The sequence below is a fragment of the Gammaproteobacteria bacterium genome (assembly GCA_016765075.1).
In the GTDB taxonomy this organism is placed as follows: Bacteria; Pseudomonadota; Gammaproteobacteria.
The window spans coordinates 1-43,113 of sequence record JAESQP010000037.1; the positions used below are offsets into that span (position 1 = coordinate 1).

37 protein-coding genes are annotated in these 43,113 nt (G+C 46.4%); 18 read left to right on the top strand and 19 right to left on the bottom strand.

What is annotated here, in order from left to right:
• A partial coding sequence (locus JKY90_02085; GenBank protein MBL4851059.1) for a bacterioferritin occupies positions 1 to 187 on the bottom strand: 187 nt, incomplete at its 3' end.
• 286 nt (positions 188 to 473) lie between these two features.
• Between JKY90_02085 and ispG the strand changes: the two genes are divergently transcribed.
• Together ispG and JKY90_02095 are read left to right on the top strand one after the other, a co-directional pair.
• Positions 474 to 1,817: a flavodoxin-dependent (E)-4-hydroxy-3-methylbut-2-enyl-diphosphate synthase gene (gene ispG / locus JKY90_02090; GenBank protein ID MBL4851060.1), complete on the top strand. Its 1,344-nt coding sequence runs from the start codon at positions 474 to 476 to the stop codon at positions 1,815 to 1,817.
• Positions 1,818 to 1,956: 139 nt separating this feature from the next.
• Positions 1,957 to 2,700, top strand: a complete 744-nt coding sequence (locus tag JKY90_02095; protein MBL4851061.1) for an NERD domain-containing protein — start codon at positions 1,957 to 1,959, stop codon at positions 2,698 to 2,700.
• 7 nt (positions 2,701 to 2,707) lie between these two features.
• Here JKY90_02095 and JKY90_02100 read toward each other — a convergent pair whose 3' ends face one another.
• Positions 2,708 to 2,908, bottom strand: coding sequence for a hypothetical protein (locus tag JKY90_02100; protein MBL4851062.1), 201 nt, complete (start codon positions 2,906 to 2,908; stop codon positions 2,708 to 2,710).
• A 225-nt stretch (positions 2,909 to 3,133) separates the two neighbouring features.
• Between JKY90_02100 and JKY90_02105 the strand changes: the two genes are divergently transcribed.
• From JKY90_02105 to JKY90_02125, 5 genes are all read left to right on the top strand, one after another.
• Positions 3,134 to 3,952 (top strand): VacJ family lipoprotein, encoded by an 819-nt coding sequence (locus JKY90_02105; protein ID MBL4851063.1) that lies wholly within the window; start codon positions 3,134 to 3,136, stop codon positions 3,950 to 3,952.
• A gap of 49 nt (positions 3,953 to 4,001) precedes the next feature.
• Positions 4,002 to 4,205 carry a CPXCG motif-containing cysteine-rich protein gene (locus tag JKY90_02110; GenBank protein MBL4851064.1) on the top strand — a complete coding sequence of 68 codons (204 nt, stop codon included), beginning with the start codon at positions 4,002 to 4,004 and terminating at the stop codon, positions 4,203 to 4,205.
• Between the two features lie 50 nt (positions 4,206 to 4,255).
• A complete protein-coding gene (gene rnd / locus JKY90_02115; protein MBL4851065.1) occupies positions 4,256 to 5,422 on the top strand; it encodes a ribonuclease D in 1,167 nt (388 codons plus the stop codon).
• Positions 5,423 to 5,445: 23 nt separating this feature from the next.
• Positions 5,446 to 7,323, top strand: a complete 1,878-nt coding sequence (locus JKY90_02120) for an ATP-binding cassette domain-containing protein (protein MBL4851066.1) — start codon at positions 5,446 to 5,448, stop codon at positions 7,321 to 7,323.
• Positions 7,324 to 7,590: 267 nt separating this feature from the next.
• Positions 7,591 to 7,797: a cold-shock protein gene (locus tag JKY90_02125; GenBank protein ID MBL4851067.1), complete on the top strand. Its 207-nt coding sequence runs from the start codon at positions 7,591 to 7,593 to the stop codon at positions 7,795 to 7,797.
• 85 nt (positions 7,798 to 7,882) lie between these two features.
• Here the strand turns inward: JKY90_02125 and JKY90_02130 are convergent, their stop codons facing one another.
• Genes JKY90_02130 through JKY90_02160 form a run of 7 tightly spaced genes read right to left on the bottom strand, consistent with a single transcriptional unit; the run spans position 7,883 to position 15,055 of the window.
• On the bottom strand, positions 7,883 to 8,275 hold the full coding sequence (locus JKY90_02130; protein MBL4851068.1) for a type IV pilin protein: 393 nt from the start codon (positions 8,273 to 8,275) through the stop codon (positions 7,883 to 7,885).
• 25 nt (positions 8,276 to 8,300) lie between these two features.
• A complete protein-coding gene (locus JKY90_02135; protein ID MBL4851069.1) occupies positions 8,301 to 8,717 on the bottom strand; it encodes a hypothetical protein in 417 nt (138 codons plus the stop codon).
• Between the two features lie 24 nt (positions 8,718 to 8,741).
• Positions 8,742 to 12,317 (bottom strand): hypothetical protein, encoded by a 3,576-nt coding sequence (locus JKY90_02140; GenBank protein ID MBL4851070.1) that lies wholly within the window; start codon positions 12,315 to 12,317, stop codon positions 8,742 to 8,744.
• A gap of 53 nt (positions 12,318 to 12,370) precedes the next feature.
• On the bottom strand, positions 12,371 to 12,925 hold the full coding sequence (locus JKY90_02145; GenBank protein ID MBL4851071.1) for a hypothetical protein: 555 nt from the start codon (positions 12,923 to 12,925) through the stop codon (positions 12,371 to 12,373).
• A gap of 13 nt (positions 12,926 to 12,938) precedes the next feature.
• Positions 12,939 to 13,925 (bottom strand): PilW family protein, encoded by a 987-nt coding sequence (locus JKY90_02150; GenBank protein MBL4851072.1) that lies wholly within the window; start codon positions 13,923 to 13,925, stop codon positions 12,939 to 12,941.
• A 5-nt stretch (positions 13,926 to 13,930) separates the two neighbouring features.
• A complete protein-coding gene (pilV, locus tag JKY90_02155; protein MBL4851073.1) occupies positions 13,931 to 14,443 on the bottom strand; it encodes a type IV pilus modification protein PilV in 513 nt (170 codons plus the stop codon).
• Positions 14,444 to 14,491: 48 nt separating this feature from the next.
• Positions 14,492 to 15,055, bottom strand: coding sequence for a GspH/FimT family pseudopilin (locus JKY90_02160; GenBank protein MBL4851074.1), 564 nt, complete (start codon positions 15,053 to 15,055; stop codon positions 14,492 to 14,494).
• A gap of 214 nt (positions 15,056 to 15,269) precedes the next feature.
• Here JKY90_02160 and JKY90_02165 point away from each other — a divergent pair, with 214 nt between their 5' ends.
• Both JKY90_02165 and JKY90_02170 read left to right on the top strand, forming a co-directional pair.
• The gene (locus JKY90_02165; GenBank protein MBL4851075.1) at positions 15,270 to 16,184 is read left to right on the top strand and encodes an NAD(P)-dependent oxidoreductase; all 915 of its coding nucleotides are present in this window, start codon (positions 15,270 to 15,272) and stop codon (positions 16,182 to 16,184) included.
• A gap of 124 nt (positions 16,185 to 16,308) precedes the next feature.
• On the top strand, positions 16,309 to 16,692 hold the full coding sequence (locus tag JKY90_02170; GenBank protein MBL4851076.1) for a VOC family protein: 384 nt from the start codon (positions 16,309 to 16,311) through the stop codon (positions 16,690 to 16,692).
• Positions 16,693 to 16,761: 69 nt separating this feature from the next.
• Here JKY90_02170 and JKY90_02175 read toward each other — a convergent pair whose 3' ends face one another.
• Entirely contained in the window at positions 16,762 to 17,031 is a 270-nt protein-coding gene (locus JKY90_02175) for an EF-hand domain-containing protein (GenBank protein ID MBL4851077.1), read from the bottom strand.
• A 396-nt stretch (positions 17,032 to 17,427) separates the two neighbouring features.
• Here JKY90_02175 and JKY90_02180 point away from each other — a divergent pair, with 396 nt between their 5' ends.
• Both JKY90_02180 and JKY90_02185 read left to right on the top strand, forming a co-directional pair.
• Complete coding sequence (locus JKY90_02180) at positions 17,428 to 20,385, top strand: insulinase family protein (GenBank protein MBL4851078.1); 2,958 nt, start codon at positions 17,428 to 17,430, stop codon at positions 20,383 to 20,385.
• 519 nt (positions 20,386 to 20,904) lie between these two features.
• A complete protein-coding gene (locus JKY90_02185) occupies positions 20,905 to 21,531 on the top strand; it encodes an NUDIX domain-containing protein (GenBank protein MBL4851079.1) in 627 nt (208 codons plus the stop codon).
• 6 nt (positions 21,532 to 21,537) lie between these two features.
• On the opposite strand, the gene JKY90_02190 is transcribed toward JKY90_02185, so the two are convergent.
• Positions 21,538 to 22,878, bottom strand: coding sequence for a thioredoxin domain-containing protein (locus tag JKY90_02190; protein ID MBL4851080.1), 1,341 nt, complete (start codon positions 22,876 to 22,878; stop codon positions 21,538 to 21,540).
• A gap of 346 nt (positions 22,879 to 23,224) precedes the next feature.
• On the opposite strand from JKY90_02190, the gene JKY90_02195 reads away from it, so the two are divergent.
• From JKY90_02195 to JKY90_02210, 4 genes are all read left to right on the top strand, one after another.
• Positions 23,225 to 23,584 carry a DUF1249 domain-containing protein gene (locus tag JKY90_02195; GenBank protein MBL4851081.1) on the top strand — a complete coding sequence of 120 codons (360 nt, stop codon included), beginning with the start codon at positions 23,225 to 23,227 and terminating at the stop codon, positions 23,582 to 23,584.
• A gap of 595 nt (positions 23,585 to 24,179) precedes the next feature.
• Positions 24,180 to 24,356 carry a hypothetical protein gene (locus JKY90_02200; GenBank protein ID MBL4851082.1) on the top strand — a complete coding sequence of 59 codons (177 nt, stop codon included), beginning with the start codon at positions 24,180 to 24,182 and terminating at the stop codon, positions 24,354 to 24,356.
• A gap of 184 nt (positions 24,357 to 24,540) precedes the next feature.
• Entirely contained in the window at positions 24,541 to 25,533 is a 993-nt protein-coding gene (locus tag JKY90_02205; protein MBL4851083.1) for a hypothetical protein, read from the top strand.
• A 468-nt stretch (positions 25,534 to 26,001) separates the two neighbouring features.
• Positions 26,002 to 27,717, top strand: coding sequence for a HAMP domain-containing protein (locus JKY90_02210; protein ID MBL4851084.1), 1,716 nt, complete (start codon positions 26,002 to 26,004; stop codon positions 27,715 to 27,717).
• A gap of 5 nt (positions 27,718 to 27,722) precedes the next feature.
• On the opposite strand, the gene JKY90_02215 is transcribed toward JKY90_02210, so the two are convergent.
• The 8 genes from JKY90_02215 to ccsA form a co-directional block, all read right to left on the bottom strand.
• Positions 27,723 to 29,225: a vanadium-dependent haloperoxidase gene (locus JKY90_02215; GenBank protein ID MBL4851085.1), complete on the bottom strand. Its 1,503-nt coding sequence runs from the start codon at positions 29,223 to 29,225 to the stop codon at positions 27,723 to 27,725.
• A gap of 265 nt (positions 29,226 to 29,490) precedes the next feature.
• Positions 29,491 to 31,599 (bottom strand): TonB-dependent receptor, encoded by a 2,109-nt coding sequence (locus JKY90_02220; protein MBL4851086.1) that lies wholly within the window; start codon positions 31,597 to 31,599, stop codon positions 29,491 to 29,493.
• 81 nt (positions 31,600 to 31,680) lie between these two features.
• Positions 31,681 to 32,484: a hypothetical protein gene (locus JKY90_02225; protein ID MBL4851087.1), complete on the bottom strand. Its 804-nt coding sequence runs from the start codon at positions 32,482 to 32,484 to the stop codon at positions 31,681 to 31,683.
• Between the two features lie 188 nt (positions 32,485 to 32,672).
• The gene (locus JKY90_02230; GenBank protein MBL4851088.1) at positions 32,673 to 33,485 is read right to left on the bottom strand and encodes a citryl-CoA lyase; all 813 of its coding nucleotides are present in this window, start codon (positions 33,483 to 33,485) and stop codon (positions 32,673 to 32,675) included.
• 13 nt (positions 33,486 to 33,498) lie between these two features.
• Positions 33,499 to 35,388: a thiamine pyrophosphate-binding protein gene (locus JKY90_02235; GenBank protein ID MBL4851089.1), complete on the bottom strand. Its 1,890-nt coding sequence runs from the start codon at positions 35,386 to 35,388 to the stop codon at positions 33,499 to 33,501.
• Positions 35,389 to 35,507: 119 nt separating this feature from the next.
• Positions 35,508 to 37,187, bottom strand: a complete 1,680-nt coding sequence (locus JKY90_02240) for an EAL domain-containing protein (protein MBL4851090.1) — start codon at positions 37,185 to 37,187, stop codon at positions 35,508 to 35,510.
• Between the two features lie 293 nt (positions 37,188 to 37,480).
• Positions 37,481 to 38,755, bottom strand: coding sequence for an HlyC/CorC family transporter (locus JKY90_02245; GenBank protein MBL4851091.1), 1,275 nt, complete (start codon positions 38,753 to 38,755; stop codon positions 37,481 to 37,483).
• Positions 38,756 to 39,069: 314 nt separating this feature from the next.
• Positions 39,070 to 39,900 (bottom strand): cytochrome c biogenesis protein CcsA, encoded by an 831-nt coding sequence (ccsA, locus tag JKY90_02250; GenBank protein ID MBL4851092.1) that lies wholly within the window; start codon positions 39,898 to 39,900, stop codon positions 39,070 to 39,072.
• Positions 39,901 to 40,208: 308 nt separating this feature from the next.
• On the opposite strand from ccsA, the gene JKY90_02255 reads away from it, so the two are divergent.
• From JKY90_02255 to JKY90_02265, 3 genes are all read left to right on the top strand, one after another.
• Positions 40,209 to 41,048 carry a 3',5'-cyclic-nucleotide phosphodiesterase gene (locus JKY90_02255; GenBank protein MBL4851093.1) on the top strand — a complete coding sequence of 280 codons (840 nt, stop codon included), beginning with the start codon at positions 40,209 to 40,211 and terminating at the stop codon, positions 41,046 to 41,048.
• A gap of 101 nt (positions 41,049 to 41,149) precedes the next feature.
• Positions 41,150 to 42,496 carry a signal recognition particle protein gene (gene ffh / locus JKY90_02260; GenBank protein MBL4851094.1) on the top strand — a complete coding sequence of 449 codons (1,347 nt, stop codon included), beginning with the start codon at positions 41,150 to 41,152 and terminating at the stop codon, positions 42,494 to 42,496.
• A 288-nt stretch (positions 42,497 to 42,784) separates the two neighbouring features.
• Positions 42,785 to 43,113, top strand: a 329-nt coding sequence (locus tag JKY90_02265) for a TetR/AcrR family transcriptional regulator (GenBank protein ID MBL4851095.1), incomplete at its 3' end; no start/stop codon positions are given.

Genomic DNA, 43,113 nt, shown 5'->3' on the forward strand with positions numbered 1-43,113 from the left:
AAATACGCTCGATGATCTGATCGGCATGTTTCATCTCATCAATGGATTCTTTAAATTCCATTTTGCCGAGTTTTTTAAAGCCCCAGTTGTCATACATCCTGGCGTGCAAAAAATATTGATTAATTACCGTCAGTTCATTTTTTAATGCACCATTTAAAAACTCCAGAACCTTTGCATCGCCTTTCATCGCATGAACTCCTTAATGATATCACCACCTGTTTTTACGTTCAGATCGGTGAGAATTTAGTCGTATTTACTATTACCGTAAGACTAACATTCGGCAGCTTTTTGGTCAACTTAAGTTATTGTTTTTTAAAGATAAATAAGAATAATTTTCATTTCGATAACGTTTGTGTTTATGACTCATGTTGTGTGCTTCTTTACTCGCCTTTGTGTCCTGTTACAGTGCTAATCGTTTACAATGCGAAGGCGAATGGTTCGTGTCTAATAATCTGGGAGATAGTAGTAATAGCATGAGCAAGGTAGAGAGTGTGATACACCCCAAGAGGCCTGACCCCCGTGTCAAGCACGGGGCAGGCTCCGGGAAAGCATGGGATGCTTCCTCGAAAATACCATCGCATTCCCTTAGGGTGCAGCCGCGAGCGACAGTGGCAGTAAAAGTAGGCAAATATACCGTTGGTGCTGGCGCACCGGTCGTTGTGCAATCGATGACTAACACAGACACTGCCGATCTTGAGTCAACTGTGCAGCAAGTTGCAGAGTTGGCAAAGGCTGGTTCAGAATTAGTGCGCATTACCGTCAATAACGAAGACTCTGCACGACAAGTTCCCTATATTCGAGATCGTCTCGATGCTATGGGCGTTGATGTGCCGTTAGTGGGTGATTTTCATTTCAACGGCCACACCTTGCTTGAAAAACACCCAGCTTGCGCTGAGGCATTGGCCAAATATCGAATAAATCCTGGTAACGTCGGTAAAGGCAGTCGCCGTGACCCACAGTTTGCCAAGATGATTGAACTTGCCTGTCAGTACGATAAACCGATTCGTATTGGTGTTAACTGGGGTAGTCTCGATCAAGACTTATTAGCACGACTGCTGGACGATAACGCCGCCAGCAAAACACCAAGACCGCTTAATGAAGTGACTCATGCTGCTTTGATTGAATCGGCCTTGTCCAGCGCTGCCAAGGCTGAAGAGTTGGGTCTTGGCCATGACAAAATTATTCTGTCGTGCAAGATGTCAGGTGTGCAAGATCTCATCAAAGTTTATCGTGATTTGGCTGCTTGCAGTGATTACCCGCTTCATCTAGGTTTGACCGAAGCGGGTATGGGTACAAAAGGTATTGTCGCCTCGACCGCCGCGCTCAGCGTGCTATTGCAAGAAGGTATAGGCGACACCATTCGTATTTCGTTAACACCCGAGCCCGGTGGTGATCGCACGCAAGAAGTGTTAGTTGCACAGGAAATTTTGCAATCGCTAGGTTTGCGTGCATTTACCCCCACTGTTATTGCCTGCCCAGGTTGTGGCCGCACTACTAGCGAATATTTTCAACAGTTAGCACAAGATATTCAATCGTATTTGCGTCATCAAATGCCCGTTTGGCGTAAGCAATATCCTGGTGTTGAAGATATGACAGTTGCCGTAATGGGCTGTGTAGTAAATGGCCCTGGTGAAAGCAAGCATGCCAATATTGGTATCAGTTTACCTGGCACGGGCGAACGGCCTGTGGCGCCTGTGTATGTGGACGGTGAGCGTCATATTACCTTAAAAGGCGATCACATTGCTAACGAGTTTCAGAGCCTTGTTAGTGATTATGTTGAAAAGAATTATTCCGCAGCGCAGGCTAAAACAAAATAGGGTATAAGATAAAAAATTCATTCTAAAGGGCGCGTAGCACCCCAAAAGCCTGCCCCCCGTGTCAAGCACGGAGCAGGCTCCGCGAAGGCGTGGCCACACTCTAATATATGTATAGTTTAATTTTGTTTTAGGTAAGTCATTGGATTATTTTTTTCTACCACTGCAGGTTTTTTTTCAGCGCTTTTGGCTTGAGCCATTTTGGTTTGCGTTGCTAATTTTGACGCTGCTATTGCTCGCCTTGCTCATTCTATTGCCGGGTTTGCTTGATGCCTTACGCACGCGCAAGCGTTTAAGAATATTTAAGCGTATTGCCGATGACACCATGCACGATATTTTTGTGCCAGACGGTCTTGGCGGCGACGTTTATATCTCTCATTTGTTATTAATGTCGGATCAAATCGCGATTCTCAACGAGAAACCCTTCGCTGGCAAGATATTTGGCGATGCCAATGTTGATCAATGGACCCAAACAGTTCGTCAACGCAGTTTTCGTTTTGCTAACCCTTTGGTTGAATTACAGTCACAGACTATTGCGATCAATAAACTGCTTGGCCAGTGCTGTGCCAAGGGTTACCTGGTGTTTTCTGATGACAGTGAGTTTCCATGGGGCAAGCCAGAAAATGTTTATTTGCGTAATGAGCTAACTAAAATATTTGCACCCCAAGAGCACGCAGCCGATAGTCGGCAGCCAATACACGAGGCCGTGAAGCAGGCTTGGTCTAAATTACAGCAGCTTGCTATTTCCAGTAAGCCAGAAATTTCTCGGTATAGAAGCTACTTGATCGTCTCAATATTGATAGTGGCCGCTTTTTCCTTGTCTGGTTGGGCATGGTATGAGCAAGCTCCTGCATGGATACAATCGCGTGCAATTTTGCTTGACTAAAGCTTGGTTAAACTAGGGAAATTAACAGCCATACAAATAAAACTACTATGCCTACTGGCACGAGAACGCCGAGCCAGTCTTTGTTTTCAGCCTCGCTGCTTTGTTGAAAGGTTGCTTTGAGACCGGGCTTGAATATAAAGATTATTAATAATGCGGCGGCGCCAAAGAGTAATACTTGCCAGATGTTTGTGCCAGAACCTTCGATCATAAACGTTACCCCAAGTGATTATTTGAATATTGTATGCCAATATAGTCAAAACGTAACTACTCACCCACCTTGACGCAGACCCAGTGTCCATTATTTCGGCTAAAAGACTGCCGGAATGACGAATAGCTACTTTTATTCGGGTCAGGACACTACACTAGTCAAACTATATAAAAGCGTGATGTTTGATTGCGTACAGGGGATTTATGATTTTGCAGCCAAAAAATAATGATGCGCCCAGAAAACAAGAGAACAGTTAAGATGACGCTAGCAAGCACCTCCTTTTTTCGGTTTATTTATACGGCATTAGTGCTGTTAAGCTTTGTGCTGCCATTTTCATTGTATGCCGATGAGTTGCCAGAATTTGATGATGCTGAATTCGCCGACGATGATTTCTCTGACGAAGCCGTGTTGGCAGAAGAGGCAGAGTTCGATATTGAAGAGTTAATAGTCTGGGATCCACTTGAACCTGTTAATCGCGGGATTTTTTGGTTTAACGATAAAGCTTATCGTTATGTGATTAAGCCAGTTGCCAGAGGTCTGCGTGTTGTACCAAAGCCGGTTAGAAAGTCAGGTTCAAACTTTTTTTCAAATTTATTGACACCGATGCGCGTTATTAATGCCTTATTACAGCTCAAACTTAAACAAGCAGGCACCGAGCTGGCGCGCTTTGGTGTTAATACGACTATTGGTATTGTGGGTTTGTTCGACCCGGCGGACAAGCATTTCAATATCAAGAAACACTCGGAAGACTTTGGCCAGACCCTGGGCACTTATGGTCTTGGTCATGGGCTATATATTGTTATTCCATTATTAGGTCCTAGCAGTGCCAGAGATGGCATCGGTCTATTAGGTGATGCAGCGGTTGATCCTGTCTATCGCATTTTTAACAACCAGGATGCGTTGGCAGTTAAAGTATTTGATAGCGTTAATAATTTGTCTCTGGATAATGATACCTATGAAACCTTAACTGACGACTCTATTGATCCCTACGCGACGATTCGTGATGCCTATCTGCAATCACGAAAAAACAGTGTTGCTGAATAATTGACCAGAGCCGATTGACGTTTCACCAATACATAATAACCGGTAAATCATGACGGGTTGGCTCGATTGGCAAGATCAATGTCCCTACTGCGGCGAAACCATTACCTTGTATATCGACCCTGATAATAACGATAGTCGTTATATTGAAGATTGCTCTGTGTGTTGTCATCCCATTAATGTCACCGTGACAGGTGTCTATAACGAAAGTGGTTATTGTATTGAAAGCATCCTGCTTGGCGCAGAAAACGAATAAAGTTGGATCAAGGTATGCTAACCCACTAAAACACGCTATGCTGCGCCGCCATGCCAGACTCTGATAATTCCCCTGATTTCCTGTTTGTTGACAATACCGCTGCGCTGAACGATTTGTGTCAGCAGTTGCGTAACGATAGCTGGCTTGCTGTTGATACCGAGTTTGTTCGTGATAGCACGTATTATCCCGAGTTTTGCCTGTTACAGATTGGCAACCAAACACTAAGCGCCTGTATCGATGTGCTGGCAATTGATGATCTTGCGCCAGTGCTTGAATTATTATTCAACCCTGATTGTGTCAAAGTGTTCCATGCAGCGACACAGGATTTAGAGATTTTTTATCATCTCTGCCAACGTATTCCCCAGCCTGTTTTCGATACACAACTTGCTGCGCCATTATTGGGCTTTGCCGAGCAAGTAGGTTACGCCACATTGGTTAACCAAACCCTTGGTGTGCAATTAGCTAAAGGGCAACAGCGTACTGATTGGTCCAAGCGCCCCTTGAGCTATGCACAGCTTGACTACGCCGCAGGTGATGTGCGCTACCTTGCGCAGCTTTATCCTAAAATGCGCGATGGTTTAACAGAGCGTGGCCGAATCGATTGGTTAAGCGCTGATTTTGAGCAATTGGTCAGCATGGAAAAATACGCTATACCTATTGAAGATTCATGGCGCCGCATTAAAGCGACTAAAAAACTCAAAGGCACTCGCTTGCGTGCAGCACAACGCTTGGCCGCATGGCGTGAGCAAACAGCACGCAGTGCAAACAAGCCACGTAACTGGATTGTGCGTGATGAAGCATTAATCGACATTGCAACAGTGTTACCGACTGACCGAGACAGTTTGTCGCGTGTGCGTAGTTTAAAGGGACGCAGTGGTGAACGTTATTACGATGCATTGTTAAAAGAAGTGCAGGTCGCCAAGTCTGATCCAATGCCAGCTTCGGTGAATGATAAGCAAATGAATGCAGCGCCTGTCGATGCTGCTCTGGTTGATTTATTAATGGCCTTGGTACAACTACGCGCAGAAGAGCATGAGATAAATGCCAACCTATTGGCTTCACGTAAATCTTTAGAGCAGGCCTTGCGTGGCGACCAAGACAGTTTGGTTTTAAATGGTTGGCGGGCACAATTGATTGGTGATGACATTCAGCGCATGATCAAAGGCGAGCTTGCCTTGTCCATTCAAAATAAGCGCCTGGCTATTAATAGTATTTAATTGTACTGCTTGTTTTATTTCTTATGCTATTGAATTTACATAACGCCGTATTAGACCTTGGTGGCCCAACTTTACTTGATAATATTGATTTTCAATTAAATAAAGGTCAACGCGTCGCCTTATTGGGTCGTAACGGTTGCGGAAAATCCACTTTATTGAAAGTGTTGGCTGGGCAGCTTGCGCTTGATTCTGGCACAAGAAAAATCAACCAAGGCGTCACGCTGGGTTACCTCAGTCAAGCGGTGCCGAATGAGACACCTAAAACAGTTTATGAACTGATAGCGCTGTCATTTGGTGAAGCAGGGCGCTTGTTAGTACAGAGCCACCATGCCGCCGATGACGATCATGCGCATCATGCGGCGATGAGTGAAGTCGATACCTGGACGGTAGCTGCGCGTATCGACAAAGTGATATCACAGTTTCAGCTCGAACCCGAGATGCAATTTTCGGCTTTGTCTGGTGGTCGTCAGCGCCGCGCATTATTGGCCAGTGTTGTCGCTACTGAGCCAGATATATTGCTGCTCGATGAGCCAACTAACCATCTTGATTTAGACTCTGTGCTGTGGCTTGAAAACTATCTTGCTTCACGTCAAGGCGCCTTATTGTTTGTCTCGCATGACCGTGAGTTTATATCACGTCTGGCCAACCGTATTGTCGAGCTAGACCGTGGTCAAATGCATCAGTACGACGTGACGTATAAGAATTACCTCACCTTGCGCGAGCAAAGAGAGGAAGAAGAGCAACGGCATAATGCCTTGTTTGATAAAAAACTCGCGCAAGAAGAGCGCTGGATTCGTCAGGGCGTGCAAGCACGTCGTACACGCAACGAAGGCCGTGTCAAAGCTTTAAAAGCATTACGTGAAGATCGCAGCGAGCGGCGCAACAAGCAGGCCAGTGCCACGCTTAAGCTAGATGCAGGCAAGAAATCCGGCAAACTGGTTGCTGAAGTAGAAAATATTAATTTTAGTTATGACAACAAACCAATTGTCAGTGATTTTTCTACCTCGATTATGCGTGGCGATAAAATTGGTTTGATTGGCCCGAACGGTATCGGTAAGACCACCTTGTTACGACTGTTACTGGGAGACCTTACGCCTGACTCTGGCCAGGTCAAGCTAGGCACAAAAATCGAAGTCGCCTATCTTGATCAGCAGCGCAGTGAAATCGATGATGACAAAAGTCTGGTTGATAATGTCTCACTGGGCCGAGAGTTTATCGAAATCGATGGCAAATCGCAGCACATCATTGGCTATTTGCAAGAGTTCTTATTCGACCCCAAGCAAGCGCGGGCACGAGCAGGCTTATTATCAGGTGGTGAGCGCGCACGTTTGTTATTGGCGCGCTTATTTAGTCAGCCTGCCAATGTATTAATTCTCGATGAACCGACCAATGATCTCGATATTGAAACATTGGAGTTGTTGGAAGAGTTGTTATTGCAATACCAGGGAACGCTTTTTTTGGTTAGTCATGACAGAGCACTGTTAAACAATGTTGTGACAAGTTCATTGGTACTGGAAGGCGATGGACACGTGCTCGAATATGTGGGCGGCTATGACGACTGGTTGCGTCAACGCCCAAAAAAATCAGCGTTTAAAGAGGGCCAAAAAAAAGTCGTTAAAAACACTATCACTGCTAAACAAGTATTCACAAAGCAAGGAGGGCAAGGGGTAAAAGTGAAGCTGAGCTATAAAGACCAGCGCGAACTTGACACCTTGCCAGAGACTATCGCCAGTCTTGAAGCAGATCAGGACGCTCTCTATACCGAGTTATCGAGCCCGGATAGTCACGCAAACCAATCAGATCAATCAGATAAGGCGCGCAATATCACAAAACAACTTAAAGACATCGAGTCCAAACTAAATAACGCCTATGTGCGCTGGGAACAGTTAGAAGCCCTGTAGCTGTTCTGGCGTATTGATATTTAAGGTAATTTTGTCTGTGATGATGGTGGTTAATGCGCCAGAAAAACGACACTCTCTTTTGTTGGCCATGCCAGCCTTCTGTTTCGTCTTGGCGAGCCAAGGTTTTCAGTAATATACTCAAAAAGGATGCAAGCGCCCTATAAGCTTGCACCAGCGAGGAGAGGCTCTGTTACTAAAGCCATACAAAATGGCCGTACAAAATAATCAGAGCAGCTGTAATAATAATTAGACAGTAGGACTATGGCGATGACAAACGGTATTGTAAAGTGGTTCAATAATTCAAAAGGTTATGGTTTTATCTCACCCAGCGACGGCAGTGAAGATGTCTTTGTACATCACACCGCGATCGAAGGCACCGGCTTCAAGACCTTAAACGAAGGTCAAACCGTCGACTTCGAAGTGCAAAAAGGCCCCAAAGGTTTGCAGGCGACGAATGTTGTTCCGGCGGCGTAACGAGGGCGAGTCGTCTCCATATAACATATAGTTAGGCTGGTAGCAGCGATATTACGCTGCCAGCCTGGTGCCTTATGTGCTGTGGTTACCAGCAGTTGGCGGCGTCATTGCCTGTGGCGCCTCGTAACCCTGTTTGGTCAAGCGTAAACGTGTCGCAATCATCATCACTTGCCTGTGCGGCAATGGCGGTCGCAGTGAGTGTATAATTCGTGGCGTTGAGTGTGGCTGTGATGGTGTACTCACCTTCTGGCGAAGCCAAAGAAACAGGTGCTGGGCCAAGACAGCCAACATACGTGTTGGTAGTGGTAAAGCATCGCTCGAGTTGTTGCGCGGTGCTGGTTAGCGAGATAGTCGCATCTGTCCTCTTCGAGCGTGTCACCTGGTCAAAATAAGCCGGGATGGCGACACTGGCGAGTATTGCCACAATGACTACAACAATCATCAATTCAATTAAAGTAAAACCACTTTGGCGACGCATTGTTTTTTTGCCCGGGTTAATCATCTTAATCATCATTTTGGCTTCTCCGGCGATTTTTTCCTATATAGCCTTTTGGCAGTAGCCAGATCTCGGTAATTAGCTGATGGCTGCCACTTTGGCTGATGAGCTGATGGCTGCCGCTTTCAATGATGATCTGATGATTACCATTTTCGGAAGCGAGCTTGTAGGCGGCTTCTGTGCCGAGTTTTAGCTTTCGGTTTGAAACGGATTGCTTGCGCAAAGAACGCACGATGACTGCTTCGTCTAGTAAGAAAAATCTGTCTCCAATAACAATTGTGCCTGCGTCAGAGTTAATGTTGTCGATAGTGCCAATACCGGAAAACTCATTTTCCGCATAGTGGCTTGGCAGTGTTCCTGCCATGGAAAGGTTTGCTATTACCATTAGTAGGCTTGCGACAAGTAGGTTAATTTTCTTTATCATAATATTATCCAATATTAGTTAGTACTAACGCGCCAGTTCTTCCCAGGAAAGCCGTCCGGCATTCAAGCCGCCCAAGTCTTCAAATTCAAAACTATCAATAATATCGTTGGGGCTTGTTCCGCTACCGCTAGTATCTGTCGTTGCAATGGCGACCAGATTGGCCTGTGACGCTGGCGAGGTGCCAATTCCGGATATAGCGGTACCGGCTGCGCCGTTACCATTGATTTCATCGCCGCTGTCAATGACACCATCGCCGTTGATATCAAATGCTGCTTCATCGGGGCTGCTGCCGTCATTGAAGTCGGCGACCATAAGAAAGCTGTTACCACCACTGCCACAGGGGTCGCCATCCGGGATAGTGGTGACAAATATCACTCTTTCGCCCCTGACAATGGCGTTAGTGACAGAACGTTCGCCAGCCACCGGCAAAGTCATAAACCAGCCGTTATCATGCTCACCGTTATCATCATCGGCATAGCTGACGGGATTGCTGGTCAAGGTTCTGGCAGGAGTACCATCGAGAGTGGTGTCGGTGTCAATGATTTGTTCAACCAGGTCATTTTGCATCAGTTGCTGATCACTACCGTTGTCCCATACGCCATAGAATGCTTGTAGTGGCGCAGTGGTGGTGATATCAGCGGTGGTGAGGTACTGGCCGGTGCCGAACAGTACGAGAGTATTGGGTTCGCGGCCCGAGGTAGGGATATCCGGGTTGCGAACGATGACAGGAGCCGTGGTAATGGGTGAGTTGTCAGGGGCGCTAAACAATTCCTTGGGTGTACCACCCTGTTCGTAAGCAACGCCCCACAGGTTTGTGTTTGAACCGGATATATCAAATGCCCACATATTACCTTCCAGATCACCAGCGTAAACACGATCGGCTGTGCCGTTACCATCGCTGTCGATGACGGCTGGGCTGGCAAGACCATTACGGTCAATGGTGGAGCCAACACCGGTAGAGATTTTGATGTAATCGCTGTTGATAGTCCAGGCACCGTCTATACCACCTTCGAGGAAGACAATAAACAACGCTGCCTGGCCGCTGCCACTATCGTTGTAGCCGTTACCGAATATCGCTGCCCACTGACCATTATCAAGTGGCACGATAGAAGGTTGGCTGAAGGTGAAGCCTAAATCGGGATCGTCAGCGCTACTGAATTCCCACAGCACTGTGTTGGCTGGTGCAGGGGTTGTCTCGCTAAACGTGGGCTCGGTAATGTCCAGGGCGAAGATTCCTCGGCCACCACTGCGTGCACCGCCGACCAGTATGGTTTTCCAGCCAGCATCGTCTCCCACATAACTTTCAATATAAACATCCGCAATGGACGGGGTTAAATCAACATAGTATTGATGCGCATATTGTTGATAGGTTAGATAGTGAAGCCCTTCATCCACTGCGGTGGAGGAGAGAAACCCTGGCACATAGGCCAGCAGTTCTTCACCGCTGTTTTCGGCAAAGCCATGCAACATACCGTCGTTGCTGCCAACGTAGACAATACCGCTGCGGTTGGCTTCTGCTACCCTGAAATTGCTATAGGGTGTGGTGCCAAAAGATTGATGCAGGGTGTCGGGCCAGTTAAAGTTGGGTGCACCGACAAAAACGGGGCCTGAATGGACAATGTCACCGAGTCGGCTGTTGCGATCACGCAGGTTTTTGTCATCATAGTCATCGCCTCCCTCAGTGACGCTGCATGCGTTACCTGTGCTGTTGGCTTCGCAACTGCGGTCACCGCGCAGATATTCCAGACGTGCGCGCGCCGTGGCGTCATTGGGTGGACTACCGTCGGCGTTCGTGCGCAGATCGTTTTTCTGAGCAATGTCTAAGTTCGCCCACTGAAACGGTATACCGTCGTTTGTCGTGGCGCTGTACGTGAGTATAGTGCGAGGGGCATTGGAAAGAATGCGATCAGTCAATACCGTGCTAGCAGACCAAGTGGGGGTGTTACTGATATCGCCACTCACTGGATCCAGAGCAAACGAGAGCAAGTCACCACTCCAACTGTCACTGTTGAACAGTGCCAGATAAATCTCTGAATTTGTACTCAACGAGCTGGTATTAAATGTCACAGCAGCCGCTGAGCCAGTAATGGCGGAAATCGAACCGATCACGGAATTTAGGCCGTTGATAAGCTGTTGCGGGTTTCCGGCATTTAAAAATTCGCCACGACCGTTCCAGGCGGCATGACGCATATCATCAACCGTTGTCAACTGATTTTCGATAGGCGTGGGCCAGCCGGTTCCGTTTGGCGGGTTACCACTTAAAGTTCCATTCAGACCAAAGGCAACGGTGAAGGTTTTCATATGCTGATGCATGGTGTTGTCAGGCAAGCCGGTAGGGTTAGGGTCGAGCGGTGCGCGTGGTACGTTGTTGGCAAGGCTGCTATTGAGGTCACGTTCATAGAAATGCATGGCGACATCGGCCAGTGTGTTAGCAATGTCGTCATTAGCATCGGCATAGGAGCCGCCGTCAAAACCGTTGCTACTGTCAGCATCGGTATTGCCAACCGAGGGACTGCCACCGCTCCAAAAACCATCTGACATGATAATGCCAAAATTATGCTGGCACTCACCGCCTTGTGCGGCGTTAAGTATAGGTGAGTTGCCCCAGTTACTATTATTGCCCTCAAAATAATCACCCACTCTCTCAAGCCCGGTTCTTAACGGTGTGGCACCAGCAGAGCCAATGGTAAACAGGTTGGTGAGCAGGTTGTTTTTATTGGTTTGCGCCGTCGGATTCACAGGCAGACTGATATTATTGATATCCAGTACTTGAGCACTGTCGGAATCCTGGACACCGCCGGGATCACTGCTACTACCATCATCATTTATGACGCCCAGCCCCATTCTCGCGCTGGATTCAACAATGATCTGTGACAAGGCGCGTTTGACGATGTATTCGCGTTTACGATAATACGACCACCAGTTGGCATAGTTTTGCTGCTCGGCTGGGCTGAGGACATTAGTATTATTGACGGCGACCCCCCCTGTATTAGACTCGGCAAATATATCACCACATTCAGCTGCCCCAGTATTTGGACCCCCGCCGGGGCCATCGTATGCGCGATCCTCATCGATATCATTCCACTCGAAATAGACGTGATTTGTGATGTTCCTGTTCTCGGGGTTATAGGGATTGAAGCGGGCAGTGGTCAGTGTCAAATTGCTGTAGGCTTCGCCGTTAGAGTCTGTTCCGGACCAAGGCGTATATTGCACAGTGTGGTCGTAGGCCTGAATATTAAACCCACGACAGACCATAAGCCGTTCAATTGGAGTGTCAGGTGTTATATCAAGATTCTCGCGAGGCAGACTAACACCTGCAACGTTAACGTCATCCCCTATGGTGGAGCCTGGAGAAAACGTACCCGCATTGAGCAGGTTTTCTGCACCCATACTGCCCGAGTCATCGATCATAAAGGCGATGTTAGGCTGCACGGAATTCGCAAGGAATAGCGGGGTATCGGCCAGGTTGCCCGGGCCGGCATAATTTATTGGGGCGTACAGCGTTAGCATGGCAAGGGTGGATGCTGAAAAGAACACCTTGATTTTATAGGCGATTTTATGAGCCATTGTATTCACTGGCGTACTCATTGCTGTATTCATTGTGGTTACCGTTATAGGGTTGCTTGATATCAGGGTTATATGGGATAAAATCATTAGAAGATTCTTCCGTAATGACTGCGCAGCAATACTTCTGCTCCGCCTGCTGCTCCCCCTGCGCCACGCGCTGTGATGCGAAACGTGGTGACATCCCCAGATGTGTTATTAGGCAAATTCAGCGCCCCTCCTCCGCTTGAGATGGAGCCGATTTCTTTAATAAAATATTGCGCGCTATTACTACCCTCGGGCGCCGTCGCAACGACGTGATTCGTTGTTGTGTCGTCCCAGGTGATTGCGGCGCTGTAGTCAGGCGCGGTGGCATTCAGACCATAAAGCCCGTTGTTTCCCGTTAGCGCTGCTGTTGCAACAATGCTTTCCAGCCAGTTTTCAGCCTCGCGTAACGCGGCCTCTGCCGATTGCAAGGCAACATTTCTGTCAAGGGTGGCATGTGCCATTTTTTCTTCAAGCGAAGAATGGTTCATCGAGCTGATGCCAAGCAGCGTTAGCACCAATAGCATTAATAAGCTGACAACTAATACGGCACCTTTTTGTCTTCGCGGTGACAAATGCCCGTGTTGACGAATGGGTTGATTGATGGCTTTATATTTCATGCTGTGTTCTCTTTTAGATTACGCGGTTTCTGAGAGTTATGGTGCTGGTAAACACCTGGTAAAGTCGATTATCGGTAGTGGTTGATGTGGCGCCATTAAAGGTGTAGGACTGAACCGATGTTGCGATGTTGTCGCTGTCGCTTTGTACTAACAGTGATATTTGTACACTGACGACATTTTCCATATCAACATTGTTTGCGATAACGTAATAGTTTGCTGTGCCGGATGCGTCCGTGTCTTCGCCATAGAGCACTTGCATGCTATTAATGCCACTCACCAGTTCGGCACCATTGCGAAATAATGCCGGTTGACCATCGGTACCATTTGCAATGGTGTAGACCAGCGTTTGAGTGCGATATATTTGAGCGTCATCTATATATATTTTCGATAAAGGCTGGGTAGCATTACCCGGTGTACCCGTGCCGGTATTGTGGACTAGCGTGCCGCTGGTGCTAGGGTTGGCATTGGTAATTTGAAACATATCAGCTTGTTGACAGTCGCTGACGATAACGATGTCGCCTTGTGACAAGCCGTTGCTGGTGGAAGTTTTGATGTTGGCGCTTGATGTCGGGCCGAATGGTGATGCAACACTCAGTCCTGCACCAAACACGCTGCGTATAACGATTCGGTCAGAGTTATTAATGCTGCCGACATCATCATCCGTTCCCTCAATACCACCATTATTGAAAAAGAGCGCTTCACTGTAGCTATCGTCAGTGCCATCTCCGTTGCTATCGAAGTCGAAATTGAGGTGGTTAGTCAGGCTGTTAGTGCTACGTGTGCAGCCGAAAAACCCGGCCATACGCAGATCTCTGGTGAGAAACTCCATGGCGAAGCGACCACTTTCCTGTACCCGCGACAGGCCTTCGTGAACACGATAGGTTTGCTTGGTTGAGGCAAAGACTTGTATGACACCGGCGAGCAATAACAAGCCAATAGTGATGGCGACCATTAGCTCGATCAATGACAAGCCTCTTTGATTTATTTTTAAGAGAGACATATTTTTCAAGGCCTAAAGCTCGTAAAGAACAGTTGGTTTGGAGTGGCTGCGTTGCGATCATCATCCCACCACAACTTTACTGCGAATAAATTTGCCGACGCATCACCATCACAATCATGATCGGTGGCACTGTCGCCATCGTTAGGTGTGCTGTCAACACAGATGACTCCCTGCCCTCCGGGCAGGGCTTGAGTGAGGCTTGCGTTCCATTGGGACATATCATTTTGTGCCAGTTGTGCTGCGGTGCATCCCGCTGTGGTGAGGCAACTGGCCGTTGGCGTAGCGGCTGGAAGATGATAGTTAGTGGTGGCGTTGGTGATGTTGGCGCGAACTCGATCAGCCATATCATAGGCCAGTATAGCGGCCTGGCTACTCTGCAAAGAGGTTTGGTTGGCTCTCAGGCTAGCGGCTTGTAAGCCTGCTAAACCCAGCAAGCCGACGGAAAGTATAACAAGGGCTACCAGCACTTCGATGAGTGAGAACCCGCTGAGCTGATTTTTGTTGGTGATATTATTCATAGTGATGTTGTCTGTAAGTTCGCTTGTAATAAATTAGGCTAATAAATGTTAGGAGCATGGCATTGGCGTATCAGCAACACTAACGCTTCCGGTTGCAGTAATAGTGATTTGTCTGCCTGTTTCGCCGGTGCGGTTATCGCAAAATGTCAAAGTGTCGCCATTGTCTACGAGACCCGTGGCTGAATAGCGAAATGTGCTTTGTGTGGTACTTGTCAGTATGGAGGCAGTGTTTAAAGGCGCTTGCACTCTGACAATTTCCCCGGCATCCAATGTACTGTCGCTATCCTGATCAACCCAAACTATCCACCCTGATGCCCAGTTGGTGGTGCCAGTGCAAGTCATCTGGTCGGTGCTGACACATATTTGAGCATTACGTTGTTGTTTGACGGCTGTGCTTCGCGCCAGTTGCAGGCTGGCGATAAACTGGTTAGTTTCTGCGCTGATACGATTGTTTTGAATAATTTCGCTAAAGCTGGGTATCGCAGCGGTCACCAGGATGGCGGCGATAGCCATGGTGACTATTAACTCGATCAGCGTAAAACCGTGTTGGCCTACTATATGTTTTTTGTCCATGTTGCTGTCATCGGCGGATAGTAGGATAGGTTTAGTCATTCTGGACAGGTGGCCGAGATTTGGCGATAAACGGTTAAAATCATCTGTCAATGGCTATATTTGGGTAGTTTTAAGGTGGTTTTATGCTCGGGCGTCAACAGTGTTTGGACATGTTTGGTGTGGGCTTAGCTATGGTAATCTGCGCGCATGGGTCAATGAGCAAAGAGTGTGGTATGGCTAAGTGGATAGCGTCAAATTTGGAGTGGAACGATCAATGCGTGTTGGGATAATAGGTTTGGGTGCGATGGGCAGTGGTATGGCCGCTAACCTACATCGTGCCGGGCTGTTGTCGATGGTCTATAACCGAAATCAGCAACGTAGTGCTGACTTTACAAAAGCCTGTAGCGTTGCTGTGGCGAATAGCATTGCTGAGCTTGTGGCGACCTGCGATACGATAATTGTTTGCGTCTCGCGCGATGAAGATGTGTTGCAAGTGGTCGCGCAAATTAAAACAGATATAAAGCCTGATAGCGTGGTGGTAGATACCTCGACGGTAAGTCATACTACGGCTAAACACGTCTCCTGCCAGTTAGCAAAGTACGAGGCTCATTTTCTTGATGCCCCCGTTAGTGGTGGTGTTGAGGGCGCTAAAAATGGCACGCTGGCAATGATGGTGGGTGGCGACAGTGCAGTGCTTGAGCGTGTTCGGCCAGTGCTTGCAGCGATAAGCAAAACCATTGTGCACATGGGTGGTGTCGGTACTGGCCAGGCGACCAAGGCGGTGAACCAGATTATGGCCGCAGGGATAAATCAGGCGGTGACTGAGGCCTTGGCCTTTGCTGAGGCAGAGGGATTACCGATTGACAAGGTGATAGAGGTGATTGGTGCGGGTGCTTCGGCTAATTGGTTTTTGCATCATCGCGGCGCCAGCATGACCCAAGGTGAGTTTGCGCCGGGGTTTAAGCTCGGTTTGCATCATAAAGATTTGCAGATTTGCCAGGCAATGGTGGCCGAGCACGGTGTGCATTTACCTATTATTGAGATGAGTTTAATTCTTTATCAAAGACTGATTGATGAAGGCTTTGCCGATGAGGATATCTCAACCCTGTTTCGACATAAGCAACGCATGTTTCAGCAGGCTAGGAGCCTGTCGGACTTAGGTGATCGTAGCGAGAGAAAGCCATTTTGAGTTCATTTTTTTGATCATTGGAGGCGTAGTTGAGCATATTTAACGAAAAGGATCGGAAAAAGGGGCCAAAATGGCTCAACGCAGTAGATTCATCCTAAGTCCGACAGGCTCCTAGACATTGAATATGCGTTTTAGTCTGACGAGTATTCATCATGGCAGTGTTGTTGTTGCGGATATCGAAGCCTCTTTGGCGTTTTACTGCAATATATTGGGCTTGATGGTTGATCCAGCGCGACCGGATTTGGGCTATCCTGGTGCCTGGCTATGCGTTGGTCAGCAACAAATTCATTTATTAGCCGTCGATAATGTTGATCCAGTAGCGGGACGTCCTGCCCATGTCGGTCGTGATCGCCATATTGCATTTCAGTTGGAAAACATTGATGCATTGGCCGAGCAGCTTGAGTACGCTGATATCTCCTATACACGCAGTCGCTCGGGGCGTAATGCACTGTTTTGCCGTGACCCCGATGGTAATGGCCTTGAATTTATCCAGGTAATCACTCAATAAGCGAGCAAACCCAGTGTAAACTGGGCTTGCTGCAATTTTAGACTAACTTTTTGTCTGAAGATAACACTCTTATTCAGCTTCCTCGGTGTTGGATTCTTGAGGAGAGTCTTGTGAGGAGTTAGCTAGAGTTGAAAACTCATCTTGATCAAGGCGGCCATCTGAATTACTGTCTGCGCCAGAAAACAACGGTGCTAGAACAGCTGATTTAGCTGCTTCACCTTGATCAATAGCGCCATCAGCATTGACGTCTAGCTCTGAGAAAGAAACGCCTGCCGATAATGCGGCAGCGGAAAAAAGTAGGCAGCTTGCACCTAATAATGTTGAAATACGATTTTGCATATCAAACTCCTTATCTGATTAATAAAATATTAACCTCAAAAGTGCTAAGGGCAAACGTAAAGCGTTTGTATCCGTTGCACCATCGAGCTTACTGTTATGCAATGCATTGCAACTAAGATTATAGGCAGCCTTCCTGAATCCTTGCTGATTATTCTTGAGCAGAGAAAAGTGATGAGTAGATCTCGTATTATGGCTATGTCGTGTATGTACTGTAGACTGCATATTGTGTGCAAATAAGCATTTTCTTACTAGATTTTTTCAGTCTATGGCCATATATAGTTAAGGTTTATGGGATAGTGCTCAATTGTTATGCAAGGGCTTTAAGGAGCCTCTGATTAATTCACCCAGAATTAATCAGAGGCTCCTTAAATTAATACCAAATGTTAAGGGGTAGGTATGTCGACCACAGTGGCTGATAGACAGGCAATCGATTTAGGTTTCGAATGGTTGCGCAGTGAGGATATTGAATCACTCAATGTCACCGTAGAAGAGTACCGACATAGTGTCACGGGTGCGCTGCATTACCATATTGCCAGTGATAGCCCTGAGAATGTGTTTCTGGTAGCACTACGTACGGTGCCGATGGATTCCACCGGTGTGGCGCATATGTTGGAGCACACCGTGCTCTGTGGTAGCGAGCGTTACCCGGTACGTGATCCGTTTTTTATGATGATACGGCGTTCGCTGAATACCTTTATGAATGCTTTTACCAGTAGCGATTGGACTGCCTACCCCTTTGCCAGCCAAAACCGTAAAGATTTTTTTAATTTGCTGGATGTCTATCTCGATTCGGTCTTTTTTTCGCGTTTGCACGAGCTGGATTTTTTGCAAGAAGGCCATCGTGTTGAATTTGAATCAGCTGATGATGCATCGTCAAAATTGGTTTACAAGGGTGTTGTTTTTAACGAAATGAAGGGGGCGATGAGTTCAGTAACCAGCACCTTGTGGCATACCCTAACTAAATATTTATACCCAAGCACGACGTATCATTACAACAGTGGTGGCGACCCCGAGCATATTACCGATTTGAGTTACAGCGATCTCAAGTCATTTTATCAAAGTCATTACCATCCGAGTAATGCGGTCTTTATGACGTATGGTGATATTCCTGCATCGCAGCACCAAGTGATATTTCAAGATCGCGTGTTGTCACGTTTTGAGCATCTTGATCATAATATTAGCGTTGCTGATGAAAAGCGTTATTTCTCCCCCATTGTTGTCGAAGAGTCCTATCCGCTGTCAGCAGATGAAGCCGAAGGTGATCGCACACATATTGTGTTGGCGTGGTTGCTGGGTAACAGTACTAAGCTGGAAGACGTATTGCGTGCCAACTTGTTGAGCAGCTTATTGCTTGATGATAGTGCCTCACCCTTACGTCGTGCGTTGGAGACGACAGATTTGGCTGGCTCGCCATCACCACTGTGTGGTTTGGAAGACTCTAACCGCGAGATGGCGTTTGTCTGCGGTGTGGAAGGTGCTAAGCCTGAAAGTGCGCAAGCGGTAGAAGATCTTGTACTGTCGGTATTGAAAGAAGTCGCTGACAAGGGCATAGAGCAGGACCGTATCGAAGCGGTGTTGCATCAGTTAGAACTGGGGCAGCGCGAGGTCGGTGGCGACGGTTTCCCTTATGGTTTGCAGTTAATGTTGGAAGGTCTGTCTAGTGCGGTGCATGGCGGCGACCCGGTGGCGATGCTGAATCTCGATCCCGCGCTTGAAAAATTGCGTGAAGAAATTAAGGCGCCTGATTTTGTTAGTCGCTTGATTGACGATCATTTATTGAATAATGCCCATCGGGTTCGTTTAACCTTAAAGCCTGATGCGCAATTAATTCAACGTCGCGATCAGGCGCAAGAACAGAAACTAGAAAAAGTTAAGCAAGCATTGACTGCAACGCAGCAAAGCAATGTGATTGATATGGCGGCCAAGTTGGCTCAACGTCAATCGCAAGAAGATGATCCGGGTATTTTGCCTAAGGTCGGTATCGAAGATGTGCCTGCCAGTATTCATATTCCTCAAGGCGAACAACTAAAAATTGATAGTGCGGCGCTACGTTATTATAGCCAGGGCACAAATGGCATTGTCTATCAGGAAATTGTCACGGCACTGCCTGATTTAAGCACAGAAGAGCTGGCAATATTGCCTTATTACAGCGCGTTATTGCCAGAGCTGGGTTGTGGCGAATTGGATTATCTGGCGGCGCAAATATGGCAATCAAAAGTCAGTGGTGGTGTCAGTGCTTACAGCACAATTCGTGGTGCAACGGATGATGCGGCCAATACCAAAGGTTATCTGGTTATGTCGGGTAAAGCCTTGGTACGTCATCATGCAGAACTGACGCAATTATTAAAACAAAGTTTTCTTGCAGCGCGTTTTGATGAAACATCACGCATTCGTGAATTGATGAGTCAAATGCGACTGCGGCGCGAACAAGGAGTTGTTGGTAGTGGTCACAGCCTTGCCATGACGGCGGCCAGTGCAGCCTTTAGCCCCATCGCTAACTTACAACACACGATGCGAGGTCTGGTTGGTTTAAGTAATTTGAAAGCCCTTGATGATAGCTTGAATGACAATAAGGCGCTGAATACCTTGTCAGAACAGCTTACTACACTGCACCAAAAGATTGCCGCATCACCTAGACAGTTTCTGCTTGTCGGTGAAGCAGAGCAACGAGATGTGTTATTAGATGCTTTGTCATCACAGTGGCAGGGTGTTGCTAATGCCCGCCAAGCAGCACACTCAGTGCTTGCTGTTGCATTGCCAGAAAAGACATCGTTAGAAACACGCGGCGAATTTTGGCTGACCAATACACAGGTTAATTTTTGCGCCCGTGCGTATCAGGCTGTTGCGATTGCGCATGATGATGCAGCGGCCTTATCCGTATTGTCTGGTTTTATGCGTAATGGCTATTTACATACCGCAGTGCGTGAACAAGGGGGTGCCTATGGTGGTGGTGCATCTTACGATCCGGATTCGGCGACGTTTCGTTTTTATTCCTATCGTGATCCACGTTTAGTTGAAACACTGGATGATTTTGACAAAGCTATTGATTGGGTATTGCAAAATAATCATGATGAGCGCCAGTTAGAAGAAGCTATATTAGGCGTTATTGGTTCGATTGATAAGCCAGGTTCGCCTGCAGGTGAGGCCAAGAGCACCTTTCATGCTGAATTATTTGATCGTGATGCGGCATTCAGGCAGCAGACGCGCGCACGCATACTTGATGTGACATTGAGTGATCTTAAACGTGTTGCCCAGACGTATCTCGATCCGGAAAAATCAGTAACTGCAGTAATTACTCATGCAGATAATACTGGTTTGGCCAGTGACTTGGGGTATAACACCAGGAAGTTATAGAGGCACCCTAAGGAAGTTATAGTGACATCCGTGTCACTATAACTTACGGTTGCTAGCACCAAATATGGCGTCATCCAAATCGCCATTGCAACATTCCAGTTGCCATTACGGCATCCTTACCGTCCTCCTTGGTTTTGTACGAGCGTCTAATTTCTTAAGTAACCTCTGATGTGTCATGGACGATTATCTTATGATCAAAATATTCGGATTCGCTAATAGCAGGCGCTTTAGGCGAGGCGCAAATCGCACGTAATAGTGGGGTGCGCCCTGAGGAAGTGCCTTGGGGTGTAACGCAGAAGCTGGGTATTTTGATCATAAGATAATCGTCCATGACACATTAGTAGTTCCTTAAGTAGGGTAACGACTGTTTGGACAATAACTTTAGTCGTCTAAATTTCTTTTCTCATTGCCACGCAGCTGCGTGGTAATGAGAAAAAATAAAAATCGAATGTGCGAGCGGTCTTGATGAAGTAATATTAACTATAATTAGGTAGACCTCAGTTGGAAAAATATAAAGAAATCAGCAAGTTCAAAGCAAGTAAGTTTAATCAGCAAGATGTTGAGATACTGAATCGCTGCCTAGCTTATGCAGGCTACTTTCGTATTGATGCTTACCAATTGCGTCACAAACGTTTTGATGGTGGGTGGAGTGAAGCACGCGATTTTGAACTGTTTGAGCGAGGCCACAGCGTCGCTGTCCTACCTTATGACCCACAAACAGACCAGGTTGTATTGATTGAGCAATTTCGCATGGGCGCTATTGCTAGCGATAGCGCCTGGTTGTTGGAAATCATTGCCGGCATGGTAGAAGACGGTGAATCGCATGAAGACACTGTGCGTCGAGAGGCAGTTGAAGAAGCCTGTTGTGACCTGACTACACTTGAATCGATTAGTAACGTCTATGTCAGCCCTGGTGGCAGTTCAGAAACCTGCCAAATCTATTGCGGCAAAGTTGATATCTCAACAATCAAGCATGACTATGCTGGCCTGGCTGATGAAGGTGAAGATATTCGCATTCATATTACGTCTTACGATGAAGCTATTGCAGCGCTCAATACAGGGAAAATATGCAGTGCGCCGGCTATGATTGGCTTGCAATGGCTACAATTAAACAGAGCACGTTTACGACAACAGTGGGGGCCTTAAAACAGCTTAGTGGTCATGCCCTTCGTGTGAAATAGGTTTTGCTTTAGGCAGTTGCGAAAACTCTACTGCGGCATCATCACCGCCACTTAAAATTAAACTGTAAATCAAGTGTGGCATAACGGTAAGCGTACGGCCGTTCATGACTAGCAGTGGTGTACCGCTAATATCATGCTCCTGCGCCATAGCAATATCGGTTGCCAGTGCTTTTGCTGTCGCTGCTGAATCGATGCAAACAGTTAGTTTTATCATATCGACGTCGTGGTCACGGATGATGTCGCGCATCATCTCGGTGTTCAGTTGCTTTTGGTTAGCGAAAAAGGTTTCTTGAACGCTGTATGCCTTGCTCTTATCATTACTTAGACAGATCAATGATTTCGCTGCCAGGCAGCTCACCCCATTGTTGCGGCTGCGCGACATATTAGGGTTGCACTCACTGTCTAACGGGTAATAACGCGTTTCCAATGACCAGTCATCAGCACCCGCCGAGTTTTTAATACTGGCAAGCTGCTGGCTGAGTTGGGCGCAGTGTGGACAAGTGATTTCTAACCATTCGATGATCTTGACCGGGCTTTGTTCGTCACCAAAGGATAAGCGGCGAGGGTCAGCTTTATGTTCAATTGTTTTGGCATCGCGGTACTCAGCGAGAAAATCACTCATTGCCTGTAGTGCTTCCTCAGGTTGAGTTGCTATGAATTGTTTTAGTTTGTCATTGTTCTTAGTCGAGCTTGTCGCTAGGCCAGATCCAGAGTGAGTATCGTCGCCACCTGCCACAATTGGGCTATTCAACACAGAGTATAAGGGCGTATTTTTTCCTGGAATGAACAATATTAAGGCTAGGACGATAGTCAGCGCCAAGGCGATGCCACTACCAGCAAGAATTTTAGTGTTCTCACCTTTTAACCTGGCAAAGATAATAAAAGCGATGATGGCAACAATTATATAAAATATAATGCAACTCAAGCAAAACACTTGCAGCGACAGGCTGTAGAGAATTAATGCGATGGTAGCAACAACTCCTGTTATCGCACAGATGCCTAGCGCTGAACGTGACAGCGACTCATCACGATTTTTTTGCTTATCTAATAATAGTTTGATGGCAAACACTATTATCAAGACAGACCAAATCAGACCCCAACCAGCAATAGGGATGCTGCTGAATTGATGAATGTTGGTTGATAAGGCAGAATCCCAGATAACACTGCAATCGAGAGTTTCATTCACTGCGCATAGTGGTTTTTCGCCGCTATTACGCAGCGATAGCAACGCAAGCCACTGGTAGACCGTGGTGGCAATACCAGCTAATGCGGCGATAAGCAGGGTTAATATTGCAGTGCGTGATGGTTTCATAGGGGCATAGTATAAAGCTAAATCGGTTTTTGAGATAGACTGCAAGTCGTGTATCAGTTGTCGCAATCTATGATATTGTCATTATCAAGCTAAAGATAACAATGACGTTTTTCAGATTGTTTTTTATTGTATTCGCAAGATGAGGAAAAGTTTCTTTGCTATTGGTCGCTAGACTATAGAAGTAAAGGGTGTGTAAAAATTCCGTGTTGATTGATTAGGTTGTGGAATGAATAAGCATTGCATCTCAAAATCACGTGGCAGTTTTCGCGAAAGTGTGAGGGCGCGTAGTTGTGCCATTGAATATTACGCCTCCCTTGAAGTGTACGATGATAATTACGAGCGACTTATGATTTTGTGGCCCGCACTGCTGCAAGCGAACTTAAGACATCGGCTTGAATTTTCAGGGGGTGATGGTTTTAGCTTTGAGTTGCTTGAGAAGACGCCTTATACCAGTGTGGTGCGCCTAACGGCAGACTGGAGTTTATGCTCAAAGCTTGTACCGACAGCGGAAATGGCAGTGCGCTTATATCACGATGCTGCGGTGGCGGAAGTTTTGTCTTATCAAAATCGCAGTCGTTTCAAAGTCGAATATGACTACCCTAACCCCAATATGTTTAATAAACGCGAAAAACGGCGTTTGAACGAATTTCTGGGTGAATGGTTAGCTTGTATTTTTCACCACCGTTCTACTGCGGCAGCCCAGTGATACGCGCCAGATGGCTTGGTGTGCATCCTTGATCTATTTCGCCACGAACAGTGGTGAGAAATGCAGGCCAGGGAATCTCTGATTAATTCGTAGAACGTGACCTTGCTGCTTAAAATTCTTCAGCTCTTTGTTGCACTTTCAGGGTGCTTTCTGCGAGGTGCGAATCTTGCCACCCCAAGAGTGCTTCCTCAGAAATACTACCGCATCCTCTCAGGGTCTGCCCCCCGTGCCAAGCACGGGGCAGGCTCCGCGAAAGCGTGGGGGCGCAATAGCCCCACTCTTGACAAGATGGGCACCTCGGTCTAAAAAATTGTAGCCATCAAACTCACCACTCCAGACACATCAGATGCTGCCTCAAGGTTTGTTTGTTACATTTGAGGAAGAGCAAAGAGCAAGCTTATTTAGTACGCAATGTGTGTGCTATATCACATGTTTTGACTGTTTTGTCTATCATTCCCTTTTAAAGTTACTGCGCACCAGGTCGATATTCTAAGTGTAGTATGACATCTTGTTTTGCGGCTAAAACAGCCGCTTTTAGGGTAGTCAGAAGCGTATCTGGTGGGCCGTATGGCCACTCAACATCGGGAGTAACGTGATGCAATCTGCACCAAAAGAGAAGCAACGTAGTGAGCTAGCGATGGAATCCGAGGGTTTCCTGCTTGATGAAATGGAAGAAATCAGCGCCGAGCATATCCAGGTCGATGCCTGGGGTAACGAATGGGATAATAACGGCGATTTTATGGATATGGATTTTCGATTGGTAGAAGACTAGCCTGATCTGTTGGCAGCAAAAAATCCTGGTGTGTGTGTCGGCGCTGAGAAGAGTACAATATTGGCCTTGTTAAGGGATTATTAAGACACCTTCTAGTTTAATATTAGTTGAATTTCGCCGAGTAGCGTCTAATTTTGCAGTCTTTATTGAAGGCAATGAGAGAAGAATACGCTTCTCTTAGGTTATGGATAACATTTTGATAGATTTGTCCGCCAAGAGCCTGCCTGCGCGCGAGCGTAGCGGCATGTTTCAGCAAGGTATTGTTACACTTGCCCTCTTTTTTCTTGGTGTCTCTGGCGCCCAGGGTAAAGACACTGTCGCAATATTCCAGCCTGATTTGCGCGCGCCCTATGATCAAGTGTTTCGTGTCATTATCAATGGCATTAAAGAAACAGCTGATTTCAAAGTAAGCATAAGAAAAATTTCCAGTAATGACAATCAACAAACGCTATCTGACTGGCTGGATAAAAAAAATATAAAAGCAATTATCGCCCTTGGCCACCAAGGACTTGAAGTAGCTAAAATTGTTGCTGGTGGCAGACCTGTTTTGGTGGCTGTTTCGTTGCTTTCAGCAGATATTCTTGAACACGATAACATCGGCGGCATTAGCCTTGCCGCAGATCCTGAAGCGATTATTATCGAGCTTAAACGCTTAATCCCTGCTGTAAAGAAAATATTTGTCGTCTATAGCCCAATACATAACGACTGGCTGATGCAGTATGCTGCTAAGGTAGCAGAAAGTAATGGTATTGAGCTTAAATCGATTGCGGTATCAGACCTTAGGCAAGCGGCTATTCAATATAAGACAGTGCTTAATGAGCTTGAGACCGAGCGCAGTGCACTTTGGTTGCCATTAGACCCCATTACTGTGGAGAATCGCACGATTTTACCGTTAATACTGCGTGTTACCTGGGATCGAAATTTAACGCTGATATCCAGTAATCCGTTACATGCCAAACGCGGCGCGCTATTGTCTGTCTTTCCTAAAAATAGGCAGATGGGACATAATATTGCCAACACAGTAAACAAATGGCTGAGTACGGGTAACCCAGACTTTGAGGTAAAGCTTCTTATGGATTTAGGTTTTGCTATTAATATTCGAACTGCAGCACATTTGGCTATCAATCTCGATAAAGAAGACCTCAAGCGCTACGATCTTAAGTTCCCTCAAAACTAGCCCGGATAATTCATGAATAACGCAATTTCTCACTTGGCTCTTGACCCTAATCCCCAGATAGAAACACGTATACTACACAAGCTCTTGATTTCACAGCAAAACAAAAAATAGCCGCCGAACCTATGGGTGCGACTGATATTTTTTGGTTCACTGTGAAATCAATATCTTGCACATTACCTCGCGTTTCTATCTGGGGATTAGAGCTTGATATTACAGTAGATTATCTTTAATTGACCGTACCCACCAGTACGACACTCAATCAGATAATCTACTGTAATATCAATTACCTGCGCGCCCTGAGGGTTGTCGCTAGACAACCCGAGGAAGTATACCCCTCAAGGGGGTACTAAAAAGAGCTCTTGGGGTGCAATAATCTCGCGTATTCATGAATTATCCAGGCTAGAGTATTTAATGAGGGCATTACTAAGAATATTACTACCACACAATAGAGAGTTTCGACGCCAGATAATGTTATTAGTGTCAGTCGGCATTCTTGTGTTAGCGCTGGTCTCTTCGCTATTAACTGCGTGGGTTACCAGTAAAAATTCACGTCAGCAGCTTATTGATCAAGGCTTACAGCTGACCCAGAGTTTTGCTGAGCAAAGCGTATTAGCACTATTATTTGAATCTGCCGAAAACGCAGAAGATTTGGTTGCCAGCACCTTATCTTTCCCAAATGTAATGTATGTTAAGTTATTGACACATGATGGAAAAATGCTGCTGCATGAAGGGGATGATTCGGTTGATAAACTCAAAAATATTCAGGCAAATGTGCGCGGAAGGCTGGGCTTCGAGGGTTCTTTTCAAGCCCCCCTTGAGGGGCGCACGCTGCACCCCGAGAGCCTGTTACCCGTGCCAAGCACGGAGCAGGCTCCGCGAAAGCGTAGGGGTAGGATGCCTGAAGTCGTTGAGCAGGGCGCGGTTTTACTCTGTGAAACGGATATCTACCTCTGTTTTCGCGCCCCTGTGTTTGATAGGCAGGCAGACGAACAAATAGTAGCGTTTATTGGTAGTGATCAAGCTCCAAATTTATTGGGGTTTGCCGACATAGTGATGAGTAAGGCTGAGTTAAATTCCCAACGTATAACGACTATTTTGCAATATACCCTAGTGTCTTTTGTGCTGGCCATTATCATTTTGCTTGTTTTACAAAAAATATTATCCCGTATCGTGACGCCTTTGAGTGAACTGTCTGCATTAATGCACAAGCAAGACGTAGGGGAAAAGACATCACGAGCGAAGATTAGGGGGCCAGTAGAAATTCGAGATATGGCACATGCTTTTAACTCTATGATGGATGTATTGGATGAACGCGATCTGCGTCTACGTAATCAAAATGACAATTTAGAGAACAAAATAAAGGAACGTACACGTGACTTGCGTGATGCGCGTGATGCGGCAATTCAGGCAAGCAAACATAAGTCAGCCTTCCTCGCCAATATGAGTCACGAGCTAAGAACACCTATGAACTCTGTACTGGGTTATACCAGTATGGTGCTTGAGGATGCTCGTAGCGATCATTTTAATCTTGCAACTTGTGTCGAAGACCTCAGCCGAGTCGACAATGCGGGTAAGCATTTGTTGTCAATGATTAATAATATTCTTGACCTGGCAAAAATTGAAGCCGGGCGCATGGAATTAGAATGTGGCACGGTTGATATTAAACAATTGGCAGGTCAGGTTGAAGATAGTGTATTACCCCTGATTACGGATAAAAATAATAAATTAGTAGTGGACGTGGTGTCTGATGTCAGCTCTTTGTCGATGGATGCTGTTAAGCTGAGACAAATTTTAATTAACTTGCTGAGTAACGCCGCCAAATTTACCGAACAAGGCACCATAACACTGAAAATCGAGCACAGTATTGATGCATTGTTTTGTTCTGTTGTTGATACCGGTATGGGCATGGATGAAGAACAGCAGCAGCGAATATTTCAAGCGTTTAAGCAGGGGAATATGACAACCACCAAGGAGTTTGGTGGCACCGGTTTAGGTTTAACGATTTCGCAACATTTGTGTGCCTTGATGGGCGGCACAATTAAAGTGAAAAGTGACTTGGGAAAAGGGTCGGCGTTGTATTTCACATTGCCACTACCGTTGCAAGAGCACCAGTCAGAAGAAGCTCAGTTGGTAGGACTGGTGGGTAAGTATAGGCTGCCAGAGGAGAGAGCTTTGTCAAGTTGAACACATTATTGTATTCCTTTGCTTGGGCCTCGTTCTGGCGCAGTTCCAGCAATTAGCTCGTTTATATACTCAAACGCAGTATCTCCAAATACGCTACAAAGCTTATTGCTTACATCAACAGCAGCTTGAAAATGCACGCCTGCCCATACCCGGCTTTGACCGCAATCTTGGCTAAACTCTGTCCAGGTTTTCCAACTCAAAGTAGTATTAGTAGCAGGAGTAATGCCTGGCTCTGTTTTGGATGAGCCCACTGTGCGGTCAACCTGGAAGCCCAAGGTATCGCTATTAAAATACTTACGGGCTGCCTGTGCCTGAGCCGTACAGAAACAAGCCGAAGCCGATGGATATTCCGGATGATCTGCTGCTGCCAGGTAGCTTTTCCATTCCTTGCCTGGAATATCATCAACGCTACCTTGTCCCACACCTCCCCATGCCGTTACAGCTTTATCGCCATAGATATGGTGAATTGCGCTAAACGGTCTTACCGCATCATAACGCCGTTTTTCCTGCCAAATTACAATACCTGCATCAAATGAGGCCATATTGACCAGAAAATCCAGGTGAATAAATTCCAATAGCGATAAACCTCGTGATTGTGCAACAAATATAGCGGTTGTTGCCAAGCTAGCTATCTTGTCATCAAAAAACTCGGCTGACAGTTTTTGCTTATCAGTTAACTTAGCCGAAATTTTTAAAACCCTGTCTGCTTGAGCCTTATAATTATTCAATTCAAGGTGATTGCTATTCACTGGTGGGGGAACCTGATAAGCCGTTGCGGTTTGATAGGAATAGGGTTCTACCAGCGCATACTGTGGTGTGACAAATTGCTGAATCTTGTACAGACCCATACTTTTGCGCTGCATATCTGGCTGCCAGCGTGATGGGTCTCGCAGCTGATAGGCGGTGTTAATGGGCTGGTATTCCGTATAGTCCCTATACGGCATCCTGTTGTAGCGCTGATCACCTTCATCGCCGAGTTGGTTCATGCCATCGTGCTCGCGTCCGCTGACCACGCCATTGCCAGCGGCGTTGCCAATGCCAATGGCAGTTGTTAAGTCGGTACTATCGTCATCAGGATTTAAACCAATGTTTGTTAACATATCACGCCAAACCTGTTCTTGTTGTGGGGCTAGGCTGTTTAATATTCGGTATGATGCATAGAGTAGTGCGATATTGATATTGCGATTGGTTTTAGATTCCAGCGCTGGTCGTCTGCCTAACCGTGTGTAGACCCCTACTGCAGTAGGATGATACGGTGCGGCCGCATCAAACCATGCGTTAGTGGTTAAAGCCGAGGTTCTTAATATCAGACTGGCATCGCCACCACTTGGAGAAATATGATGACCGAATGGCGCGACGGTTGGAAAGAAGATTTCTGTTAAGGCATTGCCACTATCAAAATCAAAACCTTCTGCTAGCGCATTTTTCTGCGTTAAACCACAGAGCAATAATAGAATAAATATTAATTTAGGTGTCTTTAGTCTTTGCATAAAATGCTGATTGTTCATTTCATTTCCCTTAATCTTAGGCGAGGTAATCCATTGATAGATTTAGTTGCGATTTCACTGCTGTCCCCTTAACTTTTTTCCGTCATTCCCGCGCAGGCGGGAATCCAGAATGTCGTTGAAACCACTGGGTTTCAGTCTTCGCTAGAATGACAGCAGGAGGTTATTGATTTTCATTTCTCTAATCCCACAAAGTAACCTAATAGCTAAGTGTTATGCCAGTTAAACAATGATACATATTAAGTTAACGGGACAGCAGTGTTACGATTTAAATACGATATTCCAAGCTAATGAAGCCGTGAATGCCAGGCAAAGGTAAATCATTAGTGATCGCCGGTGCAGGCACGCCATTCAAGCTAGGTTCGCGGGCATCCTCATCAAATAAATTACGCACAATCAATGATATGTCTAAGGGTAGTTTGCCAAAGCTATGACGTAGGCCGAGATCGACTGTGGCGTAATCATCAATATCATCACGCGGGTCATCGAATGCACGCTTTCTGCTGCCTACCCAGTTAATTTGTGTATTTAACTGCCAGCCGTGAATAAACTGCCAATCGCTGCGGATATAAATTTGATGCTGCGGTGCATTGGCGACATCACTGTTACTATCTTCGTCGGTGGATTTTTGAAAGGCATAGTTGGCCAGCAAGTTCAGTTCGTCATTGACGCGCCAATTCATTTCCCACTCCAGGCCGAAGCCAGTTTGATCGCCGGTATTTTGAATTACAACTGCTGACGAAGTAGTGGGTACAGGCCGAATAATATCGCGTAACTCATAACGAAAAATATTAAGCGTTGTCGCAATATCCTGGGTTGGGTGATAATCAAAAGCCAACTCGATGGTGTCAATAATTTCTGGGTCAAGATTAGGATTACCCAGCGCCACCGGGTTATTGATATTTCGTGTCTCCGCGAACGAGGGTGCCCTAAAAGCACGACCATATAACAGTTTGGTGGTGAGGTTATAGGCCGATTGCCAGACCAAGGCAGCACGCGGATTAATAGTAGTGCCAAAGTCGGAATAATTATCCCAGCGTACACCTGCGGTCAAATCCCAATCACGCGTGAAATTCCATTCGTCCTGAACGAAGAGATATTGAATGGTACGACTACCCGGCTGTATAAAAACCTGGTTTGGGTCATTGCTAACATCAATAACATTACCACCAGCAATGGTTGTCGGTAGAAAATTGTTATCTAACTGAAAATTTCTACTTTCTCTCACCCTGTCAATTTCCTCATGGTTGACCCCTGCTCCGAGCCGAATTCGGTGATTGGTAAAACCGTGATAAAACGCCGAGCCGCCGAATCGCACATGGCGCTCAAAGACATCCGGATTGCCAAGCACGCCATTGGTAAAGGTTTGTCCATTGGGGAAGCTGGCGCCTGCTGGAAACAGAAATAAGTCGGATTTTGCGCTGGTGTCGAAATAACTTAACTGCCCAGTGAAGTCCCAATTATCGAAGCTGTCTTCATTTTTGTAGGTCAGGTCGGCGTTAAAGCGTTCGCTATTACCTTCACCGATAGGATCGAGCGTTGGACCGACACCTGCACCGGTGCCGACGTTTTTTCTGTCCTGGTAACCCAGTCTTAGTTGCCAATCCAAGCGCGTTAAATCGAGGCGCACATCCAGCGTCTCACGTTGGGTATTGACTGGCCCGGGTGCGTTAGAGGCAGCAGTACCTTGCGCGTTGTCAAGCGCGGTTTGCGCATCGAATTCGACAATCTCACGTTGGCCATCTGTTTTGTGATATTGAAATGAAAACGCGACATCGAGGCCATTATTACTTTGGCCATGCAGTAACCACACGCGTTGGCTGTCAAAGGAACCGGCACCGGTGCCGATTTGTGTACCGTTAATTTCGCTGGCGCTTTTGGTGACGATATTAATGGTGCCAGCAAAGGCATCGGCGCCATGCAAGGCCGAGCCAGGGCCACGAATCACTTCGATGCGCGAAATATTTTTAACCGGCATGCCACCCCAAACCAGGCTTCTGTCTCCTGCAAAGAGATTGGTAATGGGTATGCCGTTAATCAACACCAGTACTTGGGGGTTGGTGTCTGAATAGATGCCGCGAATCGTATAGATGGGGTTATAGCCACGTGATGACCGTGCGACATGCAGGCCAGGAATGGTTTCGAGGATTTGATCGAGATCGGTGGCACCGATAGCCTCTATATCATCGGCAGTAATCACGCTGGCCACAGCCGGTGCGCGCGAGATCGCTTGGCTTGTTCCGGTTGCCAGGCTAATAAATTCTTCACCGCCATAAAGCAGATCAAGTTCTTCTTCCTGAGATAGCTGTGCTATTGCTGTACTGCAAGCTAAAAAAACAAGAAAAAGCCCAAGTGCAGGGCTAAGATGTGGCGGCATTACTCCTCCCCATGGTGCTAATTATTCCTTTATGCCAAGGCCATCGGCGCTACTTTACGATAAGCTTAGATGAGATACAGTCTACCAGCTCCTGGCCATTTTGCCGTGGTAGGCGACCACGTCGCAGCGAACAGGCAAAAATGTGCCTTGTGTTTGTTTTAAGCTGTCAATAAAGCACGGCAGCATGCCGCCGGTAAAGCCAAGGCACACATAGTGGGCAAATTCGTCACGAGACAGCCCCCTGTCTATAGCGATCGCTGCGACGGGCGCGGCAATATTCATTTTCATGCGCCAACGCCCCTTGATTAAGGTTTTTTCTATCTCATAGGCCAGTTGCAAATGCAGGCCGGGTTCAAAGCCTAGTCTGTCTAACAGTTTCGATAAGGGTTTTATGCGTTCATCCTTATTGATAATGGGTCTGCCATAACCGGCTATGGATCGATGGGCGCTGAGTTCTTGTTGCAGCATGTCTTTTAAACAGGTATCGGTGGAGTCGAGCATTAATTGACAGCGTGTTAAAAAATCATAAGCCCTGACCAAAGGTTGACCACCATATAACTGGGCTTCGGATAAGGCGTTGGCACCGCTGAGCGCCAATGTTGGTGTTGAGCGTACTGTGCCAGCCAGGGCGGCGACGCGGTTATTCCATACCCGTGGATCAGGATAGCTGGTACATAGCACCCAGATGCCTTCAAACAGTTTGATTTCGTTGTCACTGAAACGGCGCCCGGTAATGGCGAACAGCAATAGCTCCATCCAGCGCATATCTTTGAGTTCAGTGAACAAGTCTTTGCCACGGATGACAACGCGCTCGCCGGGGAACGACAAGCCCATCGCTGTTTGCCAACTATTTTCTGCTGCGAGTAATTTTTCAGGTGAGGTCATGTTTTATTCCTATTCGAATGGCACTTACTTAAGACATTGAAATAGCGCTATTACGTCATTCCGGCATTCTTTTAGCCGGAATCCAAGCCTCAATAGCTGGATTCCGGCTAAAAGAATGCCGGAATGACGGGAGTGGCTGATAAATGTTTCTTAAGTAAGCACCATTCTATTCCGATTCCTTATTACTGTTAGGGTCTGTTGTTAGGGCCAGGGTCGTTAGTGAGTGTGACCGCATTTTTAAAAAAGGGATATTTACGCCAGCCATAATGGCGTTGTTCTAAAGCATGTGCGCCGGCACCGGGTAGACGTAATAGTAGATAGAGCATCTCACCCTGTTCGGGTGATAGCTCCAGATCAGTCAATGCGGCAGCCATTAGTCCGGTCATAGCCAGGGGCATATTGGCGCTGCTTTCTAATTGTTCGCGCTGTGTTTGTAACCAGGGCAATGCTTTGCCTGGTGACAGTGCAGTGAGGTGTTTGAGGCTTTGTAGAACAGGCGTTGCGCAGTGAGCGCCATGCGGATCAAAGCCGGGTGTGTGTTCCATCTCAGGCCAGACATCAACACGCGCAGGCTTGGGTGGTTGCGCGATGATGGCCTGCCATGCTGTTAATGAACAAGCACATTGTTGCCAGTATTGCATGGCGAGAAAGACTTCTCTGGCGCCGCCCAATTGACCTGCGCCAACCGATAAGGCGGCAATGAGACTGGCCGCACTGTGCGAACCCCCCACCCCGCCTAACATGGCAGCACGGACGGAATGATCACGCGGCCCGGGGTTTGCCAGCACAACAGCAATGCCTTCGAGTAATTGGCTTTGTTCGGCAGTGGGGCGTTCCAGGGTATATAACAGGAAGAGATAGTCGATCCAACTGATTTTCCCCAGCAAATCACCATAGACATCATAGCCACTGCAAAAACAACGTTTTGCCGCAAAGGGATTATCGTTTTCTGCTTCTTCTTGCCAGATTTTTGTATTAATTACTTCTTGTTTGTCTGTCATAATTTATATCGATTTATTTGTGTCCAGAGGCAAGCATCTCAAGTCGTCCTGATAAGGGTGGTGACTCCGTTGTATCGATAAGTATGTCAATAAGTGTAGGTTGCAGACGTTTGCTTAATTGCGTGAGATTGATGTTGTTTAAACCATCGAGTGATGTCACTTTGATTCCATTTGCACCAATTGATTTTGCGTATAAGGCGAAATCTACCGCAGGTAAGTCGCTACCAATTTCTTCGGCGCCAGCCATTTTCTGGCCATGTTTCACCGTTCCGTAGGCTTGGTCATTTAATACAATGTAAATAACGGCTAGCTCTAATTGGACGGCAACGGTGAGTTCGTGCGCGCTCATTAACATAGAGCCATCACCAACAATACATATCACTGATTTTTTAGGGCTCGCCATTGCAACGCCTATGGCAGCAGCAATAGACCACGCCATAGACGCAAAGCCCATACCCATATAAAGGTAACTTGAGTTCTCACCACTGGTTTTATAGCACGGGTTGAGATAATGAATTGACCATAAAAAACTATTGCCAATATCTGCTAAGAAACACGTGTTATCGGGTGCGCGTCTGGAGAGTTCGTGCATGATTCGCTGTGGTTTAAGTGGTTCATCGTTATCGAGATACTTAAGTTCGTCTTGCAGCTGAAAATTGCGCGACAGCGGAGTTAATATGCCTGATTTTCTACGCTCTTCATGTCTTTTGTCATGTATTGAATCGGTGTTTTGTTTTCTTCTGTCTATTCTGCGCCGTTCAAATGGAATGACTTTGTGCTCAGTTTTTTTTGTAGTTTTGCGAGGGCCAATTGGAAATATATTATTTTTCGGCGTGTTTAGGTATTCAAATATTGATTTGATATTGCCGAGTACGTTGATATTGGCATATTGACTGTGATTGAAATGATCAGGGTTGGAGCCAATGTATACGGTTTTGTTAGAGCCTGGATCACTGGGTTGCCAGCCGTAGGTAGCTTGTTGGTCTAGCATGCAACCAATGACGACAATAAGGTCGGTTGTTTTTGAAGTAAGTAGTTGTATTGCAGAGTTGTGCCCAGCGAGACCACATACACCATAAAAATGGGGGTGATAGGGGTTGATTAGTCCTTTGCCTTGTGGCGTTGCAACCATTGCTGTGCCACTTTGTTCACAATAAGTCAGTATGCTGCTAATCGCTTCTTTACAACCTTCGCCGATAACAAATACCGGTTGCGATGAAGCGTGTAATTCTTCAGCTAAGGCATTGGCCGTTTCAATATCAAAAGCGGTACTTTGGTGAGTAAAAGGTGGGAATAAGCGACGGTTGGGTGGGGTGGGGTATTTGCTTCTCGCAATATCCAGTGGAATGCTCAAGTGAACGGGTTGTTGATGTTGATAAGCCTTGCTAATAGCAGCAATAAGTTTGCGTTCTAATTGATCGGGATGTGAAATCAGGCTGCTATAGGCTGTGCAATGTTTAAAGATGGCGACGGTGTCAATGGCAGTGCAAGAGGACTCTTGAACTGCTTGGTTGCCAAACTGATTGATTGGAGTTTGACCGGTAATAACAAGTATTGGTGTTCTATCTTGATAGGCTGATGCAACGCCGGTAATCATATTGGTTGCGCCGGGGCCACTGGTGGCAATGCAAACGCCCAGTTTGCCGCTTTCTCTGGCATAGCCATCTGCCATAAACACAGCACCAGCTTCGTGCCGTGCAATAATGGCTTGCGGCCCATTGCTGGCGGCACTGCGTGCCAAGGCATTAAAAATAGGTTCTATTGCACCGCCAGGAAGGCCAAACACGTATTCAACTTCTAACTCCTTTAGATACCTTAAGATTATATCCCCAGCTTCGTATTGCTCAATTGAAACTGGTGTTGCTTTGTCTAATAACTGACCCATAGGTTGGGATATAGACACGTTGCCTCCTTGCAAGATTGATATCCTATCAATGATCCTTAGGGGCTAGATTAACGGTTGCTGAATATAGTTTCAACCCTGGGGCCGTGGTGTTGTCGTAGTGAGTTTAATGGTTCTTGCTAAGGGGGAGCCGGTTTGCCGACGGAGAAGCCTTGGATATAGTCAACACCGATGTCGCTAAGCAGATCAATGGCTTGTGTGCTCTCGACGCATTCGGCGATGGTTTTATGACCCAGGGCATGAACCATATCGTTCATTGAGCGCACCATTGCCTGGTCGATCTTGTTGTCACAAATATTCTTGATGTAGGAGCCATCGAGTTTGACGTAGTCGGCAGGCAGGTGTTTTAAGTAGCTGAATGAGCAAAAACCGGTGCCAAAATCATCGAGCGCAAATTGACAGCCGATCGCGCGCAGGTTTTTGATAACCGTGTGGGTCTGTTCGAGATTGATGAGGCGGCTGGTTTCAGTCAACTCAATAATAACTCGCTGCGGCGCTACCTGAAAATGCTTGAGTCGTGCTTGAATGAGGCTGTGAAGCTGCGCATCTTCAAAGGCGTGCGCGGATAAATTAATAGCCAGTTGTTGTATTTTGGGTCGTTGGCTAAGTAATTGAATGGCATTATTAATGACCCAACGATCAACATCTATGATGGCGCCCGAACGTTCGAGGGCATGGATAAAGCGTTCGGGTTCGATGACCTCGCCACTATCGGCGTCGATAAGCCTTAACAGTGCTTCATAGTGGTTAATTTGTTGGCTATCAATCGCGCGGATAGGTTGCAAGTAGAGTCGTAAGCGGTTTTGTTCGATTGCCTCGTGGATGCGGTGATTCCAGTCGCAACCATGAGAGTGGTGGGAATCGTCATCATCTTGGTTGAAGAGATGACTGCGATTACGCCCGAGTTTTTTTGCTATGGCGGTGGCTTTAACGGCATCAGCAATGTATTCGGTAGCGCTAGTGCTAATATTATCGATAAGACGAATACCAATATTGCCGCTGACGATAAAACTGAAAGGTTCTCGGCTGTAGCGATAACTAGACAGTCGTTTTAAAATTTTATCGGCAACACCGTTGGTTTCGGTTGGGTTACTGTTAGGTAAGAATAAGGCGAATTCGTAGCCACCCATGCGACACAGCAAGTCATTTGGCTTGAGGCAGGAAGAGAGCAGATCTGCAATGTCTTTCAGCACGATGTCACTGTCACTGTGGCTGAGGGCTTGGTTGATAAGGTTAAGGTTGCGTAGTTCAAGGTAAAGCAGGCCGTGTTGATCTGTTTGTGTTGTCAACGTATGGATGTGACTTTGCAGATCAAGCTCCAAATAATGCCGATTGTAGGCTCCAGTAACGGCATCGTGCACAGTCGTGGTGTTGGCTAAATGGTTGTTGAGTTGGTGTTTGTCTATGCCGGTGATATAACCGAATAGTGCTTTGCCATTTTGCGTTGGTTTGCTATCGAGTGACAGGGCGATCCATAAGCTGTGTCCTGCTTTATGCAGTAATCGTATTTCACCGTTTACGCTGTCATCATCCGCCTCATGCATGCGGCGAATCATCGTTTGGCAGAGAGTCACATCATCAGGGTGAATATAGCTGCTAAACGGCTTGCTAAGTGTTATAGCGCATGAATGACCGGTTAATTTGTTCCAGGCTTGGTTTACATAGCTGAAATTGCCATGCGAATCGAGTTCAAAAATAACGCCACGAATGTTGTCTAAAATGCGCGATTCTCGGCTATCTTCTACGAAAATAGCACTATTCCCTGATGTTTTTGCCAAAAAACTATCGCTAGCGGTCATAGGTGGGGTCGTAGTCGTGGTTGCTGTAAGAGGTGACGATATGCCCTGAGAGCCAGGTTTCGCGAAAGTGCAGAGACACATGACTGCGCCTAATAATGGCAGCGCAGAAGGAAGAGAGCCTGTCTTGATTAAACCTTAGCGTAATACGCTCGGTGCACATTTAATCTACTGATTTTCAAAGCGCGAACAATACCATATATAAGTGAAGTGCGCAGTTTGTCTTGAGACGCACCAACAGTAGGCACTTTAGGCGATGAAGAGCTTTCTTAAATATTTTGACTCAAGGTTTTTATTCATGGCTTAATCAAAGCTTGCTTGATAAACGGGCGCAGCTGTACCACTCGTATGGCATTATCTTTTGTCTGTTTTATTTCCATGGAATGTCCTGAAATGAGCACGCTGGTGCCGCGTTCGGGTATCGATTCTAATGTTTCCAGAATTAAGCCATTAAGCGTTTTTGGGCCATCAGTATTGAGCCCAAGATCCAGCATACGGTTTAACATGCGCAGGGTAACACTACCCTCGATAATGTAACTGCCGTCTTTTTGTGCCTGAATTTCAGGGATGGTAGTGTCACGCGCTGTGGTGAATTCGCCAACGATCTCTTCAAGAATATCTTCCAGTGTGACCAAGCCTTGAATGTCGCCATATTCATCTACTACCAAACCGATACGGCGTTTTTCGCGTTGGAAATTAAGCAGTTGAGTGTTAAGCGGCGTTGCTTCAGGGACGAAGTAAGGGGGTCGTATGGCGGCTTCAAATACGTCACGATCTGACTCAGAATCTAACATCGTTAGTAGGTTGCGTGCATGGATATAGCCAATGACATTCTCGATCGAGTCTCGATAAACTGGCATGCGTGTGTGCTCGGCATGTTTTAGGTCGGCAATAATCTCTTTCCAACTATCATGGAGGTCGATACCAACAATTTCGTTGCGTGGCACCATGATGTCATTGACGTTGACCTTTTCCAGGTCAAGTATATTAATGAGCATTTTCTTATGGCGTTGAGGAATCATCGCTGCGGCTTCGTTGACAACGGTACGCAGCTCGTCACTATTAAGGTTTTCTTGTTGACGTGAATTTGCTGAGACACCAAAGAGAGACAATATGCCATTGGCAATAGTGTTAATTATCCACACTACGGGGTAAGTGATTTTCAATAAAGGTTTGATTACAAATGCAGCAGGAAAGGCGATTTTTTCAGGGTGTAAAATAGCCAGTGTCTTGGGTGTTAGTTCTGCAAAGATCAGCACTACGATAGTAAGCGCCACTGTTGCCAGCAATACAGCCCCTTCACCATAGAGTCGAACAACGATTACCGTTGCAATAGATGCAGCGGTAAAATTAACCAGGTTGTTGCCGAGCAGAATAAAGCCGATCAGGCGGTCGGGGCGCTCAAGTAATTCGGCAGTGCGGCGTGCGCCTTTTATTTTTGCGTTGCTCAAATGGCGTAGGCGATAACGGTTAAGGCTCATCATTGCAGTCTCAGACCCGGAAAAGCAGGCAGAGAGGATAATAAGTACGACAAGAATGATGGACAATGTATCGATCGATAGCTCATTCATGTGCAGGGTTTTCGGTTATTACTAGGGAGCCTTTGATTAATTCTGGGACAGCGAGATTGTGACTGAAATTTTTCAGGCCGAGACGCGAATCGCACCCCAAGAGTACTTCCTCAGGAATGCTAACGCATCCCTGAGGAAGTACTCTTGGGGTGGCAAGATTAGCAACGAAGAGCTGGAAAATTTTAGGTGCAAGATCGTGTTCCATGAATTAATCAGAGGCTCCTTAGTTTCATATGTTGGCGCAATGCTACGGTGGTGAGAGTGTAGCGGCCAGGGACGGTATAGGGGATAGCATAGACTTATTCAGTGGTTTGCTAGCGGCCGAGCACAAGTTCTTGTACTAATTTGCTGCCAATATAGGCAAGCAGTAGTGCGACAAAGCCGACTAAGGTCCAGCGAATAGCGATACGGCCACGCCAACCATATTGCCAACGCCCCCACAGCAAAATAGCGAAAACCAACCAGGCAATAATGGCGAATACAGTTTTATGCACTTTGTCTTGGGCAAACATATCGTCCAGACTGACAAAGCCACTGAATAAGGAGACGCTGAGAAAAGCAATGCCCACAGTAATCATTTGAAATAAGAGAGATTCCATGGTCTCCAGTGGTGGTAGAGCGCGGACAAAACCGCCGGGGTGACGGTTGTGCAGATGTTTATGCTGTATAGCGACTAAAATCGCTTGCACTGAGGCCAAGCTTAAGACTGCATAAGCCAGTAATGAGGTGAGTATATGGATACCGAGTCCCAACGCCATATCACTGCTGATGACATGGTCAGAGGGCAGAAATATTTCCAAAGCTAACGCAAGTGCTGCCAGCGGTAATAAGACGATACCGATATTTTCGACAGGGCTTTTGATGGAGGCGAGGAGTAACAGTAACGCGATAAACCACAATAGCAATGAAATGGCATTAAAAAAGCCAAGGTTAAGGCCAGCATCAGTAACAAGTAAGTGATACAGCACAATACCGTGCAACAGCACAGCTATTAAGCCAAGACCCAGTAGCGAGGCCTTGTATTTGGCGGCGGGTTTGGCAGCGGTAATAGCAGCGCCTTTTACCAAGCGTGCGCCCAAGAGCCCACCTGATGCCAGGTAGAGTACGATTGCAACGATACTGATAACCGTAAGATAGGCGTTCATAGATGAAGGTCGAACGAAAGTTCGGGAGGCTCTGAATAAGTCTGGTTGAATTTAGGCTGAGATAAAATCGTTGCAATGGGTGTCGAAGTGAGCGGCAATAGTGGTTCTATTGTTGCGATCTTCGACGCCCATTGGGGCGATTTTAGCCAGCGTAAAACAATCATGACTTGTTCAGAGCTTCCCTTACAGTCCATAGGGGTTCTATTCTAGCGAGAGATGGTTGAGTTGAGTAGCGCTATTACGCGTTATTGTGTAATTAATAGAGAGAAACGGAATTTATTGGCATATTTGTTAAAGAATGCTCAATTTTGGATAAATTTTTGCAAGTCAGGCTATTTTTTGCCGCTAGCACTGACAACAGTGGATCAAGCTATGAGGGACGTATGAAGCTGCGGGTATTAGGTTGCAGCGGAGGTATTGGGGATGCTCGGCGAACAACATCGTTGGCATTGGATCAGGACATACTGATTGATGCTGGCAGTGGTGTTGGTAATCTTTCGCTTGTCGAAATGGCTGAGATTCACCATATTTTCATTACCCATTCACATCTTGATCACATCGCGTTTATCCCGCTGTTACTTGACAGTATTTTTGATGCTATCACCACGCCAATTATTATTTATGGCCAGGCTGAAACATTAGCTGCATTGCGCGTACATATTTTTAATAATGTGATATGGCCTGATTTTTCGGTTTTGCCAACCGTAGACAAGCCTGTATTTCGCTATCAAGAAATGACGATCGGTGAGGTGATTGAGTTAAATGGCCGCCGTATTAGTATGTTGCCAGTACAACATACAGTACCGGCTGTGGGTTATTACGTCGAGTCTGATAGCGGCGCTTTTGCCTTCAGTGGCGATACTAGCGTCAACGACTGCTTGTGGCGTGCACTCAATGATCGGCAGCGCCTGGATTTCATTATTATTGAAGCTGCATTTGAAGACAAAGATGCGCAGCTTGGTAAGCTGGCAAAGCACTATACACCACAGGTTTTAGCAAAAGACCTAAAAAAACTTCACCATCACCCCAAAGTGTACATCACGCATAATAAGCCTGGAGCAGAAGAGAGAATAGCCGCAGAGTGTCGACAACACATTGGCGGTTATGAACTACATTTTCTCTGCGGTGGCGAAACCATCGCGCTATAATCACCCAAGGACACTTCATATTAATGAGGTTCCTTAATCACGAATTTCTTTTATTATTTTTTTGGCAGACAGTGTCTGCATTCTATCAAAAGTGATTGCTTATGCTTGAAGTATTAACCGAGCGACTAGGGCGCACCATTCGGAATGTTCGCGGTCAAGGTCGTCTTAGCGACAGCAACATTAAAGATACATTGCGCGAAGTGCGCATGGCCCTCTTGGAAGCCGATGTTGCCTTGCCGGTCGTTAAAGGGTTTATTGATAGAGTACGTGATGCAGCGCAGGGCGAGGCGGTACTTAAAAGCCTGACACCGGGCCAAGCCTTTGTCAAAATCGTCAATGATGAATTGGTTCACCTAATGGGTGAGGCCAATGTGCCGTTATCGCTGAACACACAGCCACCGGCAGTGATTTTAATGGCAGGTTTGCAAGGCGCAGGGAAAACTACTAGCGCTGCCAAGTTGGCGTTACATCTTAAACAAGATAAAAAATCAGTGATGATGGTGAGTTGTGACGTTTATCGTCCCGCAGCCATACAACAATTGGAGATACTTGCCAAAGAAACTGATGTAGCATTTTTTGCTAGTACGGTTGATCAAAAGCCCGTTGATATTGCCGCCGCTGCTATTGCGCATGCACGGCGTCAGGCGATTGATGTGGTGATTGTTGATACTGCTGGTCGTTTGCATATCGATGAAGCCATGATGGCTGAAATCAAGGCGCTGCATGCCACACTTGAGCCGATTGAAACCTTGTTCGTTGTCGATAGCATGACCGGTCAAGATGCGGCCAATACTGCCAAAGCCTTTGCCGATGCGCTGCCACTAACGGGTGTTATCTTAACAAAAATGGATGGTGATGCACGCGGTGGTGCCGCTTTATCTGTGCGCCAGATCGTTGGCAAACCGATTAAGTTTCTTGGTATGGGCGAAAAAATTGCTGCCTTGCAGCCGTTCCACCCTGAACGCATGGCATCGCGTATTCTTGGCATGGGTGATGTGCTAAGTCTGGTAGAAGAAGCGCAGCGCAACGTTGATCACGATAAAGCGCAAAAATTAGCCAACAAGCTGAAAAAAGGCAAGCGATTTGATCTTGAAGATTTTCGCGATCAATTAAAGCAAATGCAGAGCATGGGGGGCGTTGCTAGCCTGATGGATAAACTGCCGGGAATGGGTAATGTTTCGCCACAAATGAAAGAGCAGGTAAACGATAAAGAGTTTCTAAAAATGCAAGCGATGATCAATTCCATGACGCCGCATGAGCGACGACTGCCAGCAGTCATTAAAGGCTCAAGACGCCGCCGCATTGCACTGGGTTCGGGTACGCAGGTGCAAGATGTTAATCGTTTGCTCAAACAATTCACTCAGATGCAAAGAATGATGAAGCAATTTAAAAAAGGTGGCATGTCAAAAATGCTCAAACGTATGATGCCTGGTATGCGCTTAGGTTAAACCTAAATAAATCAGTTAAATCTACTGTGGACGCCTAATGCACTAAACCTAACGTATTTTTGCTAATTGTAGACTCACCCGTAGAGTAACTACGCGATCGTCTAAAATTAGCAAAAAATACTTTATCTTCATCACTTTAGACGCCCTCGCTACGATTCAACTGATTTATTTAAGATAATGAACACGCTGAATTGGATTGATAGGTTTCAGTACTTGACAACACAACAACGTTCAATAAAATAAACACCGTTTAATTGAGTGTAATATTCATGATAATAGGCAACATTCATGGCGAGACGTAATGATCACAGCCGAGAACAGCTACGAGATCTAGCGATACAGGCTGTGCTAAATCTTGTCGATCATGATGCGTTTGTCAGCGTGACAGCCCGCTCTGTTACTCAGGATATGGGTTATACGGTCGGTACCTTATACCTTGTATTTCGTAATTTCGATGATTTGCTATTACAGGTGAATGCCGAATTATTAAAACGCCTTCATTCAGATATGCAGTTTGCGGTAAAAATGAAGTGGATCCACAAACCACGATCTTTACACTGGCAAAGTGCTACTTTTCCTTGGCAGAGCAATATCCTGGACGCTGGCAACTGTTATCT

Bases quoted from the DNA above. Each gene is read 5' to 3' on its own strand.
- ispG (MBL4851060.1), top strand. From the start codon at position 474: ATGAGCAAGGTAGAGAGTGTGATACACCCCAAGAGGCCTGACCCCCGT.
- JKY90_02100 (MBL4851062.1), bottom strand. From the start codon at position 2,908: ATGATCGAAGGTTCTGGCACAAACATCTGGCAAGTATTACTCTTTGGC.
- JKY90_02105 (MBL4851063.1), top strand. From the start codon at position 3,134: ATGATGCGCCCAGAAAACAAGAGAACAGTTAAGATGACGCTAGCAAGC.
- JKY90_02110 (MBL4851064.1), top strand. From the start codon at position 4,002: ATGACGGGTTGGCTCGATTGGCAAGATCAATGTCCCTACTGCGGCGAA.
- rnd (MBL4851065.1), top strand. From the start codon at position 4,256: ATGCCAGACTCTGATAATTCCCCTGATTTCCTGTTTGTTGACAATACC.
- JKY90_02120 (MBL4851066.1), top strand. From the start codon at position 5,446: ATGCTATTGAATTTACATAACGCCGTATTAGACCTTGGTGGCCCAACT.
- JKY90_02125 (MBL4851067.1), top strand. From the start codon at position 7,591: ATGACAAACGGTATTGTAAAGTGGTTCAATAATTCAAAAGGTTATGGT.
- JKY90_02130 (MBL4851068.1), bottom strand. From the start codon at position 8,275: ATGCGTCGCCAAAGTGGTTTTACTTTAATTGAATTGATGATTGTTGTA.
- JKY90_02135 (MBL4851069.1), bottom strand. From the start codon at position 8,717: ATGATAAAGAAAATTAACCTACTTGTCGCAAGCCTACTAATGGTAATA.
- JKY90_02140 (MBL4851070.1), bottom strand. From the start codon at position 12,317: ATGAATACAGCAATGAGTACGCCAGTGAATACAATGGCTCATAAAATC.
- JKY90_02145 (MBL4851071.1), bottom strand. From the start codon at position 12,925: ATGAAATATAAAGCCATCAATCAACCCATTCGTCAACACGGGCATTTG.
- JKY90_02150 (MBL4851072.1), bottom strand. From the start codon at position 13,925: ATGTCTCTCTTAAAAATAAATCAAAGAGGCTTGTCATTGATCGAGCTA.
- pilV (MBL4851073.1), bottom strand. From the start codon at position 14,443: ATGAATAATATCACCAACAAAAATCAGCTCAGCGGGTTCTCACTCATC.
- JKY90_02160 (MBL4851074.1), bottom strand. From the start codon at position 15,055: ATGACTAAACCTATCCTACTATCCGCCGATGACAGCAACATGGACAAA.
- JKY90_02165 (MBL4851075.1), top strand. From the start codon at position 15,270: ATGCGTGTTGGGATAATAGGTTTGGGTGCGATGGGCAGTGGTATGGCC.
- JKY90_02170 (MBL4851076.1), top strand. From the start codon at position 16,309: ATGCGTTTTAGTCTGACGAGTATTCATCATGGCAGTGTTGTTGTTGCG.
- JKY90_02175 (MBL4851077.1), bottom strand. From the start codon at position 17,031: ATGCAAAATCGTATTTCAACATTATTAGGTGCAAGCTGCCTACTTTTT.
- JKY90_02180 (MBL4851078.1), top strand. From the start codon at position 17,428: ATGTCGACCACAGTGGCTGATAGACAGGCAATCGATTTAGGTTTCGAA.
- JKY90_02190 (MBL4851080.1), bottom strand. From the start codon at position 22,878: ATGAAACCATCACGCACTGCAATATTAACCCTGCTTATCGCCGCATTA.
- JKY90_02195 (MBL4851081.1), top strand. From the start codon at position 23,225: ATGATTTTGTGGCCCGCACTGCTGCAAGCGAACTTAAGACATCGGCTT.
- JKY90_02200 (MBL4851082.1), top strand. From the start codon at position 24,180: ATGCAATCTGCACCAAAAGAGAAGCAACGTAGTGAGCTAGCGATGGAA.
- JKY90_02205 (MBL4851083.1), top strand. From the start codon at position 24,541: ATGGATAACATTTTGATAGATTTGTCCGCCAAGAGCCTGCCTGCGCGC.
- JKY90_02210 (MBL4851084.1), top strand. From the start codon at position 26,002: ATGTTATTAGTGTCAGTCGGCATTCTTGTGTTAGCGCTGGTCTCTTCG.
- JKY90_02215 (MBL4851085.1), bottom strand. From the start codon at position 29,225: ATGAACAATCAGCATTTTATGCAAAGACTAAAGACACCTAAATTAATA.
- JKY90_02220 (MBL4851086.1), bottom strand. From the start codon at position 31,599: ATGCCGCCACATCTTAGCCCTGCACTTGGGCTTTTTCTTGTTTTTTTA.
- JKY90_02225 (MBL4851087.1), bottom strand. From the start codon at position 32,484: ATGACCTCACCTGAAAAATTACTCGCAGCAGAAAATAGTTGGCAAACA.
- JKY90_02230 (MBL4851088.1), bottom strand. From the start codon at position 33,485: ATGACAGACAAACAAGAAGTAATTAATACAAAAATCTGGCAAGAAGAA.
- JKY90_02240 (MBL4851090.1), bottom strand. From the start codon at position 37,187: ATGACCGCTAGCGATAGTTTTTTGGCAAAAACATCAGGGAATAGTGCT.
- JKY90_02245 (MBL4851091.1), bottom strand. From the start codon at position 38,755: ATGAATGAGCTATCGATCGATACATTGTCCATCATTCTTGTCGTACTT.
- ccsA (MBL4851092.1), bottom strand. From the start codon at position 39,900: ATGAACGCCTATCTTACGGTTATCAGTATCGTTGCAATCGTACTCTAC.
- ffh (MBL4851094.1), top strand. From the start codon at position 41,150: ATGCTTGAAGTATTAACCGAGCGACTAGGGCGCACCATTCGGAATGTT.